Annotated in this window: 60 protein-coding genes (2 of these 60 only partly in view); 35 read left to right on the top strand and 25 right to left on the bottom strand. The window is 55.9% G+C overall.

The window, feature by feature from the left end; all coding sequences use genetic code 11:
- Positions 1–541, top strand: the 3' portion of a protein-coding gene (locus ABWV47_RS19785) for an efflux RND transporter permease subunit (protein ID WP_353315050.1). Its footprint begins 2858 nt before the window's first position; only the last 541 of its 3399 coding nucleotides appear in the window; its start codon lies off the left edge, out of view; the stop codon is at positions 539–541.
- A 15-nt stretch (positions 542–556) separates the two neighbouring features.
- Here the strand turns inward: ABWV47_RS19785 and ABWV47_RS19780 are convergent, their stop codons facing one another.
- Positions 557–1363 carry a protein-disulfide reductase DsbD domain-containing protein gene (locus ABWV47_RS19780; RefSeq protein WP_353315049.1) on the bottom strand — a complete coding sequence of 269 codons (807 nt, stop codon included), beginning with the start codon at positions 1361–1363 and terminating at the stop codon, positions 557–559.
- Positions 1364–1544: 181 nt separating this feature from the next.
- Here ABWV47_RS19780 and ABWV47_RS19775 point away from each other — a divergent pair, with 181 nt between their 5' ends.
- Complete coding sequence (locus ABWV47_RS19775; RefSeq protein ID WP_353315239.1) at positions 1545–2099, top strand: YqgE/AlgH family protein; 555 nt, start codon at positions 1545–1547, stop codon at positions 2097–2099.
- An 8-nt stretch (positions 2100–2107) separates the two neighbouring features.
- On the opposite strand, the gene ABWV47_RS19770 is transcribed toward ABWV47_RS19775, so the two are convergent.
- Positions 2108–3037, bottom strand: a complete 930-nt coding sequence (locus tag ABWV47_RS19770) for an L-threonylcarbamoyladenylate synthase (protein ID WP_353315237.1) — start codon at positions 3035–3037, stop codon at positions 2108–2110.
- Between the two features lie 134 nt (positions 3038–3171).
- Between ABWV47_RS19770 and ABWV47_RS19765 the strand changes: the two genes are divergently transcribed.
- The 5 genes from ABWV47_RS19765 (at position 3172) to ABWV47_RS19745 (ending at position 7310) form a co-directional block, all read left to right on the top strand.
- Positions 3172–4893, top strand: coding sequence for an acyl-CoA dehydrogenase (locus tag ABWV47_RS19765; RefSeq protein WP_353315047.1), 1722 nt, complete (start codon positions 3172–3174; stop codon positions 4891–4893).
- 13 nt (positions 4894–4906) lie between these two features.
- Positions 4907–5950, top strand: coding sequence for an MBL fold metallo-hydrolase (locus ABWV47_RS19760; RefSeq protein WP_353315046.1), 1044 nt, complete (start codon positions 4907–4909; stop codon positions 5948–5950).
- 12 nt (positions 5951–5962) lie between these two features.
- Complete coding sequence (locus tag ABWV47_RS19755; RefSeq protein ID WP_353315045.1) at positions 5963–6412, top strand: DUF6173 family protein; 450 nt, start codon at positions 5963–5965, stop codon at positions 6410–6412.
- An 88-nt stretch (positions 6413–6500) separates the two neighbouring features.
- Positions 6501–6635, top strand: a complete 135-nt coding sequence (locus ABWV47_RS19750; protein WP_353315043.1) for an aa3-type cytochrome c oxidase subunit IV — start codon at positions 6501–6503, stop codon at positions 6633–6635.
- Positions 6636–6674: 39 nt separating this feature from the next.
- Complete coding sequence (locus ABWV47_RS19745; RefSeq protein WP_353315042.1) at positions 6675–7310, top strand: hypothetical protein; 636 nt, start codon at positions 6675–6677, stop codon at positions 7308–7310.
- Positions 7311–7403: 93 nt separating this feature from the next.
- Here ABWV47_RS19745 and ABWV47_RS19740 read toward each other — a convergent pair whose 3' ends face one another.
- Together ABWV47_RS19740 and ABWV47_RS19735 are read right to left on the bottom strand one after the other, a co-directional pair.
- A complete protein-coding gene (locus ABWV47_RS19740; protein ID WP_353315040.1) occupies positions 7404–7730 on the bottom strand; it encodes an AzlD domain-containing protein in 327 nt (108 codons plus the stop codon).
- Positions 7727–8461: an AzlC family ABC transporter permease gene (locus ABWV47_RS19735; protein WP_502959727.1), complete on the bottom strand. Its 735-nt coding sequence runs from the start codon at positions 8459–8461 to the stop codon at positions 7727–7729. Before ABWV47_RS19735 ends, ABWV47_RS19740 begins: the two co-directional genes overlap by 4 nt.
- Positions 8462–8592: 131 nt before the next feature.
- Between ABWV47_RS19735 and fdhD the strand changes: the two genes are divergently transcribed.
- Genes fdhD through ABWV47_RS19715 form a run of 4 tightly spaced genes read left to right on the top strand, consistent with a single transcriptional unit; the run spans position 8593 to position 11887 of the window.
- On the top strand, positions 8593–9480 hold the full coding sequence (gene fdhD, locus ABWV47_RS19730) for a formate dehydrogenase accessory sulfurtransferase FdhD (protein ID WP_353315039.1): 888 nt from the start codon (positions 8593–8595) through the stop codon (positions 9478–9480).
- The gene (mobA, locus tag ABWV47_RS19725; protein ID WP_353315037.1) at positions 9477–10100 is read left to right on the top strand and encodes a molybdenum cofactor guanylyltransferase MobA; all 624 of its coding nucleotides are present in this window, start codon (positions 9477–9479) and stop codon (positions 10098–10100) included. The genes fdhD and mobA overlap by 4 nt, the downstream gene beginning before the upstream one ends.
- Complete coding sequence (gene mobB, locus ABWV47_RS19720) at positions 10100–10591, top strand: molybdopterin-guanine dinucleotide biosynthesis protein B (protein ID WP_353315235.1); 492 nt, start codon at positions 10100–10102, stop codon at positions 10589–10591. The genes mobA and mobB overlap by 1 nt, the downstream gene beginning before the upstream one ends.
- Before the next feature lie 24 nt (positions 10592–10615).
- Positions 10616–11887: a molybdenum cofactor synthesis domain-containing protein gene (locus tag ABWV47_RS19715; RefSeq protein ID WP_353315036.1), complete on the top strand. Its 1272-nt coding sequence runs from the start codon at positions 10616–10618 to the stop codon at positions 11885–11887.
- Positions 11888–11901: 14 nt separating this feature from the next.
- On the opposite strand, the gene ABWV47_RS19710 is transcribed toward ABWV47_RS19715, so the two are convergent.
- Together ABWV47_RS19710 and greA are read right to left on the bottom strand one after the other, a co-directional pair.
- Positions 11902–12924, bottom strand: a complete 1023-nt coding sequence (locus ABWV47_RS19710; RefSeq protein ID WP_353315034.1) for a hypothetical protein — start codon at positions 12922–12924, stop codon at positions 11902–11904.
- A 25-nt stretch (positions 12925–12949) separates the two neighbouring features.
- On the bottom strand, positions 12950–13420 hold the full coding sequence (gene greA / locus ABWV47_RS19705; protein ID WP_353315033.1) for a transcription elongation factor GreA: 471 nt from the start codon (positions 13418–13420) through the stop codon (positions 12950–12952).
- Between the two features lie 251 nt (positions 13421–13671).
- On the opposite strand from greA, the gene ABWV47_RS19700 reads away from it, so the two are divergent.
- The 3 genes from ABWV47_RS19700 to ABWV47_RS19690 all read left to right on the top strand — a co-directional run bounded on the left by ABWV47_RS19700 (position 13672) and on the right by ABWV47_RS19690 (position 18133).
- Positions 13672–15321, top strand: a complete 1650-nt coding sequence (locus tag ABWV47_RS19700) for an electron transfer flavoprotein-ubiquinone oxidoreductase (RefSeq protein ID WP_353315032.1) — start codon at positions 13672–13674, stop codon at positions 15319–15321.
- Between the two features lie 249 nt (positions 15322–15570).
- Positions 15571–17277, top strand: coding sequence for a tetratricopeptide repeat protein (locus tag ABWV47_RS19695; RefSeq protein WP_353315030.1), 1707 nt, complete (start codon positions 15571–15573; stop codon positions 17275–17277).
- On the top strand, positions 17267–18133 hold the full coding sequence (locus ABWV47_RS19690) for a 4-(cytidine 5'-diphospho)-2-C-methyl-D-erythritol kinase (RefSeq protein ID WP_353315029.1): 867 nt from the start codon (positions 17267–17269) through the stop codon (positions 18131–18133). Before ABWV47_RS19695 ends, ABWV47_RS19690 begins: the two co-directional genes overlap by 11 nt.
- A 51-nt stretch (positions 18134–18184) precedes the next feature.
- On the opposite strand, the gene ABWV47_RS19685 is transcribed toward ABWV47_RS19690, so the two are convergent.
- Complete coding sequence (locus ABWV47_RS19685; RefSeq protein ID WP_353315028.1) at positions 18185–19186, bottom strand: polyprenyl synthetase family protein; 1002 nt, start codon at positions 19184–19186, stop codon at positions 18185–18187.
- A 59-nt stretch (positions 19187–19245) separates the two neighbouring features.
- Here ABWV47_RS19685 and ABWV47_RS19680 point away from each other — a divergent pair, with 59 nt between their 5' ends.
- The 3 genes from ABWV47_RS19680 to ABWV47_RS19670 all read left to right on the top strand — a co-directional run bounded on the left by ABWV47_RS19680 (position 19246) and on the right by ABWV47_RS19670 (position 20583).
- Positions 19246–19467, top strand: coding sequence for a putative signal transducing protein (locus ABWV47_RS19680; RefSeq protein ID WP_353315026.1), 222 nt, complete (start codon positions 19246–19248; stop codon positions 19465–19467).
- Entirely contained in the window at positions 19464–20216 is a 753-nt protein-coding gene (locus ABWV47_RS19675; protein WP_353315025.1) for a tRNA1(Val) (adenine(37)-N6)-methyltransferase, read from the top strand. Before ABWV47_RS19680 ends, ABWV47_RS19675 begins: the two co-directional genes overlap by 4 nt.
- A gap of 202 nt (positions 20217–20418) precedes the next feature.
- Positions 20419–20583 carry a YdcH family protein gene (locus tag ABWV47_RS19670; protein WP_353315023.1) on the top strand — a complete coding sequence of 55 codons (165 nt, stop codon included), beginning with the start codon at positions 20419–20421 and terminating at the stop codon, positions 20581–20583.
- A 3-nt stretch (positions 20584–20586) separates the two neighbouring features.
- On the opposite strand, the gene yddG is transcribed toward ABWV47_RS19670, so the two are convergent.
- A complete protein-coding gene (yddG, locus tag ABWV47_RS19665; protein ID WP_353315022.1) occupies positions 20587–21453 on the bottom strand; it encodes an aromatic amino acid exporter YddG in 867 nt (288 codons plus the stop codon).
- A complete protein-coding gene (gene gcvA / locus ABWV47_RS19660) occupies positions 21450–22400 on the bottom strand; it encodes a transcriptional regulator GcvA (protein WP_353315020.1) in 951 nt (316 codons plus the stop codon). Before gcvA ends, yddG begins: the two co-directional genes overlap by 4 nt.
- Positions 22401–22514: 114 nt before the next feature.
- On the opposite strand from gcvA, the gene ABWV47_RS19655 reads away from it, so the two are divergent.
- Positions 22515–22673, top strand: a complete 159-nt coding sequence (locus tag ABWV47_RS19655; protein WP_353315019.1) for a hypothetical protein — start codon at positions 22515–22517, stop codon at positions 22671–22673.
- Between the two features lie 73 nt (positions 22674–22746).
- On the opposite strand, the gene phbB is transcribed toward ABWV47_RS19655, so the two are convergent.
- From phbB to ABWV47_RS19630, 5 genes are all read right to left on the bottom strand, one after another.
- Positions 22747–23469, bottom strand: a complete 723-nt coding sequence (gene phbB, locus ABWV47_RS19650; protein WP_353315018.1) for an acetoacetyl-CoA reductase — start codon at positions 23467–23469, stop codon at positions 22747–22749.
- Positions 23470–23661: 192 nt separating this feature from the next.
- Positions 23662–24837 carry an acetyl-CoA C-acetyltransferase gene (locus ABWV47_RS19645; protein ID WP_353315016.1) on the bottom strand — a complete coding sequence of 392 codons (1176 nt, stop codon included), beginning with the start codon at positions 24835–24837 and terminating at the stop codon, positions 23662–23664.
- Positions 24838–25030: 193 nt separating this feature from the next.
- Positions 25031–25873, bottom strand: coding sequence for an EAL domain-containing protein (locus tag ABWV47_RS19640; RefSeq protein ID WP_353315015.1), 843 nt, complete (start codon positions 25871–25873; stop codon positions 25031–25033).
- A gap of 206 nt (positions 25874–26079) precedes the next feature.
- Positions 26080–26706: a hypothetical protein gene (locus ABWV47_RS19635; RefSeq protein WP_353315013.1), complete on the bottom strand. Its 627-nt coding sequence runs from the start codon at positions 26704–26706 to the stop codon at positions 26080–26082.
- 39 nt (positions 26707–26745) lie between these two features.
- Positions 26746–27351: a TlpA family protein disulfide reductase gene (locus ABWV47_RS19630; protein WP_353315012.1), complete on the bottom strand. Its 606-nt coding sequence runs from the start codon at positions 27349–27351 to the stop codon at positions 26746–26748.
- Positions 27352–27373: 22 nt separating this feature from the next.
- Between ABWV47_RS19630 and argH the strand changes: the two genes are divergently transcribed.
- From argH to ABWV47_RS19605, 5 genes are all read left to right on the top strand, one after another.
- Positions 27374–28765, top strand: coding sequence for an argininosuccinate lyase (argH, locus tag ABWV47_RS19625; protein ID WP_353315011.1), 1392 nt, complete (start codon positions 27374–27376; stop codon positions 28763–28765).
- A gap of 68 nt (positions 28766–28833) precedes the next feature.
- Positions 28834–29037, top strand: a complete 204-nt coding sequence (locus ABWV47_RS19620; RefSeq protein WP_353315009.1) for a hypothetical protein — start codon at positions 28834–28836, stop codon at positions 29035–29037.
- Between the two features lie 103 nt (positions 29038–29140).
- Complete coding sequence (locus ABWV47_RS19615) at positions 29141–29458, top strand: DUF2834 domain-containing protein (RefSeq protein WP_353315008.1); 318 nt, start codon at positions 29141–29143, stop codon at positions 29456–29458.
- An 85-nt stretch (positions 29459–29543) separates the two neighbouring features.
- Complete coding sequence (gene lysA, locus ABWV47_RS19610) at positions 29544–30815, top strand: diaminopimelate decarboxylase (RefSeq protein WP_353315007.1); 1272 nt, start codon at positions 29544–29546, stop codon at positions 30813–30815.
- Positions 30816–30830: 15 nt separating this feature from the next.
- Positions 30831–33416, top strand: coding sequence for a TIGR02302 family protein (locus ABWV47_RS19605; protein WP_353315005.1), 2586 nt, complete (start codon positions 30831–30833; stop codon positions 33414–33416).
- Between the two features lie 42 nt (positions 33417–33458).
- Here ABWV47_RS19605 and ABWV47_RS19600 read toward each other — a convergent pair whose 3' ends face one another.
- Positions 33459–34598: a zinc-ribbon domain-containing protein gene (locus ABWV47_RS19600; RefSeq protein ID WP_353315004.1), complete on the bottom strand. Its 1140-nt coding sequence runs from the start codon at positions 34596–34598 to the stop codon at positions 33459–33461.
- 144 nt (positions 34599–34742) lie between these two features.
- Here ABWV47_RS19600 and ABWV47_RS19595 point away from each other — a divergent pair, with 144 nt between their 5' ends.
- Genes ABWV47_RS19595 through ABWV47_RS19575 form a run of 5 tightly spaced genes read left to right on the top strand, consistent with a single transcriptional unit; the run spans position 34743 to position 38164 of the window.
- Complete coding sequence (locus tag ABWV47_RS19595; RefSeq protein ID WP_353315003.1) at positions 34743–35420, top strand: cell division ATP-binding protein FtsE; 678 nt, start codon at positions 34743–34745, stop codon at positions 35418–35420.
- On the top strand, positions 35417–36319 hold the full coding sequence (locus ABWV47_RS19590) for a cell division protein FtsX (protein ID WP_353315001.1): 903 nt from the start codon (positions 35417–35419) through the stop codon (positions 36317–36319). Before ABWV47_RS19595 ends, ABWV47_RS19590 begins: the two co-directional genes overlap by 4 nt.
- Entirely contained in the window at positions 36319–37062 is a 744-nt protein-coding gene (locus ABWV47_RS19585) for a lysophospholipid acyltransferase family protein (RefSeq protein ID WP_353315000.1), read from the top strand. The genes ABWV47_RS19590 and ABWV47_RS19585 overlap by 1 nt, the downstream gene beginning before the upstream one ends.
- Positions 37046–37651, top strand: coding sequence for a pyridoxamine 5'-phosphate oxidase family protein (locus ABWV47_RS19580; RefSeq protein ID WP_353315233.1), 606 nt, complete (start codon positions 37046–37048; stop codon positions 37649–37651). The genes ABWV47_RS19585 and ABWV47_RS19580 overlap by 17 nt, the downstream gene beginning before the upstream one ends.
- A gap of 27 nt (positions 37652–37678) precedes the next feature.
- Positions 37679–38164: a hypothetical protein gene (locus ABWV47_RS19575; RefSeq protein WP_353314998.1), complete on the top strand. Its 486-nt coding sequence runs from the start codon at positions 37679–37681 to the stop codon at positions 38162–38164.
- Positions 38165–38287: 123 nt separating this feature from the next.
- Here the strand turns inward: ABWV47_RS19575 and lpdA are convergent, their stop codons facing one another.
- The 9 genes from lpdA to mdh all read right to left on the bottom strand — a co-directional run bounded on the left by lpdA (position 38288) and on the right by mdh (position 49962).
- On the bottom strand, positions 38288–39685 hold the full coding sequence (gene lpdA, locus ABWV47_RS19570; protein WP_353314997.1) for a dihydrolipoyl dehydrogenase: 1398 nt from the start codon (positions 39683–39685) through the stop codon (positions 38288–38290).
- 163 nt (positions 39686–39848) lie between these two features.
- Positions 39849–40181, bottom strand: coding sequence for a hypothetical protein (locus ABWV47_RS19565; protein ID WP_353314995.1), 333 nt, complete (start codon positions 40179–40181; stop codon positions 39849–39851).
- A 242-nt stretch (positions 40182–40423) separates the two neighbouring features.
- Positions 40424–41911, bottom strand: a complete 1488-nt coding sequence (gene odhB, locus ABWV47_RS19560) for a 2-oxoglutarate dehydrogenase complex dihydrolipoyllysine-residue succinyltransferase (protein ID WP_353314994.1) — start codon at positions 41909–41911, stop codon at positions 40424–40426.
- Between the two features lie 3 nt (positions 41912–41914).
- Positions 41915–44875: a 2-oxoglutarate dehydrogenase E1 component gene (locus tag ABWV47_RS19555; RefSeq protein WP_353314992.1), complete on the bottom strand. Its 2961-nt coding sequence runs from the start codon at positions 44873–44875 to the stop codon at positions 41915–41917.
- 375 nt (positions 44876–45250) lie between these two features.
- Positions 45251–46132, bottom strand: coding sequence for a succinate--CoA ligase subunit alpha (gene sucD, locus ABWV47_RS19550; protein ID WP_353314991.1), 882 nt, complete (start codon positions 46130–46132; stop codon positions 45251–45253).
- Positions 46133–46163: 31 nt separating this feature from the next.
- Positions 46164–46703, bottom strand: a complete 540-nt coding sequence (locus ABWV47_RS19545) for a hypothetical protein (RefSeq protein WP_353314989.1) — start codon at positions 46701–46703, stop codon at positions 46164–46166.
- Positions 46703–47899, bottom strand: coding sequence for an ADP-forming succinate--CoA ligase subunit beta (gene sucC / locus ABWV47_RS19540; RefSeq protein WP_353314988.1), 1197 nt, complete (start codon positions 47897–47899; stop codon positions 46703–46705). Before sucC ends, ABWV47_RS19545 begins: the two co-directional genes overlap by 1 nt.
- Positions 47900–48172: 273 nt before the next feature.
- Positions 48173–48826, bottom strand: coding sequence for a hypothetical protein (locus ABWV47_RS19535; protein WP_353314987.1), 654 nt, complete (start codon positions 48824–48826; stop codon positions 48173–48175).
- A 173-nt stretch (positions 48827–48999) separates the two neighbouring features.
- Positions 49000–49962 (bottom strand): malate dehydrogenase, encoded by a 963-nt coding sequence (gene mdh / locus ABWV47_RS19530; RefSeq protein WP_353314985.1) that lies wholly within the window; start codon positions 49960–49962, stop codon positions 49000–49002.
- Positions 49963–50183: 221 nt separating this feature from the next.
- On the opposite strand from mdh, the gene ABWV47_RS19525 reads away from it, so the two are divergent.
- Positions 50184–50390, top strand: coding sequence for a hypothetical protein (locus ABWV47_RS19525; protein ID WP_353314983.1), 207 nt, complete (start codon positions 50184–50186; stop codon positions 50388–50390).
- Between the two features lie 60 nt (positions 50391–50450).
- A complete protein-coding gene (locus tag ABWV47_RS19520; RefSeq protein ID WP_353314982.1) occupies positions 50451–51191 on the top strand; it encodes a sulfite exporter TauE/SafE family protein in 741 nt (246 codons plus the stop codon).
- Between the two features lie 12 nt (positions 51192–51203).
- Here ABWV47_RS19520 and ABWV47_RS19515 read toward each other — a convergent pair whose 3' ends face one another.
- Entirely contained in the window at positions 51204–51521 is a 318-nt protein-coding gene (locus tag ABWV47_RS19515) for a hypothetical protein (RefSeq protein WP_353314981.1), read from the bottom strand.
- Between the two features lie 323 nt (positions 51522–51844).
- Between ABWV47_RS19515 and ABWV47_RS19510 the strand changes: the two genes are divergently transcribed.
- The 5 genes in view from ABWV47_RS19510 to ABWV47_RS19490 are tightly spaced (at most 38 nt apart) and all read left to right on the top strand, a layout consistent with a single transcriptional unit that may run on beyond the window.
- Positions 51845–52699: an HpcH/HpaI aldolase/citrate lyase family protein gene (locus ABWV47_RS19510; RefSeq protein ID WP_353314979.1), complete on the top strand. Its 855-nt coding sequence runs from the start codon at positions 51845–51847 to the stop codon at positions 52697–52699.
- A gap of 38 nt (positions 52700–52737) precedes the next feature.
- Complete coding sequence (locus tag ABWV47_RS19505) at positions 52738–53289, top strand: NnrU family protein (RefSeq protein ID WP_353314978.1); 552 nt, start codon at positions 52738–52740, stop codon at positions 53287–53289.
- Positions 53290–53293: 4 nt separating this feature from the next.
- Complete coding sequence (locus ABWV47_RS19500; RefSeq protein WP_209061465.1) at positions 53294–53497, top strand: DUF1737 domain-containing protein; 204 nt, start codon at positions 53294–53296, stop codon at positions 53495–53497.
- The gene (locus ABWV47_RS19495) at positions 53497–54528 is read left to right on the top strand and encodes a MaoC family dehydratase (RefSeq protein ID WP_353314976.1); all 1032 of its coding nucleotides are present in this window, start codon (positions 53497–53499) and stop codon (positions 54526–54528) included. Before ABWV47_RS19500 ends, ABWV47_RS19495 begins: the two co-directional genes overlap by 1 nt.
- Before the next feature lie 7 nt (positions 54529–54535).
- On the top strand, positions 54536–55199 hold the 5' portion of the coding sequence (locus tag ABWV47_RS19490) for a DUF4344 domain-containing metallopeptidase (RefSeq protein WP_353314974.1). The gene runs 89 nt beyond the window's last position; only the first 664 of its 753 coding nucleotides appear in the window; it begins with the start codon at positions 54536–54538; the stop codon falls past the right edge of the window.

Raw genomic sequence — 55199 nt, 5'->3', positions numbered from 1 at the left:
TGATGACTACGCGGCTGATCGTGGAATAGCGCCCTCCATCATCGATGGCGCTGCGGACCGTTTGCGCCCAGTGTTTCTGACCACAGCCACGACGGTTTTGGGTCTGATGCCACTTTTGTTTGAGCGCAGCCAGCAAGCTCAGTTCCTGAAACCTACGGTGATCACACTGGTGTATGGGCTGGGTTTTGGCATGATCTTAGTGTTGTTGGTGGTGCCTGCACTCATCGCCATTCAGGGCGACATTGCGCGTCAGATGCAGGCCTTAGGCCGTGGACGTCGCGCCAAAGGCATCCGTGCACCTGTGGTCTTGGGCGGTCTGGCCATTGCAACGTGGATGGTGCTTACCTTGGGCTGGATGGTGGTCTATGGCGCGCTGCACCCAGCTCTGCTGACACTCTTGCCATACCTTGGGATGGTGACATCGCCCATCATGGCGTTGCTGCTGTTCTGCGCGGGCGCGCTCGTGGCTTCGGTATGTGCCTATGGGATGGGCGCAGTTTGGATGATGTGGCGGAGCCGACGCGCAAATGTTTCCGCCTGATCGTGTGACCGGCTGTCAGCCCGAACAGCCGTGAATGTCGACCGCATCTCCGCCGCTCAGAACGGTAAAGCGTAGATCAGAACGGTTCACCATAAATGCACTGTCTGTGACGTGCATCATTTCGGTTTCCGTGACCAAAGTATTGCCGGACCGGGTTGTTGTGCCTTCCGCCACCCAAATTTCGGGGTCAGCGGTCTCCACAACGGCGACTTCTGCATTACCGACGACGGGCATGTGAATGCGCGCTGTAAGCATCACACCGTATTCACTCGGCGCAAGGCTACAGGTCACTTTGCGAACGCCTGCCTCATCTGCTGTCAATGGTTGATCGACCAGAGCCGCTGCGATCCGCGCGTCCCGGGCGCCAATTTCTGGCAGCTCGGCCTTTACCTTCAACCGCTGTGGCACGCACACATCACGGCACACGCCAATGTCCAAAACGGCCTTCAGGCGCACGGGCTCACCTGCATTCTTGGGGGCGATACTCAGGGGCAGCACCAGCTCATCGGTATAGCCAATCGAGCGCATGTCGTTTTGCCAAAACACCTCAGGCGTGGGCCATGTGACCGACAGATCCTCTAAATTGCGCGAACCTTTCCACGATATCTGTGGAGGAATGCCCGCATCGCCCGGTGCACGCCAATATGTTTTCCAACCCGGATTGAGGGTGATGCGCACCGCCGCCATATGGGTGCCATCGTCGTTGCGCCATCCGGGCAGCACCTCCGCCTGAACAACCTGGTCAAAAGACTGAGCGGTGGTTTGGACGGGCAGCACTGCGGCGCTGAAGGCGGCAGCCAAGAGGGCGTTGGATTTGATCATAGGTTTGACATGGGCCATTCTGAGATAAAATCCAACTCACAATTGGGCGAGAAACTTGTGGGAAATTGAAACAGATTGCTTACCTCTTGCGCATAAGGTGTGCACATCACATGTTGAATAAGCAAACCAAGCACTTGCTTAAGGGGATGTTTTGAAGAGCTCAGACAGCACTGACAACAGCCTGGACCTCACAGGTCAGGTTTTGGTCGCCATGCCGGGGATGTCCGACCCGCGTTTTGCACATTCTGTGGTGTTTCTATGCGCTCACTCTGGTGACGGTGCCATGGGATTGATTGTCAACAAAGCGATTGACGGCGTGAACTTGGCGGACCTGTTTGAGCAGCTCTCTATCACGCCAAAGCACCGAGAATTTCGCGCAAAACTGTTCTTTGGTGGGCCAGTGGAAACGGGGCGTGGCTTTGTGTTGCATTCCCCTGAATACAAATCCGACCTGAGCAATCTGGAGGTTGGGGAGGCATTTGCGCTGACCACAACGCAGGACATACTGGATGACATGGCGCAGCAACAAGGCCCGCTTAAATCGTTGACCTTACTTGGGTATAGCGGTTGGGGGCCGGGACAGTTAGAGCGCGAAATAAGCGAAAATGGCTGGCTGGTGGCGGAGGCGACAAATCGTTTGATTTTTGAAACGCCCAATGATCAAAAATGGGCGGAAGCACTCAAAAGCATTGGGGTGGACCCTCTGACGTTAAGCGCAGCAGCGGGGCATGCTTAAACATTCGCCTAGTGGTCTCTCGGAGCCGCCGCACGGCGTAAGCGATCATTGATCGCGCGGCCAAGTCCGATGTCTGGAACCGGCGATACTGCAATTGGCGCATCGCTCTGTGCATCCAAGGCATGCAGATGGAGAAACAGATTTGCAGCCGCTTCCACCAGATCGGCCGCCGGACTTAAATTGAGTGTGGCGCCTTCGACGTTGCCAAAGCCCAACAGCCGTTCATGGTCCGAAGTCTCCGTTGCATTAAGACGCACGGTGGCCCCGGGTGCATAGTGTGACAGCATCTGACCTGGAGCGGTCAGCGGGTCTGCCTCTGACCGGGTTGCGAGCGGACCGCCCAAGGCGATCTCTAGGGCTTCTTGCGGCAATCCACCCGGACGAAGCAGGGTCGGGGCGTCGCCAAGACCCAAGATGGTGCTCTCTACGCCCACACCACAGGCACCGCCATCCACCACAGCCTCGATCCGACCGGTCAGACCGTCGATCACGTGTTGCGCCTGTGTTGGGCTGATCTTGCCGGAGGGATTGGCAGAGGGGGCCGCAACCGGTCCGTCAAACTCTGCCAGTAGGCGTTGGGCGACTGGATGGGCGGGCACACGGATTGCCAAAGTGGGCAGGTCAGCGGTTACAAGCGGCGACAGCCCCGCGTCTTGGCGCAACGGCAACACCAACGTGAGCGGTCCGGGCCAGAACGCAGTGGCAAGGCGGTCAGCCAGATCGGTCCATATGACGTAGCGTTTTGCCGCGTCTATATCAGCCACATGCACAATCAACGGATTAAACGTGGGTCGCTGCTTGGCCTCAAAAATACGCGCCACGGCGGCGTCCTGACGCGCGTCAGCGCCAAGCCCGTATACAGTTTCCGTGGGAAAAGACACCAATCCGCCTGCACCCAGAACGTGAGCCGCGCGGACAAATCCCTCGGTGTCTGGCATGAGAATTTGTGTATCCACGCGTGGGCTCCTGTGACGCTGCGTTCTTCTTTGATAGGCCGCTTGTGCCCTTTATCGTAAGGTCAAATGCTGCATACAAGCGCAAGCAACCCTTGCCAAGCCTGCCGGAGAATTAGATGCCTTTTCGCGCCCCCGTCACCGACTTTCAGTTCCTCTTTGATCATGTCGTTGATTTCGCCCAAGTGACCAACACCGAGCGTTTCGCGGATGCTGATCGTGACACAACTGAGGCCATCCTTTTGGAAGCGGGCAAAATGGTTGAAGAGGTCATGGCGCCGATCAATCGCAATGGCGACCTACGGCCAGCCGTTTTGGAAAACGGTGTTGTGCGCACCAGCCCCGGCTTTGGCGATGCCTACAAACAGATAGCCGAAGGCGGCTGGATCTCCACCAGTGCCTCGCCGGAATTTGGCGGCATGGGGCTGCCCCACTCGATCACCACGGCCGTGAACGAAATGATGGCGTCCGGCTGTCTGTCTCTACAGCTCAACCCGCTGATGACCCAGGGCCAGATCGAGGCGTTAGAGCATCACGCCTCTGATGAGATCAAAGCCACCTATCTGGAAAAGCTGATCACCGGCGAATGGGCTGGCACGATGAATTTGACCGAACCTGCAGCGGGCTCTGATGTTGGGGCGCTTCGCTCAAAGGCGGAGCCAAATGGCGATGGCACCTACGCGATCACCGGTCAGAAGATTTACATCAGCTGGGGCGACAACGACTTCACAGGCAACGTGTGCCACCTCGTTTTGGCGCGTTTGCCTGACGGCGTGCCCGGCACCAAAGGCATCAGCCTGTTTATCGTGCCCAAACTGATCCCCGATGAGAACGGCAAGCCGGGTGTGGCCAACACACTTGGTGTGGTCAGTCTTGAGCACAAAATGGGTCTGCACGGCTCCCCGACAGCTGTGATGCAGTTTGACGGTGCCAAAGGCTGGCTTGTGGGGCAGGCCAATGATGGCATGAAATGCATGTTCACCATGATGAACAACGCCCGTCTGGGGGTGGGCGGTCAGGGCGTTGGCGTTGCCGAAGGCGCCTATCAGAAGGCGCTTGGCTACGCGCTGGAGCGCAAACAGGGCCGCTCGCCGATTGAAAACGGCACTGGCACCATTTTGGATCACGCCGACGTGCGCCGCATGCTTGCCGGCATGAAGGCGGATATCTTTGCCGCGCGCGCCATCGAAATGGCCTGTGCTGTGGCGATTGATATGGGCACCGCAACCGGTGAAAAAGACTGGAAAGCCCGCGCGGCTTTCCTCACGCCAATTGCCAAAGCCTTTGGCACCGACGTGGGTATGAAAGTGTCTGAAGATGGTGTGCAGGTGCACGGGGGCATGGGGTTCATCGAAGAAACCGGTGCGGCGCAATTTTCCCGCGATGTGCGTGTGACCGCGATCTATGAAGGCACCAATGGCATCCAAGCCATGGACCTTGTGGCGCGCAAACTGATGGATGGTGGCGATGCGGCTTATGCATTGCTTGATGAAATCGAAGACTGCGCGGAGAAGGTCCGCAAAACCATGCCTGCGCTGGCTGAGCCGCTTTGGCAGGCCACTGAAACCCTGCGTGAAGCCACGGAGTGGATGGTGGCCCAAGGCAATTTGAATGAGCGTTTTGCCGGCTCTGTGCCGTTCCTGCGCGGCTTTGCCCGCGTGTTGGGCGGCTACTACCACCTGCGCGCCGCAATTGCGGAAGGTGGTGCAGGTCCACGGTCGCGTCTGGCACAGTTCTACATCCAACGCCTTCTGCCCGAACATGCTGGCGTTCTGGCGCATGCCATGCAAGGTGCTGATGACCTCTACGCGATCACACCTCAAGATCTGGGTGCCGCATAAAGAAAGATACGACATGAAAGACGGCGCGGCAGGCATTCGCTACCCATGGGACACACCTCCAGCAGAGGGGGAGGCCATATCTGTGGCCGACGGGGTTTTGTGGATGCGCCTGCCGCTGCCGATGGCGCTGGATCATGTCAACGTCTATGCGCTGGATGACGGCGACAGCTGGACGGTGATCGACACGGGTTTTGACAGCAAAAAGACCCGCGCGATCTGGCAAAAATTGCTGAATGGCCCGTTGGCGGGAAAACCGGTCGCGCGCGTGATTGTGACCCATCACCATCCCGATCACATTGGCCTTGCCGGTTGGTTCCAAAGCGAATTTGGCGCAAGCCTCTGGACCACCCGCACGGCGTGGTTGTTTGCCCGGATGCTTCAGCTGGATGAGCAAGCGCTGCCGCGTCAGGAGACGCTCGATTTCTACAAAAGCTGCGGCATGGACGAGGATATTTTCAATCAGCGCGCCAGCGAACGGCCGTTCAATTTTGCGGATGTTGTCGCCCCGATGCCTTTGGGTTTCAAGCGTATCAAACAAGATGACGTGATCGAGATCGGCGGCCGTATGTGGGATGTTCATATGGGCAACGGGCACGCACCGGAGCATGCCACATTTTGGAGCAGAGATGACAATTTGGTGCTGTCCGGCGATCAGATTTTGCCCTCCATCAGCTCCAACATTGGCGTCTATGCAACTGAACCAGAGGCCGACCCTGTGGCAGATTGGCTTGAGGCCTGTGAACGGCTCGCCACTTATGCGCGCGATGATCAGCTGATCCTTGGAGGACACAAGCTGCCCTTCACTGGCGTGCCTTTGCGCATGAAACAACTGATTGAAAACCACCACGGCGCATTGAACCGGCTGCGGGACTATCTGGAGCACCCTCAAACCGCTGCGGAGTGTTTTTTGCCGCTGTTCAAACGGCAGATCGACGGTGGTGCGTATGGGCTTGCGCTTGTCGAAGCGCTTGCGCATCTCAACCATCTTTACCACATTGGAGAGGTAAGCCGCACCACCCGCGAAGATGGCGCGTATCTGTGGCAGCGAACAAACTAGACAGGCACGCCCATGACCAACGACATCAAAACCACCGCCGAAGCTGTGGAAGCCGCCGCTTTGCCGCATCTGCATGAAGTTCACTCCGACCCCAATGCGACGCCGGTGAATGTGCCCGAAGATGTCGCCAAACAGCCGGTCGAAAAGAAGAGTGCGGCCCAATGGGCCTACGAGCGTCTGATCCTCTATATCGAGAACTTCGAGAAACAACTTGATGAGGAGCACGAGGTTGCAATGGGCTTCGCTGGTGGTGACGCTGGTGTTTTGCGCATCGAGGGTATGGGCTATTTTGATCCAGACATTGTGACGTTTTACGGCTCCGATTCAAACGGCATCAAAACGCAACTGGTTCAACATGTCAGCCAACTCAGCGTCATTTTACGCGCGCTGCCCAAACAAAACGCTTCGGCAACAGCCCCGTCTCGTATTGGATTTCGATTGGCGGAAGATCTAAAAAAATAGGGTGCGGCGGTGTCGCACATCGACTCAGGGTGACAGACCCGATTGAATCAGCTATCCAGCGACAAAAGCAGATACGAAGGAATACCCCATGGCGGAACATAAGCACGGCTCGATGGACACCGAAGTTCAGGAAAAAACCTTTGAAGGCTTTATCAAAGGCTCAGCGTATGTCGCGGCTGCATCAATCGGTATTTTGCTGTTTTTGGCGATCTTCAACAGCTGATCTCTTAGGGCCGTTTGGCCCGCAAAAGGATGTCTGGTGATGACGGTTTTGGTTCGGCTATGCGCGTTGTTGCTTGTGGTGGCTTCGGTTTCGGCCTGCTCCGTGCGCAATCCAATAGAATCCAATTCCCCTGACAGCGAAGTGGCCGCTGCGCGATACGTGGACAGCGGCCCAAAACAGCTTACGCTGTACACGATGATCTCAAATGACACAGGCGCGGGGGCTCATACCTCGCTCCTGATCAATGCCAGCGAACGTGTCGCGTTTGATCCAGCTGGGTCATTTCGGACCGACGGAATTGCCGCAAAGAATGACGTCGTATACGGGATGACGCCGTATTTGGTCGACCAATACACTCGTTTCCATGCGCGTGAGACCTACCATGTGGTGCTGCAAACCATCGAAGTCAGCCCGGAAGTTGCTGAGATGGCGCTGCGCAAAGCCAAAACACTGGGGCCAGTTCTAGAGGCGCAATGTGCGTTGACCACGTCGCAATTGCTGTCGAGCTTGCCGGGATTTGAAGACGCTCCGCGGTCTTACTACCCGCGCAAGCTGATGGACTATTTCACGGCCAAAGGCGCAACCTATGATCGTCTGTTTGAATACGACGACGATGACAAATCCAAAGTTTTGGCGGCCTTTGTGCCGGAATATGAATCGGTTCCGACCAACTGATTTTTGCACAGAATGGCGAAATTTTTGGATTTGTTGTGCGCTCATCGCCACAGTCGCAAAACAGCCGCGATACAGACGCAATACCGACGTGGATTATCCCAGCAAATACAGGGCTAAAAACAACGTGCCAGCCCCTGCAAAAATCGCGGCCAGAATGTTCTTTGTGATGTATCCCACCACCAAAGTAACTGCCGCGGCGGCGATGCGCGCGGGGTCGGGGTGTCCGCCTGTGGCGCTGGGCCAAATCGCCAAAGGGGCCACAAGTCCGGGCAAAACGGCGACTGCCGTATAGCGCAGATGGCGCAGCACCCACTCGGGCATCTGGCGGTCTCCGATCACGCCAAGGAACACATAGCGCAGTCCAAAGCTTCCAACGCCCATGCAAACAATGATCACCCAGACTGTTGCGCTCTCATTCATTTGATTTCCCTCGCTTTTTCGACCCGAAGTTCAATCTCGGCACCGGTTGACATGCCTGCGATTGCGGCGACCATCAAGCCCAAGTTCCACGGTAAGAAGGCAAACAAGAGCGCGGTTGTGACCGAGACGAAGGCAGCCCAGATATGGGCCTGAGTGCGTAACATCGGTCCGATCATTGCCAAGAAGGTAATTGGCACCGCGAAGTCTAGCGCCAATGCGGGAGGAATCGCCTGACCAACCATCGCGCCCACAACGGTGGCGCCATACCACAGGGGAACAACTGGCGTGATGGCGCCAAAGAAGTAAGAAAATTTCTGCGCCAATGTCATTTCAGGGCGCTTTTCGTATTCCATGATCGATAGCGCATAGCTTTGATCTACAAGGCAATACGCCACAAACGCCCGCCGCCAAAACGGCAATGCGCCAAGGTGCGGTGTAAGGGATGCTGAATACATCGCCATGCGTAGATTCACGGTCAAAGCAGAGATAATCACCACCAGAGCTGGCACGTTTTCGGCCATCAGCTGCAGGGCGGTGAACTGCGCAGCACCTGCAATGACCACAACTGAGAACGACAGCACTTGTATGAGGGGCAGCCCGGCTTCCGTGGCCACAACCCCAAACAAAAGCGCAAAAGGCACCACGACAATCACAAATGGCAAACCATCTCGGAAACCGCGCAAAAATTCTTTTGTGTCGTGGTAAGTCGCCATGCCATCCTCACGTCGCATTGCAAGCGCGTAAGCCGTAGCCAAATGACGTGGGGGATGCAATGCGCTGTGTGATGGCCCATGCCAAACTTTCGTGGTGGTCAAGATTGAAATTCCTAACTAGGTTTCCCCATGGCTTGGGAGAACACGGCATGACACATGCGCCGGATATGGCAGACTACATTATCGCGCCGGACCCGATGTCACCACGGTTGACGCGCGCTGTGGTTGGTACAGACCAATTTGGAAACGCAACGGAAATTTCCGTGGTCGAAGAGCGCCCTCTTACAATCTACCTCAACAGTCGCGAGATCGTGACAGCCATGACCATTGGCGACTATCCCGAGTATCTCGCACTTGGCTTTCTGCTCAATCAAGGCATGATCACCGCCGCCGACGACGTCATGGGGGTGGACTATGACGAAGAGCTTGAGGTGGTAGTCGTCCGCACAGCGATAGAGACCAACCACGAAGAGAAATTAAAGAAAAAGACTCGCACGTCGGGCTGTGCCGTTGGCACGGTCTTTGGTGATATGATGGATGGGCTTCAAGGGGTGATGTTGCCGAAACTGCAGGTGCGCAGCAGCGACCTCTACGCGCTGGCTCATAAAATCAACCGCACTCCTTCGTTGTATCTTGAGGCGGGAGCCATTCATGGCACCGTGCTATGCCAAGCGGATAAGCCTTTGATCTATATGGAAGATGTTGGCCGCCACAATGCCGTGGATAAAATCGCTGGTTGGATGTTTCAAGCCAGAGAAAGTGGAGACAACAAGATTATGTACACCACGGGCCGTTTGACGTCTGAAATGGTCATCAAATGCGCTGCGATGGGCATTCCGGTACTGGCGTCGCGCTCTGGGTTCACCGCATGGGGGGTGGAGATCGCGCAGCAAGTCGGTTTGACGCTCATTGGTCGTATGCGCGGTCAGCGCTTTGTATGTTTGAGCGGAGAAGACCGGTTGGTGCGCGACGTTGATCCCGCCAGCATTCCTGAGGAAGGCCGCAAACACGGCCGAAAAGGCGGAGGTCGCGGGTGAAGCAGCCTGTTGGAGTTATTTTAGCCGGTGGTCAGGCAACCCGTATGGGGGGCGGTGACAAAGGACGCTTGATGCTGGGCGAGCGCTCAATTCTCGGTCATGTGATCGATAGGATGACGCCGCAAGTGGCGGACATCGCCCTAAATGCCAATGGCGAGGCAGGCCGGTTTGCGGACATAAATTTGCCTGTAGTTGCAGATAGTGTGACAGGGTATGCAGGCCCTTTGGCTGGCGTTTTGGCGGGGCTTGATTGGGCGGGTGAACTTGGTGCAGACGCGATTGTGACAGCCGCCGCCGACACGCCGTTCTTTCCATGTGATTTGGTGCCACAGCTGCTAATGGCGGCTGAGGATCGGCGCCATTGTCTGGCTCTTGCTGCTTCACAAGCGGCGGATGGAAAACTCTGGCGGCAGCCTACTTTTGGTCTTTGGCCAGTTTCCCTGCGCAATGACCTAAGAGATGCATTGCAAACGGGGCTCAGGAAAGTTGTGCTGTGGACCGACAAACATGATGCAGGTCAAGCTGTCTTTACCCATGATGGTTTAGATCCGTTTTTTAATGTGAATACGCCGGAGGACCTCGCCGAGGCCCGCCGGTTGGCAGGAGAAACAACAAAGTGATGCAAATCTATGGCGTCGTCGGGTGGAAGAATTCAGGTAAGACCGGTTTGATGGAGCGGCTGGTGACCGAGATGGCGGGTCGTGGCCTGTCGGTATCGACGATCAAACATGCACATCACAGCTTTGACGTAGACCAGCCGGGCAAAGACAGCCATCGGCATCGTGTCGCAGGCGCGCGTGAAGTTTTGTTGGCGAGCCGCACGCGATGGGCGCTGATGCACGAGTTGCGAGATGAAAGCGAACCTTCTTTGGCCGTGCTTTTGGAGCAATTGTCACCCGTCGATCTTGTTTTGATCGAAGGGTACAAACGTGATGGGCATGCAAAAATCGAGGCACATCGCCATGAAACCGGCAATCCGTTGATTGCGCCAGAAGATCCAACAATCCGAGGCATTGCGTCGGATGTCGCTTTAGACAGTGACCGTCCGGTGCTGGACCTCAACGATACCAAGAGCATTGCAGACTTCATTTTGTCTGACTTGGGTATGTAACACCGGCTAGGAGGGCAACCTGTGATGAGCCAAGATAAACCGCTGGTGCCACCACCGCTTAAGAACGACTGTTTCGCATTGCCTGCTGGCACGCTCTGGACGCCGGTGTCTGACGCTCTGGAGACACTGAAGGGCCGTCTGCACACCTGTGTCGAACAAGAGGTGGTGCCCATCAAGATCTCCTTGGGGCGGATTTTGGCGGCCGATGTCTCCGCTGTGCGCGCGCATCCACCACAACCAAATTCTGCGGTGGATGGATACGGGTTGCGCCATGCGGACCTTTTGACCGGTGCGCAGACGTTGCCATTGGTTGAAGGACGCTCGGCTGCAGGCGCACCTTTTGAGGGAATTGTACCGCCGAACCATGCCGTACGTATTTTGACGGGAGCAACCATCCCCGATGGGATCGATACGGTCATCTTGCAAGAGGATGTCACAACAGACGGACATTCCATCGCCTTCCACGGCCCTCTCAAACGCGGCGCCAATACCCGTCAGTCGGGCGAAGACGTGCATGCGGATGAAACGATTTTGCGCAAGGGGCGCAAACTCACACCTGCCGATCTGGGCCTTATGGCCGCGACCGGAATTGGGTCGGTGGAAGTGTATAAACCGCTGCGGGTTGCAGTGGTCTCCACGGGGGATGAATTGGCAGAGGCGGGCGCTGACGTGCGTGCTGATCAGATTTATGATGCAAATCGCCCGATGCTGTTGGCCATGGTGGCGCAGTTTGGGTTTGAACCCATCGATATGGGGCGGGCTCCTGATGATCGGGAAGCCTTGCGTGGCTATCTTGATGAGGCTGCGATCCGTGCGGATGTGATTTTGACGTCGGGCGGCGCTTCGTCTGGTGACGAAGACCACATGTCCGCGTTGCTCAACGAAACGCAGGCAATGTCAACTTGGAGGTTGGCTCTGAAGCCGGGCAGGCCGCTTGCGCTCGGCGTTTGGGAAGGGAAGCCGGTTTTTGGCCTACCTGGAAACCCGGTTGCTGCTTTGGTCTGCACATTGATTTTCGCAAAGCCTGCCATGAGCGTCTTGGCCGGTCAGGGATGGCGTTTGCCAGAGCCGTTGAAGGTTCCCGCGTCATTCTCCAAAAACAAAAAGGCCGGGCGTAGAGAGTATCTGAGAGCGAAGTTGGTTGAGGGCCGCGTTGTGGTTTTCAAATCCGAAGGTTCTGGGCGGATCAGCGGGTTAAGCTGGGCAGAAGGGCTGGTGGAACTGCCAGACGAGGCCTTGGACGTTCAAGAGGGTAGTTTGGTCGACTACTACCCTTTTTCAGCTTTCGGGCTGTGATAGTAAGTTGCTGCTCAGTCAAAAATGCCGGCAACACGGCCCAGAAGCATAAAGGCACGGGCGGTGCGTGTGTCTGACAGAGCAGCAATATTGGCATCCGTCGCAGTCTCCTCAAACTCAACGAAGCTCTTGTCAAAGCGGCGCAGGAAGTGATGTGCGGCGTCTCTGAAGATGGGGTCTTGTTTCATGCGGCCCGCCGCCAGAGCCAGAGAGCTGCGATCTCGTATGCCACCAAGCGCTGCAACAACTTTCCCACGCTCACCTGCCGCAAAGCGACGCCAGATCTCTGGGCGCGCAAGGTCAGGGCGTAGATCGTCCATATAGATTCCGTCTTGGCTGAGCAGTGTCAGCACATCTTGGCTGGCTTGAATCAGTTGCGACGCTTGTCTGTCCCGAAGCGCTTTGCGCAGTGCGGCAAACCCTTCAGAATCATTTGCGTCTTCTGGAAAATTCAACGCTTGGATAAAATCCTCGCGCGGCAACGGCGGGGAAAGTACTTCCGCTGGGGTTCCAAGAGCTAACGTGCCCTGATCTGCAGGATCGTCGGAAACAGTGTCAGTTTCTGATGATTTGCGAATGCTGTCATTGCGATCACGGTTCGAAGTAAATGTGGCCAAAGCCGTTTCTGTCTTACGGGTCGCTGCGGCAATTTCATCGAGTTTTTTCGAAACAGTAGGCTCGACACCCTGGCCGACTTGCGCCCCTTGGGCCTGACTAACATATGTGCGGCGCATGGCGTCGATCGCGGCCTGGAGACGGGCGCTTTCTTCTCGCATGACGCGCGAAGATCGAGCGGCTGTTGCCGCAACCCAGATCATGGCAACAGGCATGAACACAGCGAGCAACGTCATCAAAAACTGTAAGCTGTCGGTGTTTTCAAGCGGATTGCTGGGTAGGATCAGGAAGAAAACAACGGTTCCCATCAGCCAGACAAAACTCAAGGCAACAGCAATCAACTCAATGCCCGTGACCTTTGGACCTTGAGGTTTGTCGTAGATGCCCAGCGGCGTGGGGTGGGAATCTGTTTCGTCTGTCATGCGAGAGCGCATCTATACCACTTGGTTATTTGTAAGTAATGCTAAGCACTTCGTAGCTCTTTTCGCCGCCCGGTGTGCGTACTTCCACACTGTCGCCGTCTTCTTTTCCGATCAACGCACGAGCAATTGGCGATTTGATGTTCAACAGGCCTTTTTCGACGTTGGCTTCGTGTTCGCCAACGATTTGCCACGTCTTTTCTTCATCAGTGTCTTCATCGACCAGCGTGACCGTTGCACCAAACTTGATGGCGCCGGAAAGCGTGGTTGGATCAATGATTTCTGCCAGACCAATTACCGCTTCTAGCTCTTTGACACGGCCTTCAATGAAGCCCTGCTTTTCCCGCGCCGAATGATATTCGGCATTCTCTTTCAGATCTCCAAGTTCACGCGCAGAGGCAATGGCCTCGATGATGGCTGGGCGCTCCACCGATTTCAACTGCTTCAATTCCGCTTCAAGCGCCGAATGGCCGGCGCGGGTCATTGGTATTTTTTCCATGGGTGCGGTCCCGTTGGTGATTGGCCGCGAAACGTATTGGCGGCAGGTCTGTTTAACATGATGCAGTGCAGAGTGCACTGAGGCCTCTTTCAAATGCAAGTGGGGCCTCTATTGCAAGGAGAAATATGCGGCAGTGCCGCAAAATCGCGCAAAATGAGGCGAAATGTCGTGGGGTTCTGATTGACGTATTGATTAAACTCGGGATAGCAGATGCGAAAGAAAATTACGCAGCGATCCGGGAAGGGAAGCCAATGTCGGAAATCGAACGCGAAGCCATGGAATATGATGTCGTCATCGTTGGCGCAGGCCCGGCGGGCTTGTCAGCGGCGATCCGTCTGAAACAATTGGATGCGGATCTCAATGTGGTGGTGTTGGAAAAAGGCTCCGAAGTGGGCGCCCACATCCTATCCGGTGCGGTTTTGGATCCATCCGGTCTTGATGCGCTTATTCCTGATTGGAAATCCAAAGGAGCACCGCTGAACACGCCTGTTAAAGATGATAATTTTTATATGCTGGGCGAAGCGGGCGAAATCCGTATTCCGAACTTTCCGATGCCGCCGTTGATGAACAACCATGGCAACTATATCGTGTCGATGGGCAATGTATGTCGCTGGATGGCAGAGCAAGCAGAAGAGCTGGGTGTGGAAATTTTCCCTGGCATGGCGTGCTCGGAGCTGGTGTACGGCGACGCTGGAGAAGTTAAAGGCGTTGTGGCCGGCGTCTTCGGTCTAGAAGAAGACGGCTCTTACGGCCCCAACACTGAACCCGGCATGGAGTTGCATGGCAAATATGTGTTCCTGTCTGAAGGTGTGCGTGGGTCACTCTCCAAAGAGGTGATTGCCAAATACAATCTGCAAGATGGCAAAGACCCACAGAAGTTTGGTCTCGGCATGAAAGAGATCTGGGAAATTGATCCGGCCAAGCACAAAGAAGGGTCTGTAACTCACACCATGGGTTGGCCATTGGGCAGCAATGCGGGCGGCGGGTCGTTTATTTATCACTTGGAGAACAACCAAGTGTACGTCGGCTTTGTGGTGCACTTGAACTACAAGAACCCACACCTGTTCCCATACATGGAGTTTCAACACTTCAAGCATCATCCAATGGTCGCCGAACTGCTTGAAGGCGGAAAACGGATTGCCTACGGCGCGCGGGCTATTTCCGAAGGCGGGTACCAGTCGATGCCCAAGATGGTTGCGCCTGGTGTGGCGCTGCTGGGGTGCTCCGTTGGTATGGTCAACGTGCCCCGCATCAAGGGCAACCACAACGCGATGTTGTCTGGCAAAGCCGCGGCAGAGGCGGCCTTTGAAGCGATCAAAGCCAATCGTTCCGGTGATGAGCTGAGCGCGTACGAAGAGGATGTGCGCGGCGGTGAGATCGGAAAAGACCTCAAAAAAGTGCGCAATGTGAAGCCGATCTGGTCCAAATGGGGGCTGACAGCGTCTCTGATGTTGGGGGGACTAGATATGTGGACCAATACACTTGGCTTTTCTCTTCTGGGTACCGTCAAGCACGGCAAAAACGACGCTGACGCAACTGAAGAGGCGAGCAAGCATAAGCCGATCGACTATCCGAGACCTGACGGAAAACTGTCCTTTGATCGGCTGACCAACGTTAGCTTCTCGATGACAAATCACGAAGAGAGCCAGCCCTGTCACTTGCGTTTGGCGGATGAAAATGTGCCGGTGGCGGTAAACCTTCCAAAGTTTGCAGAGCCTGCGCAGCGGTATTGCCCGGCCGGTGTGTATGAAATTGTAGAAGAAGAGGGCCAAGATCCTCGATTTGTCGTGAACTTCCAAAACTGTGTCCACTGCAAGACCTGTGATATCAAAGATCCAAGCCAAAACATCACTTGGGTCACGCCGCAGGGTGGGGACGGACCAAACTATCCCAATATGTAAGATTAGTGCGCAATTAGTGCGTGTTGATACAAATCCAGACCGGACAGAGAATTCTGTCCGGTTTTTTGATTTTGAGTGAATATGAGGTCTTCCGGGTCGGTTTTGGTGGCCGATTTTCGGAATTGTTGTGAGCAAATGGGCCGCATACTCGGAAACTTGATCGGCTTGGGTGAGAAAAGCGGCCGCAGAGCCATTGCGTGTTGGCAGGGGCGAGACTAGTTTCAAAGTGACAAAAAACGGGAGCATCACGTGGCTATTAAGCTAATCAAATCGGTCGCCCTTTCCGCTATTCTGGCAACGGTCTCGCTTCCAGTGTATTCCGACGGGCTGGCGGGTTCCTATTTGGCGGCGCGGCAGGCGAGCTACGGGTCAGACTATGCTGCGGCCGCTCGGTATTTTAGCCAGGCTCTTACCAATGACCCGACCAACCCGGCATTACAAGAGAATGCGGTGCTGGCCTATCTGTCTTTGGGACAAATCGACCGCGCCATGCCAATTGCACGCAAGATGGTTTCCGATGAGCATCAGAGCCAATTGGCCGAGATGGCTCTCACAGCCGGATTGGTTGAGGACGGAAACTATGGGGACTTAATCGCGCGTCTGGATTCCGGTGGCGTTGGTCCTCTGGTTGACGGATTGATGCGCGCTTGGTCGGAGATCGGCCGGGGTGCCATGTCTGACGGATTAGCTGCGTTTGACGCGGTCTCTGAAGAGCCTGGCTTGGGCGGTTTTGCTGCGTTTCACAAGGCATTGGCTCTGGCTTCGGTTGGAGATTTTGAAGGCGCAAATGCAATATATCTCGATGGCAGTATGAATGGCGTTCAGCTGACTCGTCGGGGTGTTATGAGCGAAGTTGAGGTCTTGTCTCAGCTGGACATGAACGCTGAGGCTATTGCTCGGATTGACGACGCTTTTGGCGCCGATCTTGATCCCGCTTTGCGTGCCATGCGCGACCGATTGGTTGCCGGGGAGGTGCTTCCGTTCACATATGTTCGCAGCGCCGCAGACGGTATTGCTGAAGTGTATTTCTCCATCGCCAATGCGCTTCGCAACGAGGCCAATGCCGATTACACATTGCTCTATGCCCGACTGGCGGAATACCTGCGGCCAGACCACACCGAGGCGCTGTTGTTGACGGCTGAGCTTTTGGAATCATTAGGGCGCTATGAGTTGGCGTCTGAAACTTATCAGCGTGTGCCCGCAGATGACCCATCGTTTCATGCCGCCGAGATGGGCCGCGCCGAAGCCTTGCGGGAGGCGGGTCGAACGGAAGCGGCGCTTGAGGTTTTGGAATCTCTGACGCGAAGCCATGGAAATGTGCCATACGTGCACACTGCGCTGGGAGATCTGCGGCGTCAGGAGCGCAACTTCGAGGGGGCTGTGCAGGCATATGACACGGCCATTTCACTTTATGAAACGCTGGAGCAGCGCCAGTGGTTCCTGCTGTATGCGCGCGGGATCAGCCACGAGCGTTTGGGGGAGTGGGAAAAATCTGAAGCCGATTTTCGGCAAGCTTTGGAGTTGAACCCCGAACAGCCGCAGGTGCTGAACTATCTTGGTTACTCTCTCGTCGAAAAACAGATCAAGCTAGATGAGGCGCTAGATATGATCGAACGTGCGGTCGCAGCGCGTCCAGACAGCGGGTACATTGTCGACAGTCTTGGATGGGTTTTGTTTCGCCTCGGACGGTTTGAGGAATCTGTGGCACATATGGAACGCGCTAGCGAGCTGATGCCGGTCGATCCAGTGGTGACTGATCATCTGGGCGATGTGTATTGGGCGGTTGGTCGCAAACTTGAAGCGCAGTTCCAGTGGCGTCGTGCATTGAGTTTTGTTGATGAAGAAACCGAAGAAGAAGCCAAGCCCGATCGCATCCGCCGCAAGCTAGAAGTTGGTCTGGATGTGGTCTTGGAAGAAGAGGGGGCAGAGCCCCTCGCAGCTCTTGATGGCGATTGAGGCGTTCGCCCCAGCCAAGATCAATCTAACGCTTCATGTCACCGGCCAACGCGCTGATGGGTACCATCTGTTAGATTCGCTGGTGATGCTGGCAGACGTTGGTGACACGGTTAAGGTCAAAAAGGCGGCGCAGACAAAACTGTCTGTTGTCGGACCAATGGCGAAAGGGGTTCCTGTTGATCAGAGCAACCTCGTTGTGAAAGCTGCAAACCTTCTGGGCCTCACGGCAGAGATTACGTTGCACAAAACTTTGCCGGCTATGGCTGGAATCGGAGGTGGGTCCTCTGATGCCGCTGCTACGGTTCGCGCACTATGCAAACTTTATAATCGGCCGGAACCATCTGTTTCTGAGCTGCTACGGTTGGGATCTGATGTGCCTGTATGCATGCAGCCCTGTTTTGTACGTATGCGTGGTATTGGTGATCAGATCGACAGGTTGGGATCTAGCGAAAGCTGGCCGATGATCTTGGTCAATCCAGGCGTGTCGGTTTCCACACCCGAGGTGTTCAGCGCGCTTTCAAGCAGAGAAAATCCCGCAATGGACGAGCCATCTCTTGATTGGATGGATTGGGCCAGTAGCGTTTCTTGGCTGTCATCTCAGCGAAATGATATGCAGGATGCGGCCGTGAAATTGCAGCCGGTGATTGGGACGGTGCTCGCTGCGTTGAGCGAAAGTGTCGGTTGTAAGCTGGCGCGCATGTCTGGGTCTGGGGCGACTTGTTTTGCAATTTTCTTTGATGATGCGCTAAGGAATAGAGCGCTTGAAGATTTGCGCCGAAAGTTTCCGAGTTGGTGGATCGCCAGTACTGAAGATGTTGGGATAAAGTGGCACATGAAGAAGTGCCAATCTCCGTGATCGGCTTTTACTACACAATATTGCGCTGCGGTATCGTAGACCGATGAAATTCTATTTTAGGCGTGCCACAACGTAATCTGCAATGCCCGACAGAAGGTCACGGATTTCGTGATCTGGCAGTGTATTGATGGCGGATTTGGCTCTATCAGTCCAGACAAGAGCATCGTCGCGGGTGGCGACCAAGGTATTGTGCTTGGCCATCAGTCCGAGAGCATGTTCCAGGTCGCCGTCTTCTTGACGTCCTTTCTCAATTGTTCGTTGCCAAAAGGCGCGCTCTTTTGGTGTGGCCTGTGCCACAGCTTTGATCACCGGGAGGGTTAGCTTACGTTCGCGAAAGTCATCGCCTACGTTTTTGCCGGTCTGTGTACTATCGCCTTGATAGTCGAGTAGATCGTCTGCGATTTGAAAGGCGATTCCAAGTGCGTCACCATAATCAAACAGTGCCTGAACCGTTTCAGAATCTGCATTCGCTATCACACCACCAACTTCTGTCGCGGCTGAAAAAAGCGCGGCAGTTTTCCCGCGCACCACTTGCAAATAGATGTCTTCGTCAGTGCGCAGGTCAGTTGCTGCGGTCAATTGCAGAACCTCGCCTTCGGCGATGGTGGCGGATGCGTTTGACAGAATCCGCAGAACGTCGATGGAGCCGGTTTCTGTCATCAATTGGAAGCTTCGCGAAAACAGGTAGTCGCCGACCAGAACCGAGCTCTTGTTGTCCCACAGCAGATTCGCGGTAGGACGACCACGTCGCTGCTCGCTTTCGTCTACCACATCATCGTGCAACAACGTCGCCGTATGAATGAACTCTACGGTTGCTGCCAAGTGGACATGGAAGGGGCCGTCGTAGCCGCAAAGCCGCGCTGCAGCGAGGGTCAACATCGGGCGCAATCGTTTGCCACCAGCACCTACCAAATGGGCTGTGACTTCTGGTATACGCGGAGCGTGTTCGGATGCCATACGTTCTTGGATCAACCGGTTGACGGATTCCATGTCAGAGCTCAGCATTTCTGCCAGAGCTTCATGTGGTTTTGTAGCGGCTTGATCGAGACTCATATTTATCTTCCTGATGTCAGGGCTCGACATCGACCGTGCCCTGATCTTAAATCCCCATTATGAAAGAGCTTTTGCGCAGCACGGATCTGACCATCATTGCCTTCGCCACGGCCCTGCTTCAGGGGGAGGGTATAGACTGCTTTGAAATGGACGTAAATATGAGTGTCCTTGAGGGGGGCATAGGTATTTTCCCGCGACGTTTAATGGTGCGAACGCGAGATTTGCAACGGGCAGAGCGGGTTATGCTGGACAATGACATCGCACTTGGGCGGGCACTGTGACCGAAAATTTAACCAAAAACGATTTTTTGAACGGTCGTGTGCGGTTGTGGCAACCCAAAGGTGGCTATCGCGCAGGGGTTGATCCCGTGCTTTTGGCCGCGTCGATTCCGGCAAAGCCGGGAAACTTGGTCTTGGAGTTGGGCTGTGGGGCCGGGGCTGCGTTCATGTGTTTGGCGGCACGTGTGCAGGGTTTGGTGTGTCACGGGGTGGAAATGCAGGACACATATGCCGCGTTGGCCCGCCAGAACGCCGCCGAGAATCACACTGACGCTACGATCTGGGGGAGCGACATTGCAGATCTGCCAGCGGATCTGCGGCATATGCAATTTGATCATGTCTTTGCAAACCCACCCTATTTTGATCGCGCTGCCAGCACAGCAGCACATGACCCTGGTCGGGACTTTGCAATGGGCGAAGGCACTGCACTTGCTGTTTGGGTTGCGGTTGCCGCCAAACGTTTGGCAGCGAAAGGAACAGCGACGTTTATCCACCGCGCAGAGCGATTGCCGGAGCTGCTGAGCCTGATGCAGACAAAGCTGGGTTCATTAGAAGTTTTGCCGCTACAGCCTCGTGTTGGCAAAGACGCCGGGCTGGTACTGGTGCGAGGAAGGAAGGGCGGGCGCGCAGCATTTAGGCTGCATGCGCCGGTCATGCTGCATGAAGGTGAGAAACACATCTCTGATGGGGAGAGTTACACTCCCCAAATTCGAGCCGTGTTGAGAGACGGAGCACCGTTGCCTTTTGCCTGAAGCGTAAATGCAACGCTCGATCCGGTAAGGTCGACTGATTCGGCGAAAGACCGCGTCGGTATCGCGTCTGTATTACGACTGTATTGCGACAGTGTCGGCGGATTTTCTCTAGTGTTTCGAATGCGTCACAAGTGACACGTGACAGGTGGGTCATTCTGTGCTGGACTGAGAGTGTTAGACATTCACTGCATAGGAGAACCTGATGAGCGTAACCGGACACATTGAAGAGCTGAAACGCAAACACGAAGCCCTCTCTGAGCAAGTAGAGCAAGAACAACGCGCGCCGGGCAGCAGCGACCTCGAAGTCGCTGAACTCAAGAAGCAAAAACTCCGCATCAAAGAAGAAATTACGCGATTGTCCGCGTAGAACCTACTTAGGTTTCAAGCTGGCGCGCGCAGCGAGGACTGCGCCGCCTGTGATGAGCAAGGCCGCCGCAACCAATTGGAATGTTGGCTCGGCAAACCCAGCCACCACCAACGCCACAGTCGACAACAACGGGGCCGCATAAGACGCCGTACCCAACAGCTGAATATCACCGCGTTTGACCCCGATATCCCAGACATAAAATGCCAAGCCTACGGGGCCGAGGCCTAGCGCCAGAACCGAAGCCCATGTCATTGTGTCGGCAGGCCAGATGGTGTCTTCCAACAACAGGTGAAGCACCGCAGAAAGCACTGCGGTGGCCAAACAGAACACAACAACAGACACGGTTGGAACGTCACCAAAGCGGCGCGACATCACCGAATAGCTTGACCATGTGAAAGCGCAAGCAAGGGCCAAGCCATAGCCGGGCAGGTGCGCCGCACTAAATCCGACACCACCGCCCCCGATGATCAAAGCGGCACCCAAAAAGCCAAGAAAGGCTCCGAACAAGTGGCCTGCTTTCAGCGTTTCGCCTGGCAACGCACCAGACAGCAATACAATCAGAAGGGGCCACAAATAGGCTATGAGCCCGGCTTCGGCGGCCGGAGCAAGGCGAAGTGCTGAAAAGTAGAGTGCGTGATAGCCAAAGAGGCCAATCGTACCAAACAGAAACACCTTCATCGGCACGCGGCGCAGTGCCCGCCACTCTCCAGTGACAAGCGCCCAGATCACGCCGAGGCTGCCACCTATGGAGAAACAGAGCGCGTTCAAAAGGAGGGGAGGCGTCGGGGCGCTGCCCACCGTGAATAGCGCAAGCAGTGCCCAAAGAAGGACAGCGACGAAGCCTATGGCTGTGGCTTGGGTTCGAGTCATCGCTCTGGGATCTCCTCTACAGGCGTGATGGTGAGCTTTTCGGTGACTATTGCGGTTTTTTCAATCTCGTCCATCATCCAAGTGCGAAAGGCGGCGATGTGTGGACGGTCTTGTGTGCCATCTAAGCATAGAAAACGAAAGCGCGCTTGCGACCAAATTGCGTGTCCATAGGGCGCGACAAGGCGACCTTCGTGGAGGTCTTTGACAACCAACGCCCGGCGTCCAAGTGCGATACCTGCGCCGGCGAGTGCCGCGTCTATGCTGTGATCTGCGCCTGAAAAACGGGGGCCATGGCTGGTGTCTAGGTCTAGGTTCATTAGGCGGCACCATGCAGCCCAGTCCGCGCGTGGATTTAGAAAGTTGATCGATTCGTCATGGATCAACGTTGCTCCAGCGAGTGTTTCGGGAGTGGGGAAGCGTTCGGCAAGATCCGGTGTCATGACGGGGGTCACCCATTCTCGCGCCATTGGATAGGACCAAAGGCCTTGCTCTTGTTTGTCGATGCCAAAACGTATGGCCACATCGACTTCATCGCGCTTGAAATCCAAATTGCGCAGGGTCGCGGAAAACCGCAGATCGATTTCTGGATGGGCGCGAGCAAACTCATAAAAGCGCGGTGCCAGCCACTTGGCGGTGAATGCGGGTCCAGCGGTAACCATGAGCGTGGCGTCATCGGTTTGGCGTTGAGCGGCGCGCCATGCAGACGAGAGGGTTTGAAAACCCTCGCTGATACCAGGCGCAAGGGTTTGACCAATTTCCGTTAGCGCGACAGCGCGGTTGAGACGATGAAACAGCGGGACGCCCAGATGTTCTTCGAGAGATTTGATTTGATAGCTGAGTGCGGCGGGTGTCACGTGTAGCTCCTCTGCAGCTTGTGCAAAGGACATATGGCGTGCAGCGGCATCAAAGGCTCGCAGAGCGGTGAGAGGGGGAAGGCGGTCAGTCATCTTCAGTTAAATACAGCTTAACTGAAGGCGGGGAAAGTCTCGTTTGTCGATTTGCTTTGCGGGCGTCATATTGGTCTCAGTTAAGTTTTACATCATCAAACAGGAGAGGCTCTCATGATCGAGACTGCAACAACCGCCCGCACTCAACAAGCCTTTGACGACGCGCATGCTGCTCGTGGCGCTGCCTTCGTCGGCTTTTTCAGAGCTTTGTTTGGTGTGAAGTTTGTTCCGCTGGCTCAACCGACCCTTACGGAACCGTCCCGCTGCGCCTGAAGCTGCACTTACGGGGCAAAAAGAGAAGGGCCGGTCTACTTGACCGGCCCTTTTGACATTTTGCGGCGTGGGATCAGACGAAGAACTGACCGCCGTTTGCCGAAATTGTTGAGCCGTTGATAAAGCCTGCATCATCTGACGCAAGGAATGTCACGCAGCGTGCGATTTCTTCCGGTTCGCCCAGACGGCCCGTTGGGATTTGGCCGATGATAGAGTCGCGGACTTTCTCGGGCACGGCCATCACCATTTCCGTGGCAATGTAGCCGGGGCAAATAGCGTTGGCGGTGATTCCCGCGCGTGCGCCTTCTTGAGCCAGAGATTTTACGATACCAAGGTCGCCGGCTTTGGTTGCGGCATAGTTGGCTTGCGCAAACTGACCTTTTTGACCGTTGATCGATGAAATCACAATGATGCGACCAAATTTGCGTTCACGCATGCCTGGCCAGATCGGATGCACCGTGTTGAATACACCAGTCAAGTTGGTGTCGATAACCTCGTGCCACTGCTCCGGCGTCATTTTGTGAAACGGAGCATCGCGGGTGATGCCTGCGTTTGCGACCACAACGTCGATCGGGCCAAGGTCAGCCTCGACCTGTGCCAGTCCAGCCTTTGAGGCTTCGTAGTCGGCAACGTTCCATTTGTAGGTTTTGATGCCGGTGGCTTCGGTGAAGGCGGCGGCCTTCTCATCGTTGCCGGCATAGGTTGCTGCAACGTCATAGCCTTCGGCTTTGAGTGCTTTAGAAATGGCTTCACCGATTCCGCGGCTGCCGCCGGTGACGAGTGCTACTCTTGCCATGATGGTCCTCCAGTTAAAGTCGTCTTGGTAACTCTATTACGTATTTAAAATGAAATTCGCAAGATAGTTGCGCGTTGAATTGCCGCACTGCAGGTATTTTTTGCTGCTTATGCGAAAGAAGATCCCCCCAAAATCAAAAAAGGGCGCCGCTGAGGCGCCCTTTTTCGCTACGAAGCGGATTGGGGCGCGGCCTTACGGGCGCTCAAGACACATGGCCACGCCCATGCCACCACCAATACAAAGCGTTGCCAAGCCTTTTTTGGCGTCGCGGCGCTTCATTTCGAACAGCAGTGTGTTCAGGACGCGTGCGCCGGACGCGCCAATCGGGTGTCCAATCGCAATAGCGCCACCGTTGACGTTCACGATCGCCGGATCCCAGCCCATGTCTTTGTTCACCGCACAAGCCTGTGCCGCGAAGGCTTCGTTGGCTTCCACCAAATCCAGCTCTTCGACGGACCAACCGGCTTTGTCCAGCGCTTTGCGGGAGGCGTAGATCGGACCAACGCCCATGATGGAGGGGTCCAAACCCGCTGTGGCGTAAGAGGCGATACGTGCCAATGGCTCGATGCCGCGCTTTTCAGCTTCATCTGCGGACATCAGCAATGCACCAGCGGCGCCATCGTTGAGGCCAGAGGCGTTTGCCGCGGTTACAGACCCGTCTTTGGCAAACGCAGGGCGCAGTTTTTGCATGGCTTCCATGGTGGCGCCGTGGCGGATGTATTCGTCTTTGTCGACAATCATGTCACCTTTGCGGGTCTTCACCGTGAAGGGGATCACTTCGTCGTCAAACTTACCGGCCTTCTGGGCTGCTTCGGCTTTGTTCTGAGACGCCACCGCGAATTCATCTTGCTGCTCGCGGCTAATCTGCCATTTCTCAGCGACGTTTTCGGCGGTTTGCCCCATGTGGTAGCCGTTGAAAGCGTCCCACAGGCCGTCGCGGATCATGGAGTCGATGTACTTCACGTCACCCATTTTGGTGCCCGCGCGCAAATGTGCAACGTGGGGGCTGAGCGTCATGTTTTCTTGACCACCCGCCGCAACAATTGACGCGTCGCCAAGTTGGATATGTTGTGCCGCAAGTGCGACGGCACGCAGGCCAGAGCCACAGACCTGGTTGATGCCCCAGGCGGCGCTTTCAATGGGCAGTCCGGCGTTCACATGTGCCTGACGTGCTGGGTTCTGTCCTTGGCCGCCAGTCAGAACTTGACCCAAAATGGTCTCTGACACATCCGCTTTGTCGACGCCTGCGCGTGCCACCAGTGCATTGAGCACTGCGGCGCCAAGGTCATGAGCAGGCGTGTTGGCGAACGAGCCGCTGAAGCTGCCGACGGCGGTCCGTGCCGCGGAAGCAATCACTACGTTAGTCATATGCATATCCTCTACCAAATGCTGGTCGGAGCATGACCGTGAACGCCCCCCTCTGGCAACCCACAGAACTCCGTATCCGCCGCGTGAATAACGCATTTGCCGCACTGCGGCAACGGTCAGGGTGTCACGGGGGTGCGCTGGGCAATTGTGTGCTTACTTAGGGGAAATGAGCGTTGGCGAGAGGCAGCAGACTTTAAGCCGCAGACTTTCCATCGCGCTGCGCCTTCCAAGGCGGGGAAACTGTGGGCGCGCCAAAGGCGAAACCCTGCAAACAATCAAAACCAAGTTCGGTCATCATTTTGGCGTCTGCTGGGCTTTCGATCCGGCTGGCAACGGAGTGCATATCAAACCGCTCGGCGATAGCGGCGACGGCACTGGCTATTACCTGATTGGCAGCATCTGTTGCGATGTTGCGGCTGTAACTGCCGTCCAATTTGATGATGTCGAAGTCAAAGTCTCGGAAGACGGAAAGCGTTGTTAAACCGCTGCCGTAGTCATCGAGCGCAAAAGACATGCCTTTCACCTGAAGCTCTTCCATGAAGCCTTTGACAATTTCGGGGACCTGAATCACCGACTTTTCAGAAACCTCGAAAATCAGACGTTCTGGTATGGTTGCCGCACGCGCAAGGCCGCGCTGAAGGCAGTCCATCCAAGGCGCGTATCCAATGGAACGCGCAGACATGTTGATCGAGAGCCTCAAGCCGGGCTGCTCTGAGAGAGCTTGCAGACCGAGTTCCAAGGCGAGCACATCCAGTTGGCGACCTAGCTCGTTGTCCTCGACAGCGCCCATGAAATCTTTCGCAGGGATGATGCGACCTGTTTCGTCCAGAACACGCACAAGCCCTTCGTAGAACGCGGGACGTTTGGTGTTGGAGGCTTGAACAATCGGTTGGTACGCCAGAAGGACCTGTTTGTGCGCAATCGCCTCGCGCACCATTTCAAGGGTGCCGGAATCGCGCGTATTCACAGCATAAGCCAGCGGGCTGCGATGCTCACGCTGTGCTTTCTCACCATTTTTTTTCTTTGGGCGATCCATGGCAGACTCCCGACTTCCCCTAGCAGCAGGTGCTTCATAATATTGGCATACACATGAAGCTTCCCTTAAATTGCCGATGCAAATAGGGCTTGGCCAGAGGGGTTTTAGCCCCGTTTTTAGCTAAGTTTGGCGGAAATGCGGCGATGTATGTCAGGCTAGGACATAGGGATTAACAGCCGCTTTCTAAGATCGCGACTAAGTCTAAGCTAGTTTGACCAATGGATCAAACGACAGCCCTGACGACCAGGGCTGGAAACCAGAGCAAGAAGATGGTCAGGCGTATTTCGCAAAATTTTACGAGCTGATTTGGCGCAGCGTTTGAGCGCTTGGTCTTCGGAAACCTTGCGTGTGGCCTCTGCCCAGGAGTAGCCAACCGCACCATTGTCAGAGACAGCAAAAGCCCCAAACCGGTCGTTGTTCTGAAGTCGTTGATATTCTAGGAACTCTTTGTTGGCGGTCCGAGAAAGTGTTTCCCCAAAACTCTGAGGTTCGAAGTCTTTTGGCAAAACACGCGCGTAGAGCACGCAATACTTCGGGTTTTTGGACTGGGCGTGACAGGCCGCGCGTGCATAGAAGTCCGCAAGCACAATCGAATTGGCGTTTGAGTAATACCCGGCCAGACGCTCCGAACGGTTCACGTAGATGCTGCCGAAGTACTCTGTTTTGCGTTTGAATTGCTTGAAGTCGGACCGTGCGTTACCTTTCAAAGCGAAGTTTTTGATCTCCACCAAAACGCTCCGATTGCTTTGTGGCACAACCTCTTGAGCCAGCCCAGAGGCAGCAGGTACCAAGCACACACACACACAAGTTAGGGCCAAAAGCAGGCGAGTCATATTAGTCTCTTTTTGCCGTTCGTCAGTTCGGCAATAGTCCTATTGCGTTGCTGTGGCGTTAATTACTGCGGCGACGATAGCACGGGCATTTTCGCTGGACCAGTCGGCATCTCCATGTAAACGTGCGATTTCTCGGCCTTCTCGGTCGAGCAAAACAGTTGCCGGAAGTCCCAAAACGGTCATGTCCCGCGCGATCATTTGTTTTGGATCGCGGTGCAGGGGCAGATTTGAAACGTCGATTTCGTCGAAGAATTTTTCCATGGCAGGAACAAGATTGCGGCCAGTTGCCAGTGTGACGACGTCAAAGTCTGTGCCCCCCAGTTGGGTTTGTAGTTCGGACAACATCGGCATTTCGTGACGGCATGGCGCGCACCATGTTGCCCAAAAATTTAGCAGCACAACCTTGCCTTTGTAGTCTTGAAGTGTTGCTTCGCCTCCGTCGCCGGTCACAAAGGCTTTTTGTGAGATATCTCTTGGCTCCGAATGAAAGATGAGTTTCCGCATGTCGCCGTCACGCATCTCTTTGATGGCGCTATAATCGGTTGAGTCTGCCATTGCCACAGGGGTAAGTGCGACAAAGGTGGTGGCAGCAATTGCGATTGCTGCCAAGCCTGTATAAACCAGCGCGAACCTATTCAGTTTCATCTTCCCTCCAAAAGGGCTTCTTATGACCAAAGATACCTCAAACCAGATGTGGGGTGGCCGTTTTGCCGCCGGACCGGACGCCATTATGGAAGCGATTAACGCATCCATCGGGTTCGATCAGCGAATGGCGGCACAGGACATTGCTGGCTCTCGGGCCCACGCAGCAATGCTTGCCGAAACGGGCATCCTGACAGATAGCGATGCAAACGCTATTCGGGAAGGCCTGCTCACGGTCTTGTCAGAGATTGAAAGCGGATCCTTTCAGTTTTCGACGGCACTGGAAGACATTCATATGAATGTGGAAGCGCGTTTGAAGGATTTGATCGGCGAACCCGCAGGGCGTTTGCACACCGGGCGGAGTCGGAACGATCAGGTTGCGACGGACTTCAAGCTCTGGGTGCGCGATCAGATGGACGCAGCAATTTCAGGTATTGAGGCATTGATCCGTGCGTTTGTAGCGCAGGCGGAGGCTGGTGCGGACTGGGTGATGCCGGGATTCACACATTTGCAGACAGCACAGCCGGTGACATGGGGACACCACATGATGGCTTATGTGGAAATGTTTGGCCGCGATTTGTCCCGCTTTAAAGATGCACGGGTTCGGATGAACGAGTCCCCACTGGGGGCAGCGGCACTTGCAGGCACGTCTTTTCCGATTGATCGGGAGATGACGGCAGCAGCGCTGGGGTTTGATCGTCCGGCGGCCAACTCGCTGGATGCCGTGGCAGATCGCGATTTTGCGCTGGAGTTTTTGGCCGCAAGTAGTATCTGCGCGATGCACCTGAGCCGGTTCGCTGAAGAGCTGGTGATTTGGTCGTCTGCACAGTTCCGGTTTGTGACGCTGTCAGATCGATTCTCGACAGGCAGCTCAATCATGCCACAGAAGAAAAACCCAGATGCCGCTGAACTGATCCGCGCCAAGATTGGCCGCATTTTTGGCGCCAACACGGCGCTGCTGATGGTGATGAAGGGTTTGCCTCTCACGTATTCCAAGGACATGCAGGAAGACAAAGAACAGGTCTTTGATGCGGCCGATAACCTGATGTTGGCCTTGGCTGCGATGGAGGGCATGGTGAAGGATATGACCGCCAACCGCGACAGCCTTGAGGCGGCGGCGGGCAGCGGGTTCTCCACCGCAACCGATCTGGCGGATTGGCTGGTGCGGACGTTGAATATGCCGTTCCGAGAGGCGCATCATGTGACCGGCTCGTTGGTGGCGATGGCGGAGGCCAAAGAGTGTGATCTTCCAGATCTGACGCTGGACGACATGCGGAGCGTACACGCTGACATCACCGAGGACGTCTTTGGTGTGCTAGGTGTGCACAATTCTGTGTCCTCGCGGATGTCATACGGCGGGACTGCGCCGACGCGGGTGCGCGAGCAAGTTGCTGCGTGGCAGGCGAAATTGGACTAATCTCTTTTCTGATTGCTTTGCGCCCAGTTTGACAATGGGTTAGACTGGGGGCGCTGCTATTGGGAGACATGAGTTTGTTTCGAGTCATATTTGCTGTTCTTAGCCTTGGGTTTGTGGCCGCTTGCGGTGTGGATGGGTCGCCTTGGACACCCCACGCCAACGCCAATATTGGGGTCGGTTCCGGAGGCGTCTACACCTCTGGAAGTGTTGGCGTGTCCAACGGGCCTGTGAGTATCTCTATTGGTGGTGGTTGTCGTTGGTATGGCTGCTGAGCCTGCCAGCACTTGATCACGTAGGCATAGTTGCGACATTCTGATCTGAAGCGAAGGCGGCACCGTAGAGTCTGTGCCGCTTTATTATTGGATTGGGGAAGTTATGTCGCCACTACGTTGGGTGTTTTTGGGTCTGGCCATTTGGGGTGCGATACAACCCATGTTGTATTTTGGCCCGTGGATCGCGCAAAACGGCTTTGACCTGCAAGCCATGGTGGCATTGTGGAAAGCCAACGACGCCGTCACAGGTATCTATTGGGACCTTGTGATCTCTGCCATTGTGTTGACTGTTTGGGTGCTGACCGAAGTCTGGGTACGACGCAATTGGATTGCACTTTTGGCCATTCCAGCAACCTGGTTGATTGGTGTCAGCTTTGGGTTGCCTCTTTATCTGTTTTTACGGGCCAAACCTGTGCGTTAAGCGACGCGGCGAGGATTGAATGGCGCGTGCGGGCCGCGTAAGAGAGTATCAAAGATACGCAAGCGGCGCGCAGGAGACAGCAGGCATGGACCATTTTCTTTATCGTGACGGAGTTTTGCACGCCGAAGACGTACCCGTGGCGGAAATCGCCGCCGCTGTAGGAACGCCTTTTTATTGCTATTCGACAGCGACTTTTGAGCGTCATTTCCGCCTGTTTGATGAGGCCCTTGCGGGCATGGATCACCTGGTGTGCTACGCTATGAAAGCGGCCTCCAATCAAGCCATTCTCAAAACGCTTGCCGCGCTGGGCGCAGGGATGGATGTGGTGTCGGGCGGGGAATATGCTCGCGCGAAAGCCGCGGGTGTGCCCGGAGAGCGCATCGTATTCTCTGGTGTCGGCAAAACTGCAGATGAAATTGAAATGGCTCTGACGGGTGGCATTCGCCAGTTTAACGTGGAGAGCGAGCCTGAAATGGCCGTGATCAGTGCTGTGGCCTCGCGATTGGGTGTTGAGGCGCCCATCACCATTCGAGTGAACCCAGATGTGGATGCCAAAACCCACGCGAAAATTGCAACGGGTAAATCTGAAAACAAATTTGGCATCCCGATCAGCCGCGCGCGAGATGTTTACGCGTTGGCGGCTTCCCTTCCGGGGCTCAAGGTGATTGGCATTGATGTGCACATCGGAAGCCAGTTAACACAATTGGAGCCGTTTGAGGCCGCTTACCGCAAAGTGGCGGAGCTTACAGAAACCTTGCGCGCAGATGGGCATGAAATCACGCGGCTTGATTTAGGCGGCGGTCTTGGCATTCCATATGAGCGGTCCAATACCGCGCCGCCGTTGCCGGTGGAATATGGTGCCATGGTCAAGCGCGAGCTGGGGCATTTGGGGTGTGAGATTGAGATCGAGCCGGGACGACTGATTGCGGGCAACGCCGGAATCATGGTCAGCAAAGTGATCTATGTGAAATCTGGCGAGGACCGAGAATTTCTGATCGTGGATGGCGCGATGAACGACTTGATTCGTCCTGCGATGTATGAAGCGCATCATGACATTGTACCGGTTGTTGAACCTGTGCCGGGTCATGAGCCCGCCAAATATGACATCGTTGGCCCGGTTTGCGAATCTGGCGACACCTTTGCCAAAGGACGCGATCTGGCGAAATTGGCAGCAGACGACCTCATCGCCTTCCGCAGTGCGGGCGCTTATGGTGCGGTTATGTCCAGCGAATACAACACAAGGCCCATGATTCCTGAGGTTTTGGTGAATGGCGATCAATTTGCGGTTATCCGCCGACGCCCGAGCTATGAAGAGATGATAAATCGCGATAGCATTCCAGAGTGGTTGGAGAGCTGATCTCTCTGACGGATCGTGGAATGGAGCATCGTGGCTGCACATAAAACGTCCGAAGCCGCCCTTAGGCGTCTTAGTCGGGTTATATCCCTGACACGTGCAGGCTTGTTTGCTGAAACCATCACGCGTGCCTTCTGGCCAGTGTGGAGCCTGTTGTTTGTGCTGCTGGCCTTGGTGATGGCGGGGGCGCAGGACCAAATGCCGCTTGAGGCGATCTGGATCGGCGGCGTGTTGGCCTTTGCTGCTCTGGTCGTGTTGATGATACGCGGCGTGCGCCAGTTTGAATGGCCTTCACGCGACATGGCGATTGCGCGGTTGGACGCCACACTGCCGGGGCGGCCGATTCAGGCCCTGCGCGATGCGCCTGCAATTGGCAAAGCGGACACGGCTTCTCAAGTACTTTGGCGTGCGCACCAAACGCGAATGGCAACCCGCACAGAGGCTGCCAGACCTGTCCACCCCGATCTGCGCATTTCTCGGCTCGATCCATTTGGGTTGCGCCATATTGCATTGTTGTTTTTGCTTGTGGCGTTCACGTTTGGCTCGGTGTCCAATCTGGCAACTGTGAAAGATTTGGGTGTCGGCAACGGCGCGGCACTGGCAAGTGGGCCTACATGGGAAGGCTGGATTGAACCGCCGACCTATACGGGGAAACCCGCGCTTTACCTGAACGACCAAGCCAACGGTGCGCTGCAGCTGCCGCAGGGGAGCCGCGTATTGCTCCGCCTGTATGGTGAAGTTGGCGCGTTGACGGTGGCGGAAACCGTTTCGGGCCGGGTTGGCAGCGTTGATAGCGCGGCAGACCCCGAACAAAGTTTTGATATCACGCAGTCAGGTTCTCTGGAGATTTCTGGTCCGGCAGGAGCCGTTTGGTCCATTGAGATGCAAACAGACACTGCGCCAGTGATAGCGGCAAAAGGCACACCTGAAGCGTCTGGGCGGGGCGAAATGACCTTGCCGTTTGAAGCGACGGATGACTATGGCATCGTGCAAGGCAGTGCTGTTGTGCGTCTTGATTTGGCAGCCGTCGAACGACGCTATGGGCTTCGAGATGCGCCTGAGGCGCGGCCAGCGGTGGAGGTGCCTCTACCTTTGCCTATTGCCGGAGATCGTGCTGCTTTCGACGAGGTTCTGATTGAGGACTTCTCTCAACACGCCTGGGCACATTTGCCTGTGGTGGTCGATCTGTCTGTAGAAGACGATGCGGGTCAGATCGGAGAAGCGACTTTGCGGTTTGATCTGCCTGCGCGGCGGTTTTTTGACCCATTGGCAGCGGCGGTGATTGAGCTGCGACGTGATTTGTTGTGGTCCAAGACCAACGGGCGGCGTGTTGCGCAGCTGATGCGGGCAATTTCGCACCGCCCTGAGGATGATGTGTTTCGCAAGGAGACAGATTATTTGCGGTTCCGCACAATTCTGCGGCGGCTCGAGTTGAATTTGGATCATGGTCTGAGCGGCGAAAAGCGCGATGAGTTTGCTGCCGCGCTTTGGGCTTTGGCCTTAGATCTGGAAGACGGCGATTTGGGCAGCGCGGCCGAACGGTTGCGGCAGGCACAAGAGCGCTTATCGGAGGCGATGAAAAACGGCGCCAGCGACGAGGATATTGCGCGCTTGATGCAGGAATTGCGTGAGGCAACCGAAGACTACATGCGCGAGTTGGCGCGACGCAATCAGCAAGACGGTGAGGACGGCGAAAACCAGCAAAGCGCCGAGAACTCCATGCAGATGGATCAAAACGATCTCCAGCGCATGATGGACCGCATCCAAGAGCTGATGGAGCAGGGACGAATGGCTGAGGCCCAGCAAGCGCTGGAAGAGTTGCAGCGCCTGATGGAGAATATGCGCGTCACCCAAGGTGAGGGCCAGCAGAGCCCCGGCGAGCAAGCCATGGAAGGGCTGGCGGATACGCTAAGGGAGCAGCAGGGCTTGTCTGATGAAGCGTTCCGGGAATTGCAAGAGCAGTTTAATCCGGGGGCGCAATCCGGCCAATCTCAGGAAAATGAAGGTTATAGTGGTGGTGAGGGACGTGGGCAGGCGCATGATGGCACTGGTGGTGAAGGCCAAGGCGACGGCGAAAGTGAGGGCCAGACCGGGCAATCGGATGGTGACCAACCGGGGCAGTCGCAGGCGCTGGAGGACCGTCAGCAGGATTTGCGCCAGGAGCTTAACCGTCAGTTGGGCAACTTACCGGGGCAGGGCACACCTGAGGGAGATACCGCGCGCCGGGCGCTAGGCGATGCTGAGGAGGCCATGGAAGGTGCAGAACAAGCCCTGCGCGAGGATGATTTGGCCACGGCAATTGATCGGCAAGCCGAAGCAATGGATGCGCTTCGCGAGGGTATGCGCAATCTGAGCGAGGCTATGGCGCAGCAGCAACAGCAAGGGCAAGAAGGCTCTGCTGAGGCACAAGGTAACGCGCAGGATCCATTGGGCCGCAGTCAAGGCAACCGAGGCCCAGCAGGAACCGAAGAGGGGTTGCTTCAGGGCGAAGATGTGTATCGCCAAGCCCGCCGGTTGTTGGATGAAATCCGCCGGCGGTCTGGAGAGGCGGAGCGCCCCGAGGCGGAGCGCAACTACCTAGAACGCTTGTTGGAGCGTTTTTGATTGATCACATACAACATGTGCTATGAAAGCGTGGTGTAAGTGTCAGCCTGTCATTTGATCCAGTTTGAGGAACAGTTGGGTCATCTGATCATCCAGCCACACGCGGGCACCATTTGCCGAGGTCATGAACATCTCAATATAAGGCGCGGCGGCAGGATAGTTCTGGCTCAGCATATCGTTTGAACTGTAGACAAAAACTGCTGCCACGGCCAACAGAAGAACCAGCGCGAACCCTAGCCGGAAGCCCCGTCCACGCTTGGCGCGACTGTCTTTGCCCTGACCCAAATCTGGATTGCGTTGCGGCGCAGTTGAACTGCGCAGCGTAGAATTGATTTCTTCGATATCGGGCAACAAATCCCGACGGGTCTCTTTGGGTGTCGGGATCGATTTTGCTGCTTTGTCATCGTCCGCGCTGCGCAGGCGTCGCAAACGGCTCGCAGCAGCATCCGCGACGTCGGCACGCGGTGCGTCAACGCCGTCATCCAAACCAAGATCCCCCTGCGTCTCTAAGCTTTGGGGAGCGTCGGCGGCGCGGGCTTGTGTTTCGAGTTCGGCCTCTTCTCGCAGGATGTCGGCCACTGCGGCGTCCAAGCCCCTTCTTTGACGCGGACCGCCTGTGCTTTCGTCGTCTTCAGCCTCATCGGCTATGTCGGGGGCTGTTTCTTCTGCAAACGCGTCTGATGCCTCTGCAGGAGCGTCCGTTTCGAGATCGGCAAGGTCTTCCTTGGGCGCAGCGGTCTCTATTGGCGCCTCGTCATCTTCACCGAAGGTTGCGAGAGCAGCCGCGGTTTCCGAACCTACGGCAGAGTCTGATGCCCAATCTTGTTCTGGTTCCAGATCCCAGTCATCTCCGCCAAGATCTAAGTCGTCGGAGTCATCATCAGTATCGTCAAAGAAATCGTCGGAGACCGCCTCATCCGAAATTGAAAGCTCCGGCGGCTCTACTTCGGTAAAGACGTCCTCCTCGCTTTCAGGGACTTCAGCACTGGCCGCCGCATCTGTGGCCTGCGCGGCGTCATCAAAGGCCTCTTCCTGTGCCTCAATGGCGGGCTCAATGTCATCCGGGTGGGCCTGAAACCAGGTGTTTCCGCAATTGGAACATTGAACGTCGCGACCGGAAGTCGGGATTATGTCGTCCGGCACTTCGTATTGAGCACCGCAATTCGGGCAAGTCAGCCTCATCCTCGTCCCCTGATGATCAAGTTCTTATCCTTGTTTCTGCACCATATTCTGTAACAAGGCTTTGCGAAAGTGCAAAGCCTGCGCAGAACAGATTGCAACCCAGTCGATGCTCGTGCACAACAATCGGGATATAAGGGGTCTGCAGTGATCGAACTTGACAACATTGCTTACAGCTATGGCGGTGGCGAGCTTCTGAGTGAAGTGTCGCTGAAACTTGCGCCCGGCTCATTTCATTTCCTAACCGGCCCATCAGGGTCCGGCAAAACCACATTTCTTAAGTTGTGTTACGGCGCACTGACGCCAACAGCGGGACAGGTCAAGTTGTTCGGCAAAGATGTGCGGGAGATGGATCGTGACGATCACGCATTTACGCGTCGGCAAATCGGCGTGGTACATCAGGATTGCCAGTTCCTCGACCACCTGCCTCTGCGTGAAAATGTCTCTTTGCCTTTGACCGTTTCGGCCAGGGACTCCCTTGAACAACATTCCAATCTCAAAGAATTGTTGACGTGGGTGGGTCTTGGTCATCGCGCAAATGCGCTGCCGCCGGAGTTGTCTGGTGGTGAGCGGCAGCGGGCAGCATTGGCGCGTGCAGTGATTATGTCCCCTGATGTGGTCTTGGCAGATGAGCCAACTGGAAATGTGGATTGGGAGATGTCACAACGGCTTTTGCAGTTGTTGGTTGAGCTCAACAAAATGGGCAAAACCATCCTGATCGCAACGCATGATCTGAATCTGATCCGGTCAGCAAAACACCATGTACAGGCACGGGTGCTGCGTATTTCTGGAAGAAAGTTACAGCTCGCGGGAGCTGATCTATGAGCCAGCGCCGCAAATTGTCTTCTTTGTTTGTGGGTGATGCACAAGCGGATCGCGTGGTGCCGCCTACCGGGTATACTGCACGTCTTACGCTGTTTGCCTCGGGGGCGATGGCATTTTTGACGGTGTTTGCACTGGCTTTGTCGTTGGCAAGTGGCCGATTGGCGGCCCGTTGGGGGGACGAATTGGCGCAAAGCTCGACGCTGCGCATTTCCGCGCCTGCGGAACAGATGGATGCGCAAACTGAAGCTGCGCTCTCCGTCCTAGAAAGTACACCGGGCATTGCCTCTGCTCGGGCGTTGAGCGATGCGGAGCAAAGAGGGCTATTGGCCCCGTGGTTTGGACCGGATTTGCCCATCGACAGTCTGCCGATACCACAGCTGATTGAGATTGTTGAAACCGAAACAGGGTATGATGCAGATGGGCTGCGCTTGCGACTGCAGGCAGAAGTTCCCGCCGCGGTGCTGGATGATCACACGCGCTGGCGTCGTCCTCTTGAACGAGCTGCGGCACGGCTGAGACTGTTGGGGTGGGTATCGATCGGATTGATTGGTGCCGCCACAGCGGCGATGATCACGCTGGCGGCCAATGCGGCTTTGGCGGCAAACGCGCAGGTGGTTTCGGTGTTGCGGCTGATCGGGGCGCAGGATCAATACATCGCAATGGCATTTGTTCGCCGGTTTACGCTGCGCGCCTTTACGGGGGCTCTCGCTGGAACGGTGTTGGGTGCTGCGGCCATTTTTTTGCTGCCATCCGCTCAGCAGGATGGTGGATTTTTGACTGGACTAGGGTTTGAGGGCCTAGGCTGGGCTGCGTTGGTACTGATCCCGATTCTGGCGGCGGTTGTGGCCTATTTTGCAACAGGGGCCGCGGCCCGCAAAACACTGTCGGAGTTGACGTAATGCGCCTTGGAATTCAGTGGATTTTGTCGATTGTCTACGTCGTACAAAACGCGGTGATGATGTTGCTGATGGGGATTGTGTTTTTGCCGTGGGCTTTGGTGTCCCCCAAAGGGGCAATGACAGCGTGTAAATCTTACGCCACTTGGGCGATCTGGACCGCGCGCTGGCTTGTGGGTATCCGCTCTGAGGTGCGTGGCGTGGTGCCAGAGGGGGCCGTTTTGATCCCTGCCAAGCATCAATCATTCCTAGATATCATGATGATTTTTAAGGCGCTCCCACAGCCACGGTTCATTATGAAGTACGAACTGTTGTTTACGCCAATCATCGGGGTCTACGCGTGGCGGTTGGGGTGTGTCCCTGTGCGGCGCGGTAAGCGCGGCGCGGCTATCAAAGCAATGCTTGCTGAAGTGGAAAGCGGTCGGGTGCCACCAGGACAATTGGCGATTTATCCGCAGGGTACGCGGGTGCCCGTCGGTGAGTATGTGCCCTACAAAATCGGCCCCTTTGTACTGTATAAGGAAACCGGTCAGGCTGCGGTGCCTGTGGCGACCAACTGCGGCATGTTTTGGCCGAAGGGCACGATGTTGCGCTCCCCGGGTTTGGCCGTGGTCGAGTTTTTGGACCCGATTGAAACCGGGGTGTCACAAACCGAGTTTATGCAACGTCTGGAACAGGTTATCGAAGACCGTTCGAATGCGTTGATGAAAGAGGCGGGGTTTGATCCAGATGGAGTACGTCACTGATATTGCCGAGTTAGAAGCGCTTTATGGCCCTCCGGGGTCGGCTTCTACCAACAAAGTGGCACGGCAGATGACGCCGCTGTATCGCCAATGGATTATGGCGTCGCGGTTTTGTGTGGTGTCCACAGTTGGGGCAGAAGGCACAGATGGCAGTCCGCGCGGGGATGATGGCCCCGTGGTACGAGAGCTGGATGACCACACGCTGGCAATGCCTGATTGGCGTGGCAACAACCGCATCGACACGTTGCGCAACATCGTGACGGATGGGCGGATTTCGCTGATGTTCATGGTGCCCGGCTCCAACAATGTGGTGCGTGTAAATGGCGTGGCTAAGGTGACCACAGACACCGCTCTTTGTGAGAGTTTTGAGGTGCAAGGCAAACACCCACGCGCTGTGATAGTGATCAAGATTGGCGAGATTTACACCCAATGTGCACGGGCTTTGATGCGCGCGCGCCTGTGGAAATCAGACGATGAGAGCGCAGGTTTGCCGACGGCCGGGCAGGTCTTGGCGGAGCAGACCGATGGGGCTGAGGGCGGACAGGCCTATGATGATGCCTGGGCGCCGCGTGCTGCCAAGACGATGTGGTGAACACCCAAATCGCTCTAAGGAGACGATATGGCAAAGCGACGGACGAAAGAGGAGATGCGCGCAGAGTTTCACAGGCTGTATGACTGCTTTGAGTGTCTTGATCAAACCATCAAAGGACTGTTCCCGAGACCGCCTGAGCTTGACTTTGGCGGACCGATTTCGCGCGAGAAAATGTTGTCTTTTGTGGAAAGCGGCAAAGCCAATTTTAGTCAGATATGTGCGGGAACCCGCGAGGCCATCAACGACGACCTAGAGTTATTGGAGGAAGAGCCCGAGAAAGCCGCTGTGTTTCTTCAAACCTATAAAGCGCTGTCAGGCCGCGATCTTTGGGACGATGTTGAGCCTCCGACCACTGTGGTGAAAGCCTTGTTGAAGCGCGGGAGACTTCACTCCGCGGAGGAGTTTCGCTTGCTTAAAGGCCAACTTGACGCTCAACGCCTTTCAAATGCAGATAGCGACAAAGCCGAGTCGATGCTCGGGGCGTTTGAAGACAGCCACGACGGGCAAGACTGACCGTCGGTGCGCCCCTTCATTCTGCCCCAAATACTCCAGGGTGGACACATCGTAGATGTTTCAGGGGCAACGCCCCTACAAAAAAGGCGCTCGAAGGCGCCTTTTTCTAAAACACACAAAGCTTTAGCTGTGGATCGCGCCGTCGCCACAGGCCAGAGCGGCTTCGCGCACGGCTTCAGAATAGGTCGGGTGGGCGTGACAGGTCAGGGCGATATCCTGAGCGGAGGCGCCAAATTCCATCGCCACACAAAGCTCGTGTATCATGTCGCCGGCTGCCGGGCCGATGATTGCGGCGCCAAGCACGCGGTCGGTCTCTTTGTCCACGATGATTTTCACAAAGCCTTCGCCCTGATGTACAGCTTTGGCGCGGGCGTTGCCCATGAACATGAACTTGCCGACCTTGATCTTGCGACCTTCGGCCTTCAGCGAAGCCTCTGTAGCACCCACGGTGGCGACCTCAGGTGTTGTGTAGACCACACCCGGGATCACGCCGTAGTTCACATGGCCATGTTTGCCTGCGAGCACGTCTGCAACGGCCATGCCTTCGTCTTCGGCTTTATGCGCCAGCATCGGCCCTTCGATCACGTCGCCAATGGCATAGATGCCTGCCACGTTGGTGGCCCAGTGATCATTCACCGCGATCTGGCCGCGCTCGGTCATTTTTACGCCCAGAGCGTCGAGCCCAAGGCCCTCGGCAAAAGGCTTGCGGCCGGTCGCCACCAGCACCACATCGGCGTCCAGCACCTCTTCGGTATCCGGCGTTTTCTTGGATGCGTATTTGACTTTGGCCTTGGTTTTGGTTGCGTCCACACCAGACACTGCCGCGCCCATCACAAACTTAAGCCCTTGTTTTTCAAGGATACGCTTAAAGGTCCGCTGCACATCCGCATCCATGCCGGGGCAAACGGCGTCCATGTATTCCACCACGGTCACCTCGGCACCCAGACGGGCATAGACGGAGCCGAGCTCAAGGCCAATCACGCCAGCGCCTATGACGGCCATTTTCTTGGGCACTTTGGGCAGATCGAGTGCGCCGGTGCTGTCCACCACGATGCCTTTGTCGTTGTCGACCTCAACACCCGGCAGGGAGGAGGGCACAGAGCCGGAGGCGATCACGATGTTCTTGGTGCTGTGGGTCTCATCGCCAACTTTGACCTGACCGGCGGCTGGGATCGAGGCCCAACCTTTGAGCCAGTCGATCTTGTTCTTTTTCATCAGGAACTCAACACCGCCAGTGTTTTGACCCACCACATCGGTCTTATAGGCCTTCATCTGCGTCCAATCGACAGACGGGCTTTTGCCTTTGAGGCCCATGTCAGCAAAGTTGTGCTCTGCCTCATGCAGCATGTGGGTCGCATGCAGGAGCGCCTTGGAGGGGATACAGCCGATGTTGAGGCAGGTGCCGCCGAGGGTTTCACGGCCCTCTACGATGGCAGTTTTCAGGCCCAGCTGGGCACAGCGGATGGCGGACACATAGCCGCCGGGGCCTGCGCCGATGATGATGACGTCATAGTTTGCCATGGGTCAGGTTCCTTATTGTGGGACGTCGATTTGGGACGTCAGTATTGCGTCTGTTTTACGTTTGTATTGCGGCGGTGTCATTCTGAGGGAGGGGCGCTGCCCCTGGCAGATCTTTGATGTGCTCACTTCGGGATATTTGGGGCAAGAGGAAAAGAGCGTGCATTCAAATACCACCATATGCTGGGTCAAAAATTTCGACTTTTTCAAAGCGGCCCAATGCCAGTTGACCGGGGACAACAAAAAGGGCGCAGATGATGAGAAAACCTAAGAAGTTTGGTTCCACGTGTCCTCGGGCCTCGTGGAAGTGATGCAGGCCTTTTGCGTTAACTGCCAACTCACCACCGATAGTTGCGCACAGCAACAACATCGGCAAACCAAGTAGAAAAAACCGTCTGTTGCGGCGTTCGCCAGTCAAATAGAAGAGTAGGGCTCCACAGCCGTCGCACTCGTGGGCTTCCGTTTTGTTCCAGCCACGCCATGGATTGGTCCTGCTCATGCGGCTGGAGACTTGAAGTCGTTTACATTTTGAGCAGCGTATCCCACAGAGCTTGGAGAGAAGCATAGCGTGCTCTCCTGTTCTGAGACGGCTGATCCGTGCTGGTATTTGAACCGACCGCATTTCACCTCTCCGCACGGGTCACGTGTGGCACTGGCAGCGCGCGACCCTCCCCACGGGAGGGCGCGTCACGCCCACCAAGGTGCTTGCGCAGCCCTCTGTGAGAAAGGTCGTCCATCAGATCAGAGATCCATCAGCAAACGACGTGGGTCTTCCAGCGCTTCTTTCACGCGCACGAGGAAGGTCACAGCACCTTTGCCGTCCACGATGCGGTGATCGTAGGACAGGGCCAGATACATCATCGGACGGATCACAACTTCGCCGTTGATCGCCATGGGGCGGTCTTGGATTTTGTGCATGCCGAGGATGCCGGACTGTGGTGGGTTCAGGATCGGCGAGGACATCAGCGAGCCGTAGACACCGCCGTTTGACAGCGTAAATGTGCCGCCCTGCATCTCCGCCATAGACAGTTTGCCGTCACGAGCCCGTTTGCCTTTCTCTGAAATCGCCTTTTCGATCTCAGCAAAAGACATGCTGTCCGCGTCGCGGATCACAGGCACAACCAGACCGGTTGGGGTACCCGCGGCCACCCCCATGTGCACGAAATTTTTGTACACGATGTCGGTGCCGTCGATTTCGGCGTTCACCTCCGGCACCTCTTTGAGCGCATGCACACAGGCTTTGGTGAAGAAAGACATAAAGCCCAAACGCACGCCGTGCTTCTTCTCAAACTCGCCTTTGTATTGGTTGCGCAGGGCCATCACCTCACCCATGTCGACCTCGTTATAGGTCGTCAGCATGGCGGCTGTGTTCTGGCTTTCTTTCAGGCGCTTTGCGATGGTCTGGCGCAAGCGGGTCATTTTCACACGCTCTTCGCGGGATGCATCGTCTGCGGATACCGGTGCACGTGGGGCTGCGGCCACAGGTGCAGGCGCAGCGGCGGGTGCCAATGCGGCTTTCAGTACGTCTTCTTTCATGATGCGACCATCGCGGCCTGTGCCGGTGACAGCGGCTGCATCGATGCCCTTTTCCGCCATCAGCTTGTTGGCAGAGGGGGCGTTCTCCACATCTGCGGACGCCGCAGGCGCGGCAGCGGCGGCAGGTGCTGCAGCCGGGGCGGCGCTTGCGGAGGCAGATGCCCCACCGATCACCGCCAGTTTGGCAGCCGCGTCCACGGTGGTGCCTTCAGGGGCCAAGATTTCTGACAACACACCGGCGGCAGGGGCGGGCACTTCGACGGACACTTTGTCGGTTTCCAGCTCACAGAGCATTTCGTCCTGTGCCACAGTGTCACCTACGGCTTTGAACCATGTGGACACGGTCGCCTCAGTGACAGACTCGCCCAGTGTTGGGACCATCACGTCAACCGCATCGCCGCCCGAGGCCGCAGGGGCCTCAACAGCACGGGCTGCGGCAGGCGCCGGGGCGGCACCTTCGCCAGCGTTGATTACGGCCAGCAGGGCATCCACGCCCACGGTGTCACCTTCAGCGGCAACGATTTCCCCCAAAACGCCAGCGGCGGATGCGGGGACCTCGACGGTCACCTTGTCGGTTTCCAACTCGCAGAGCATTTCGTCTACGGCAACTGCATCACCCGGTTTTTTAAACCAAGTGGCAACGGTGGCTTCTGTGACGCTTTCGCCAAGGGTGGGGACACGTACTTCGGTCATGGATCAGTTTCCTTCCATGGAGAGCGCGGCATTTACCAGCGCAGCTTGTTGGGCTTTGTGTTGACTTGCCAAACCGGTGGCGGGCGACGCGGATGCGGCGCGACCGACATAGGTTGGGCGGGTGTGTTTGGCCTTGATCCGGGTCAGAGCCCATTCGATGTTGGGTTCGATGAAGGACCACGCACCTTGGTTCTTTGGTTCTTCCTGACACCAGACCATTTCGGCATCCTTGAAGCGCTCAAGCTCCTTGATCAGCGAGTGCGCCGGGAATGGATAGTACTGTTCGATCCGCATCAGATAGACATCGTCGATGCCACGGGCGTCACGTTCTTCGAGCAGGTCGTAGTAGACTTTGCCGGAGCACATGACGACGCGTTTGACGTCGTTGTCTGCCTTCAATGTGGTGTCAGAATTGCCCTTTTCGGCGTCATCCCACAGCACACGGTGGAAAGAAGACCCATCCACAAAATCTTCGGCCTCAGAGACCGCCAGTTTGTGGCGCAGCAGTGACTTCGGCGTCATCAGGATCAGCGGTTTGCGGAAAGTGCGGTGCAGCTGGCGGCGTAGGATGTGGAAATAGTTTGCCGGCGTGGTGCAGTTGGCCACAATCCAGTTGTCGCCGCCACACATCTGCAAGAACCGCTCCAGACGGGCAGAGGAGTGCTCTGGGCCTTGGCCTTCAAAGCCGTGCGGCAGCAGAACGGTCAGACCGGACATGCGCAGCCATTTGCTTTCACCGGAGCTGATGAACTGGTCAAACATGATCTGGGCGCCGTTGGCGAAATCGCCGAACTGTGCTTCCCACAGGGTCAGCGCGTTTGGCTCGGCCAGCGAGTAGCCATATTCAAAGCCCAGCACCGCATATTCTGACAGCGCGGAGTCGATGACTTCATATTGGCTTTGACCGGAACGGATGTTGTTGAGCGGGTAGTACCGTTCTTCGGTGTCTTGGTTGATGATGCCGGAGTGGCGTTGGCTGAAGGTGCCGCGTGTTGCGTCCTGACCGGACAGGCGCACAGGGTAGCCTTCTGTCATGAGGGAGCCAAAAGCCATGGCCTCCGCTGTGGCCCAGTCAAAGCCTTTGCCGCTTTCAAACATCTTGCCGCGGGTGTCCAGAAGGCGCCCGACGGTTTTGTGGATCGGGAAGCCGGCGGGCACAGAGGACAGCGCTTTGCCGATGTCCGCCAGTGTGTCGGGCTTGATCGAAGTCTGGCCGCGCTCATAGTCTTCGCCGCGTTTGTCCAGATGTGACCAGCGCCCATCCAGCCAATCGGCTTTGTTGGGTTTGTAGTCTTTGCCAACTTCGAATTCTTCATTCAGGTGTGCCTGGAACGCCGCCTTCATGTCTTCGATCTCGCCCTCAGGGATCAGGCCATCTTTGACCAGACGTTCCGTATAGAGCGTCAGCGTGGTCTTCTGTTTTTTGATGCGTTTGTACATCACCGGGTTGGTAAACATGGGCTCGTCGCCCTCGTTGTGACCAAAGCGGCGGTAACAGAAGATGTCGATCACAACATCCTTGTGGAATTTCTGGCGGAATTCGGTGGCCACTTTGGCCGCATGTACCACTGCCTCTGGATCGTCACCGTTGACGTGGAAAATCGGCGCCTCAACAACCAACGCGTTGTCGGTTGGGTAAGGCGAAGAACGCGAGAAATGCGGCGCGGTGGTGAAGCCGATTTGGTTGTTCACCACGATATGCATGGTCCCGCCGGTTTTGTGGCCGCGCAGACCAGAGAGGGCGAAACATTCCGCCACAACACCTTGGCCTGCAAACGCCGCATCGCCGTGCAGAAGGATCGGCATCACAGAGGTGCGGTCGCTGTCGTTCAGCTGATCCTGTTTGGCGCGCACTTTGCCAAGCACAACCGGGTTCACCGCCTCAAGGTGGGAGGGGTTTGCGGTCAGCGACAGGTGTACCGTGTTGCCGTCAAACTCACGGTCCGAGCTGGCGCCAAGGTGGTATTTCACATCGCCTGAGCCATCGACGTCTTCGGGCTTAAAGCTGCCGCCTTGGAATTCGTTGAAGATCGCGCGGTAGGGTTTGGCCATCACATTGGCCAGCACGGAAAGACGACCCCGGTGTGGCATGCCGACCACGATGTCTTTCACACCAAGGCTGCCGCCGCGTTTGATCACCTGCTCCATGGCTGGGATCAGGCTTTCACCACCGTCCAGACCAAAGCGCTTGGTGCCCATGTATTTGACGTGCAGGAATTTCTCAAAACCTTCGGCCTCAACCAGCTTGTTCAGGATCGCTTTGCGGCCCTCGCGGGTGAAGGTGATTTCTTTGTCATAGCCCTCGATGCGCTCTTTCAGCCAACCCGCTTCTTCGGGGTTGGAGATGTGCATGTACTGCATCGCGAAGGTGCCACAGTAGGTCCGCTTCACGATGTCCATGATCTGGCGCATGGTGGCGATGTCGAGCCCCAGCACTTTGTCGATGAAGATCGGGCGGTCCATGTCGGCATCTGCAAAGCCGTAGGACTTTGGGTCCAGTTCTGGATGCGGGGTTTGATCGCGCATTCCCAGCGGATCGAGATCCGCCACCAGATGGCCGCGAATGCGGTAGGCACGGATGATCATCAGGGCGCGGATGCTGTCGAGCACCGCGCGTTTGATCGCCTCATCGGAGACCTCAACGCCTTTCTCGGCTGCTTTGTCTTTGATTTTTTTCCCAGCGGCCTTGGCCTCAACCGGTTCAACCCATTCGCCGGTCAGCGATTGGGTGAGATCGTCGGTTGGCATTGGGGGCCAATCATTGCGCGCCCAGCTGGGCCCGGTGGCCTCCGCTTTGACGTCCAGTTCCGCATCGCCAAGTTGGCGGAAGAATTCCTGCCAGACTTCGTCAACCGCGGCGGGGTCGGCGGCGTAGCGGGCATACATCTGTTCGAGGTATTCCGCGTTGTGCCCCTGCATAAAGGAGGAGGCGTGGAAGATGTCGTTTGGTGACTGGTCGGTCATGATTTTACCTCAGCATTTCGCTCGAGCAGGGACTTTTCCCCGTAGCCATTGACCCCAGGAGGGATCGTGGATTTCAATTTCAGCCGCGTCGTTCCGGCAAAGGGCCTTTGCAAAGGCGATAAGCTCGCCTTCAGAGATCAAACCGCTGTCAAAAACAAGACCGCGATCCGTTTGGTTTTCGACTTTAGGTTCCAATTCGACGCCCGCGGGAAAGGGTACAATGATGAATTGGTCCATCGGTTTTGATATTTGGGCTACCGCAGCACTCCCTACCAAACCAATAACAAACGAAAAATTGGCCCGCCGACGCCAAGCAGTGCCTGACCCAATGTGGGTCAGGCGCTGCCCTGTGTTGATATGCCGAGCGGTAGGCATTTAGCCGATCGCTTTGAGCACAGCTTCGCCAAGACCGGCGGGGCTGTCAGCAACAACGATGCCAGCTTCTTTCATCGCGGCGATCTTGTCGTCCGCGCCACCTTTGCCACCGGCAACAATCGCACCGGCGTGGCCCATGCGGCGGCCGGGAGGGGCCGTGCGACCAGCGATAAAGCCAGCAGTTGGCTTCCAGCGGCCTTTCTTACGCTCGTTTGCCAAGAACTCAGCAGCTTCTTCTTCTGCGGATCCACCGATTTCACCAATCATGATGATCGACTGTGTCTCATCGTCAGACAGGAACATGTCGAGGATATCGATGTGTTCTGTGCCTTTGATGGGGTCACCGCCGATGCCCACCGCTGTGGACTGGCCCAGACCAATGTCGGCTGTCTGTTTGACGGCCTCATATGTCAGGGTGCCGGAGCGGGACACAACGCCCACGGAGCCACGCTTGTGGATGTGGCCGGGCATGATGCCGATTTTGCAGGCATCTGGCGTGATCACACCTGGGCAGTTAGGACCGATCAGGCGGGACGCGGACCCTTGCAGGGCGCGCTCAACCTTCATCATGTCCAGCACAGGGATGCCTTCGGTGATGCAGATGATCAGTTCCATTTCCGCATCAATCGCTTCGAGGATCGAGTCCGCAGCAAAAGGCGGCGGCACATAGATCACGGAGGCGTTGGCTTCGGTCACTGCCTTGGCTTCGTGAACGGAGTTGAAGACCGGAAGGCCGAGGTGGTCGATGCCACCTTTGCCCGGGGTCACGCCGCCGACCATTTTGGTGCCATAAGCAATGGCTTGTTCAGAGTGGAAGGTGCCCTGAGAGCCGGTGAAGCCCTGACAGATGACCTTGGTGTTTTCGTCTACGAGGATTGCCATTTGGCGTTCTCCCAAAATTTGAGGTCTCGGACTAACGAGAAACCTTGTGTTCCAGTGTCAGGTAAAGCGCGCCTACTGGTCCCTTGTCGGAAATGAAATAAAAGAGTTCTAGTTGCAACTTGCGACCTTCACTCTCAAATTCCGCCCGCTTCCCTTCGATAAAGCGCTCAGGCGCATCATCAAATTTTGCGGGACCAACATATGTAGGCGATTGCCCGTTTCCTGCTACTTTCTTTAAGCGATTAAACTTCTTAACAACGTCGCGCGCGGTGAGGTCTTTGGAGACGACATAGCAAGTAAAGCTGCCCTCAGTTCGGGAGCTTTTTAATGTGTATGTCGGCGTGCCTTTCAACCCCATAGTAGCGCCGTTGGCATCGTAGTGCGCAAACACATTACTTGCGTAAGACGCCGCCACCGCACCATCGTCCGCATTCGATCCGCTGCCGATAGACAGCACAGGCTCAGACAAGCAAGCTCGTTCAAAGATCTCTGCAGCCCGGTTGGCCAATCCATTCGCTTGTGCGACTGAAGGAGCCAATAGCAAGGATAGAATTGCGACGGTTGTTTTCATTAGCCTTTTACCGCTTTCACGATCTTCTCGGCGCCGTCAGAGAGGTTATCCGCCGCGATCACATCAAGACCGGAGGTGTTGATGATCTCTTTGCCGGCTTCCACGTTGGTGCCTTCGAGGCGCACAACCAGCGGAACCTGCAGGCCAACCTCTTTCACAGCGGCCACAACGCCCTCTGCGATCACGTCACAGCGCATGATGCCGCCGAAGATGTTCACGAGGATGCCTTTGACGTTTGGATCAGAGGTGATGATCTTGAACGCTTCGGTCACTTTCTCTTTGGTTGCGCCGCCGCCCACGTCGAGGAAGTTGGCAGGCTCAGCCCCGTAGAGTTTGATGATGTCCATAGTGGCCATTGCGAGACCCGCACCGTTCACCATGCAGCCGATTTCACCGTCCAGCGCGATGTAGTTGAGGTCATATTTGGAGGCCTCAAGCTCTTTGGAGTCTTCTTCGGTTTCGTCACGCAGCTCTGCAACAGCAGGCTGGCGGTACATGGCGTTGCCGTCAAAGGCGACTTTCGCGTCGAGCACTTTGAGATCGCCAGAACCTTCGAGCACGATCAGCGGGTTGATTTCCAGCATCTCCATGTCACGCTCGATAAAGGCTTGGTAGAGCTGACCCATTAGCTTCACACATTGCTTGACCTGTGTGCCTTCGAGGCCGAGGGAAAATGCGATGCGGCGGCCGTGGTAGGCTTGGTAGCCTGTGGCCGGATCAACGGAGAAAGACAGGATTTTCTCAGGTGTGGCTTCGGCCACTTCTTCGATGTCCATGCCGCCTTCGGTAGAGCAGACAAACGAAACGCGCGAGGTGGCGCGATCAACCAGCAGAGCGAGGTAGAGTTCGTTTTCGATGTCAGAGCCATCTTCGATGTAGATGCGGTTGACCTGTTTGCCCGCAGGGCCGGTCTGATGGGTCACCAGCGTGCGGCCCAGCATCTTTTTGGCTTCCTCTGCGGCTTCTTCCACCGAGAAGGCCAGGCGGACACCGCCTTTTTCGCCTGCGTCAGCTTCTTTGAAGGAGCCTTTGCCGCGTCCACCAGCGTGGATCTGAGCTTTCACAACCCAAAGCGGGCCGTCCAGTTCACCAGCTGCGGATTTGGCGTCTTCTGCTTTGAGAACGGCGCGGCCTTCGGACACCGGGGCGCCGTAGGAGCGAAGCAGGGCTTTCGCCTGATATTCGTGGATGTTCATGGAACTGTCCCATCTTGCTACGATTGAGGCAGTTCTGACACAGGAAATTGCGTTGGATAAGTAAATTCGACGAGATTGGTGGATTTTTTGTTATTTGTGATCACAGTCGGAAAAAGTGTGATCACAAATTGCCAAATGATTAAGGCAGAACAGCTTACGTTAGCGGAAACGCCAGTATAGCAAGGGAATGTGCGCTGAGTCGGGCCGTGACTATGCGCAAGCTCTGCCGGCCGGGTTTTCTGTTCCTCCCGCCCGGCACTGCTGCATGAGAGTTTAGTCAGCTTGTATCACAAAGGCATGTTCGATCAGACCAAATGCGTTGGGAAACTGAATATGGCGTAGTCCGTATGCTTTTCCGTCAATCCGGGTCTCGGTTGTCCCATTGACGTGAGATATGCCCAGAGTGCCAAACAGGGCCTGACGGGCCTGATCTGCGGTTACACTGTCTTGGGTGATTGCGGTCACCGCGCATTCATAAGTGTAAGTTGAGGCGATATTCACCTGTACCGAGTTGCCACCAGCTGGGCTGATATCGGTGCTTGATGCAAATATTTGATCCGGCGCAAGGCGTTCGACGTCCAGCCCCTGTTGTTTTGCCGCTGCTGCAATGGCGTCAATGTCGGGGGTATGTCGCCAGCATGTGTTCTGGAACAGGGCAACTGCGCCGCTCAGATCGGTATTGGTTGTTGCGCCCGGCGCGACGGATTCGATCAGGTCAGATGTATCAACGCCAATCGCTTCGAGATCTTGGGCAATCCCCTGAGAGTTTGCCATCATGAGGCCGGGTGTTGCATATCCAGAATTGGGGCCAGGCGTGTAGGGCAATTGAGCTTGCGGGCCAGTGCGAATGATCGGGTCGGTCGCACCGCATGATATAAGGGCAACAAAGGGAAGGGCGCAGAAAAGGAAGCGGTGGGATATGGTCATCGATATGTCCGGGCAAAAATTTAGCGTCGCACATTTTCTGTCGGATCAGATATCAAATTGCAACCGATGAGTGTTTTGCCTCTAAGAAACAAATGCGCTTGTTGTCGGTGTGCAAAGAAAAAGACCCGTGACGTTGCACGGGCCTTTTCAAAATGTGTTATCAGCTGGACGACTTAGGCCAGTGAGCTGTCGATGCCTTTGCAGGCGTCCACGAGGCCTTTCACGGCGTTTACAGACACATCGAACATTTCCTGCTCTTCTTTGTTGAGCTTGATGTTCACAACCTTCTCAACACCGCCGGCGCCGATCACAGTGGGCACACCCACGTACATGTCTTTCACGCCAAGGTCGCCGTCACAGTGTGCGGCACATGGCAGAACGCGTTTTTGATCTTTCAAAAAGGCCTCGGCCATTTCGATAGCAGAAGCCGCCGGTGCATAGAATGCGGAGCCGGTTTTCAGCAAGCCAACGATTTCAGCGCCGCCGTCACGGGTACGCTGAACCATAGCGTCCAGTTTCTCCTGCGTGGTCCAGCCCATGTCGATCAAATCAGGCAGGGGAATGCCGCCAACGGTGGAGTAGCGCACGGATGGCACCATAGTGTCGCCATGGCCGCCCAAAACAAACGCGGTCACGTCACGCATGGACACGTTGAATTCTTCGGCGAGGAAGTGACGGAAGCGTGCGCTGTCCAGAACACCCGCCATGCCGCAAACCATGTGGGTTGGCAGGCCGGAAAACTTCTGCAGAGCCCAAACCATCGCGTCCAGCGGGTTGGTGATGCAGATCACAAAGGCGTCTGGCGCGTTGTCGCGGATGCCTTCGCCAACAGATTTCATCACTTTGAGGTTGATGCCGAGCAGATCGTCACGGCTCATGCCAGGCTTACGTGCCACACCTGCAGTCACGATGCACACGTCCGCGCCGGCAATCGCAGCGTAGTCACTTGCTCCGGACATGGCTGCGTCGATTTTCTCGACTGGGCCGGATTCTGCGATGTCGAGCGCTTTGCCCTGTGGCAGGCCATCTGCGATGTCGAAAAGAACAACGTCACCAAGTTCTTTGATTGCAGCGAGGTGGGCGAGCGTGCCGCCGATGTTACCTGCGCCGATGAGGGCGATCTTAGGTCGTGCCATTGGATCAATCTCCGGTCCGGTTGAATATCGCCGGTGGCTTAAGTCTAAATTTGCTCTGACGCAAGTGTTTGGCTTTGAGGGTGGGCCAACTGACGCAGGCGCATGGAAGCGTGAACAATTAAGCAGCACAAAGGTTGTTCGGTAGTCGGTGCGCTTGATTTGCTTCAGTTCCTGTGGGTAGATGGGGCAACGGAACAGACATTTTCTAAGGATACTACGCAATGATTTCTGCAACGAAAACCCTGATGGCGCTGGCTTTGGTGGCGATGACCGTTTCCGCATGTGGCGGCGGCGGAAACAGCACAACCAATGTTCAAACCATAACTGTTGGCGAACAGCTTGCCTCTTTGGAGAAAGCGTATGCTGAAGGGCTTGTGACCGATAAAGAGTACAAACAGCAGCGTAAGAAAATTCTCGACGAAAGCTGATTGTGTCGGTCCGATGTGTCCGACCTTTGGGCGCATCGGACCCAAAACTGTCGATTCTGAATGACTGATTCTATCACCTTTTGGGTGTTGGCACCGCTTGCCGTGGTCTTTGCTGGGGTGTCTAAAGCCGGATTCGGCTCTGGCGCCGCCTTTGCAAGCGCAGCATTACTTGCGATCATTTTGCCACCTACGCAGGCCTTGGGTCTGATGCTTCCGCTGTTGATGTTGATCGACTTGGTCACCTTGCGTCCCTATTGGGGGCTTTGGAGTTGGCCGGAAGCGCGGATTTTGATTGTGGGCGGCGTGGGCGGCGTCATTGCTGGCGTGGTTCTTTTCAACGTGGCAAGTGACGATGCGCTTCGCTTTTTGATTGGCTCTGTATCGCTTGGGTTTGTGGCGTGGCAGCTATGGCCACGCAAAGGCTCTCAAAAGCCAATGCCGCTTAGAGCGGGTGTCATTGCGGGTGCGGTTGCAGGCTTCACAAGTTTTGTGAGCCACGCAGGTGGTCCACCTGCTGCGGTGTATCTGTTGTCTCGAGGGTTGTCCAAAACCGCCTTTCAGGCGACAACAGTTTTGGTGTTTTGGGCGCTTAATCTGGCAAAGTCAGTGCCTTACGCTATGATCGGCGTGTTCCAAGCGGACACACTGCGCATGGGCGCACTTTTGGCACCATTTGCGTTATTGGGAGCCTACTTAGGGATCAAGCTACATCACGCCGTTTCAGAAAGGGCTTTCTTTACAGTCACCTATGTTTTTCTGACAGTGACCGGCATGAAGTTGATTTTTGACGCGCTGTCCTGAAGGCTCTCCAATTTAGGCATCGTCACCTTTGGCGGGAAGTACTTCGGCCAGGGTTTCAAAAGCTTGGCCCGTAGCCATCAAGCACGTCGACCCATTGGGCATGGTAACTGTGATGGTCCAGCTGCCTGAATCCTCGGAGGCAAAGATCTCGACCACCGCGCCTTGGGTTCCAAGACCGAGAGCCTGACGGGACTCGCCGTATTTGTCGGCCAAGCGTTCGATCACAAGATCACGCGCCGCACAATTACGGAAGTTTTGCGCTTCGGCCAGCGTGGCGCCAAAAGCAAGGAAGGTCAGACCGGTGGTTAGGGTCAGAAGCGATTTCTTCATGTGGTTTCCTTTCAGGAAAATCTTGTCACGCCTGGGAGCTTTGCTCCGTTTGCGCGCCATATGTGTCCAGTTGCTTCGCCTCTTCTTGTTATATGTTGCCCGTTTTGGGCGTTCGTCGTTCCTCCCATAGGAAGCGATAGGGGAAACTGTGCGCCTCAGAGAGCAAAAAAATGGTTAACACGCCGCTCGAATTGTCCATTTTTAGGAAACAATCGTTGTTCTTTGACAATTTTTCTGCGCTGCGGCAAAATTGCTCTTGAATTTTTCTGAGAAAAATGCCCCATTCCACGCAATAAAATTACCGTCAGAGTGTGGAGAGACTCATGGATCAGCGCGCGCGACCTTATCGGTCGGTTCTATATATTCCCGGTTCCAAAGACCGGGCTTTGGAGAAAGCCCGCAGCTTGCCGGTGGATGCAGTGATATTTGATCTCGAAGATGCGGTCGCACCTGACGAGAAAGCGAACGCACGCACAACGCTTTGTGAGGCGTTGGCGCAAGGGGGCTATGGCAACCGCATGCGGATCGTGCGGATCAATGGGCTGGATACACAGTGGGGCGTGGCAGATGCAAAAGCGGCCGCAGAGATGGATTGTGATGCGGTGTTGCTTCCCAAAGTGGAATGCACAGATCAGCTGGACTCACTGGCGGCACTGATCGGGGAAAAGCCGATTTGGGCAATGATGGAGACGCCACGCGGCATGATGAACGCAGCCGCGATTGCGGCCTATCCGCAGCTCAGCGGATTTGTGATGGGTACGAATGATCTGGCCAAAGAGCTGCAGACGCGTTTCCGACCAGATCGCTTGCCGATGATGGCTGGGCTGGGACTGTGTTTGCTCGCAGCCAAGGCTGAGGGCATTGTTGTGGTCGATGGTGTATATAATGCGTTCAAGGATGCAGACGGGCTGAAAGTCGAATGTGACCAAGGCCGCGATATGGGGTTTGATGGCAAAACGCTGATTCATCCTGCGCAAGTGGATGTGGCAAACGCCGCCTTTGCGCCGTCAGAGGATGAAATCGACTTGGCGAACCGTCAGATTGCGGCGTTTGAGGCATGTGAAGCCAGCGGTCAGGGTGTGGCCGTGGTGGATGGGAAAATCGTGGAAAACCTGCATGTCTTGACCGCAAGAGAAATTTTGGCAAAGGCGGATGCAATTTCTGCCCTTGAAGGGTAACTCTGGTCCCACAACCAACTAATCCAGCGAGGAGCGAGATGACTTTATTGGTTTTGGGACTAGTCCTGTGGGCCGGGGCCCATTTTTTCAAGCGTGCAGCACCAAGCGTACGCGAGCCGATGGGAGACAAAGGCAAAGGCATCGTTGCGCTGGCTCTTGCAGTGTCCGTTGTACTGATGGTGATTGGGTATCGTTCGGCAGAAGTTAATGACGTGCTGTGGATCGCGCCAAGTTTTGCCTATCACGCCAACAATTTGATTGTGTTGATTGCGATCTTTTTGATGAGCCCGGCGCCGCGCAAAGGCAAATTGTTCAACAACCTACGCCATCCAATGTTGCTTGGGTTTGCGCTTTGGGCTGTGGCACACATTTGGGTCAATGGGGATGTGCCGTCGGTGATCCTGTTTGGAGGTCTTTTGGCTTGGGCTTTGGCGGAGATTGTTGTGATCAACAAAGCCGAAGGCCCTTGGGAACCAACCGAACGCGGGACCATCGCCAAAGACGGGATGTTTTTTGTTGCCTCCATCGTACTGATGGGCGTGATCGGTTTCATTCATGGGCTTGTTGGCCCAAGCCCATTTGGGGGGTAAGGTTATGAAACTATACCGATTTCTCTCCGAAGAAGACACATCTGCGTTCTGTCACAAAGTGACGGATGCGCTTAACAAGGGGTGGGAGCTTCATGGCTCTCCGACTCAGACGTTCTGTCAGGCAACTGGTGTTATGCGCTGTGGCCAGGCTGTCGTGAAAGAGGTGGAAGGCACCTATACCCCGGAGACAAAACTGGGAGAACACTAATGGCGAAAACCAATCCGGGCCGCTTTTTTGAAGACTACACGCTGGGTCAAATGATCGAGCATGCGGTACCACGCACTGTGGGGGCCGGTGAACGGGCGTTGTATCACGCGCTCTACCCGGCGCGTCATGCACTCTACTCCAGTGATGAATTTGCGCGTGCCTCTGGTTTGCCGCAAGCGCCTCTGGATGATCTGGCGGCGTTTCATGTGGTGTTTGGCAAAACGGTTCCGGATGTGTCGTTGAACGCGGTCGCAAACCTTGGCTATGCCGAGGGGCGTTGGCTAAAGCCTGTTTATGCCGGCGACACGTTGCGCGCCTGCTCTGAAGTTATTGGCCTAAAGCAGAATTCCAACGGGAAAACTGGTGTGGTTTATGTTCGTACAAGTGGCATGAACCAGCGCGATGAATTGGTGATGGAGTATGTGCGTTGGGTCATGGTGCGCAAACGCGATGCCGATGCACCCGCGCCGGTAGCCGTGGTGCCTGAATTGTCCAAAGTGATTGATCCCAGAGATTTGGCAATTCCAGAGGGTTTGGACTTCTCGACATATAGTTTTGCGCAGTCCGGCGAGGCGCATCGTTGGAGTGACTACCAGATCGGTGAGACCATAGACCACGTGGATGGTGTGACGTTGGAAGAAGCAGAACATATGATGGCGACACGGCTGTGGCAGAACACGGCGAAGGTGCATTTTGATGCCACCTTCCGGCCAGACGGACAAAGGTTGATATACGGTGGTCACATCATTTCATTGGCGCGCGCGTTGTCGTTTAACGGCCTTGCCAATGCGCAGATGATTGTTGGATTGAATGGTGGCGTTCATGCCAATCCGGCCTTTTCTGGTTTGACGGTTAAGGCTTGGTCTGAGGTGCTGGATAAAGCCGAAACCTCGGCGCCGGGTGTTGGCGCCATTCGTTTGCGCTTGGTGGCAACCAAAGGTGGGTCACCGTTTGAGTTGAAGGGGGATGACGGAAAGTATTTGTCCGATGTTCTACTTGATCTTGACTATTGGGCTCTAATGCCGGTGTGATGATCTCATGTTGAGATCATTTTTTACCGCCGCCACACTGACTTTGGCCTGCCCCGCGCAGGCAGAGTTGTCTTTTGAGCAAACTGACGATGAGACCATCGCTTTTGTGGAAAGTAACTTGCTTGGGATTTTTTATCATGAGCTAGGACATGCGCTGATCGACATTCTGGGCTTGCCGATCTTTGGGCAAGAAGAAGATGCTGCGGATGTGCTATCAATCTTTTTGATTGATGCGCTCTATGAAGAAGAGACGGCGGTTCGGTTGGCCTATGACGCGGCCTTTGGTTTTCTTGGGGAGGCAGAGGCCAATTCGGAGGTTGCTTATTGGGACGTACATGGGCCGGACTTGCAGAGGTATTACAACACTGTCTGTTTGTTTTACGGCGCAAACCCCGATGAGCGAGAAGATGTCGCCGAAGATTTGGGATTGCCTCAGGAGCGGGCAGATTATTGCCCGGAAGAGTATGACCAAGCTGCAGGCAGCTGGGGGTTGGCGCTTGATGAGATCGCCCACGACGCGGGAGGGCGGTCAATCGTGTCTGGGGATGTCGAAGTTGACACGGATGGGGCTGCCCTGACTGAAGAGGTGATACGGGCGGAGATTGAAGCGCTCAATTCTGAAATGCGGTTGCCGGAGGAACTGCTGGTCTCTGTTGTGGCCTGCGGCGAGG

The sequence above is a fragment of the Shimia sp. NS0008-38b genome, assembly GCF_040370365.1.
GTDB lineage: Bacteria > Pseudomonadota > Alphaproteobacteria > Rhodobacterales > Rhodobacteraceae > Shimia.
Note: the sequence above shows the minus strand (reverse complement) of the source record. Positions and strands in the feature narration are given on the sequence as shown.

Bases quoted from the DNA above. Each gene is read 5' to 3' on its own strand.
- ABWV47_RS19780 (WP_353315049.1), bottom strand. From the start codon at position 1,363: ATGATCAAATCCAACGCCCTCTTGGCTGCCGCCTTCAGCGCCGCAGTG.
- ABWV47_RS19770 (WP_353315237.1), bottom strand. From the start codon at position 3,037: ATGCCAGACACCGAGGGATTTGTCCGCGCGGCTCACGTTCTGGGTGCA.
- ABWV47_RS19765 (WP_353315047.1), top strand. From the start codon at position 3,172: ATGCCTTTTCGCGCCCCCGTCACCGACTTTCAGTTCCTCTTTGATCAT.
- ABWV47_RS19760 (WP_353315046.1), top strand. From the start codon at position 4,907: ATGAAAGACGGCGCGGCAGGCATTCGCTACCCATGGGACACACCTCCA.
- ABWV47_RS19755 (WP_353315045.1), top strand. From the start codon at position 5,963: ATGACCAACGACATCAAAACCACCGCCGAAGCTGTGGAAGCCGCCGCT.
- ABWV47_RS19750 (WP_353315043.1), top strand. From the start codon at position 6,501: ATGGCGGAACATAAGCACGGCTCGATGGACACCGAAGTTCAGGAAAAA.
- ABWV47_RS19745 (WP_353315042.1), top strand. From the start codon at position 6,675: ATGACGGTTTTGGTTCGGCTATGCGCGTTGTTGCTTGTGGTGGCTTCG.
- ABWV47_RS19740 (WP_353315040.1), bottom strand. From the start codon at position 7,730: ATGAATGAGAGCGCAACAGTCTGGGTGATCATTGTTTGCATGGGCGTT.
- ABWV47_RS19735 (WP_502959727.1), bottom strand. From the start codon at position 8,461: ATGCGACGTGAGGATGGCATGGCGACTTACCACGACACAAAAGAATTT.
- fdhD (WP_353315039.1), top strand. From the start codon at position 8,593: ATGACACATGCGCCGGATATGGCAGACTACATTATCGCGCCGGACCCG.
- mobB (WP_353315235.1), top strand. From the start codon at position 10,100: ATGCAAATCTATGGCGTCGTCGGGTGGAAGAATTCAGGTAAGACCGGT.
- ABWV47_RS19715 (WP_353315036.1), top strand. From the start codon at position 10,616: ATGAGCCAAGATAAACCGCTGGTGCCACCACCGCTTAAGAACGACTGT.
- ABWV47_RS19710 (WP_353315034.1), bottom strand. From the start codon at position 12,924: ATGACAGACGAAACAGATTCCCACCCCACGCCGCTGGGCATCTACGAC.
- greA (WP_353315033.1), bottom strand. From the start codon at position 13,420: ATGGAAAAAATACCAATGACCCGCGCCGGCCATTCGGCGCTTGAAGCG.
- ABWV47_RS19700 (WP_353315032.1), top strand. From the start codon at position 13,672: ATGTCGGAAATCGAACGCGAAGCCATGGAATATGATGTCGTCATCGTT.
- ABWV47_RS19690 (WP_353315029.1), top strand. From the start codon at position 17,267: ATGGCGATTGAGGCGTTCGCCCCAGCCAAGATCAATCTAACGCTTCAT.
- ABWV47_RS19685 (WP_353315028.1), bottom strand. From the start codon at position 19,186: ATGAGTCTCGATCAAGCCGCTACAAAACCACATGAAGCTCTGGCAGAA.
- ABWV47_RS19680 (WP_353315026.1), top strand. From the start codon at position 19,246: ATGAAAGAGCTTTTGCGCAGCACGGATCTGACCATCATTGCCTTCGCC.
- ABWV47_RS19670 (WP_353315023.1), top strand. From the start codon at position 20,419: ATGAGCGTAACCGGACACATTGAAGAGCTGAAACGCAAACACGAAGCC.
- yddG (WP_353315022.1), bottom strand. From the start codon at position 21,453: ATGACTCGAACCCAAGCCACAGCCATAGGCTTCGTCGCTGTCCTTCTT.
- gcvA (WP_353315020.1), bottom strand. From the start codon at position 22,400: ATGACTGACCGCCTTCCCCCTCTCACCGCTCTGCGAGCCTTTGATGCC.
- ABWV47_RS19655 (WP_353315019.1), top strand. From the start codon at position 22,515: ATGATCGAGACTGCAACAACCGCCCGCACTCAACAAGCCTTTGACGAC.
- phbB (WP_353315018.1), bottom strand. From the start codon at position 23,469: ATGGCAAGAGTAGCACTCGTCACCGGCGGCAGCCGCGGAATCGGTGAA.
- ABWV47_RS19645 (WP_353315016.1), bottom strand. From the start codon at position 24,837: ATGACTAACGTAGTGATTGCTTCCGCGGCACGGACCGCCGTCGGCAGC.
- ABWV47_RS19640 (WP_353315015.1), bottom strand. From the start codon at position 25,873: ATGGATCGCCCAAAGAAAAAAAATGGTGAGAAAGCACAGCGTGAGCAT.
- ABWV47_RS19635 (WP_353315013.1), bottom strand. From the start codon at position 26,706: ATGACTCGCCTGCTTTTGGCCCTAACTTGTGTGTGTGTGTGCTTGGTA.
- ABWV47_RS19630 (WP_353315012.1), bottom strand. From the start codon at position 27,351: ATGAAACTGAATAGGTTCGCGCTGGTTTATACAGGCTTGGCAGCAATC.
- argH (WP_353315011.1), top strand. From the start codon at position 27,374: ATGACCAAAGATACCTCAAACCAGATGTGGGGTGGCCGTTTTGCCGCC.
- ABWV47_RS19620 (WP_353315009.1), top strand. From the start codon at position 28,834: ATGAGTTTGTTTCGAGTCATATTTGCTGTTCTTAGCCTTGGGTTTGTG.
- ABWV47_RS19615 (WP_353315008.1), top strand. From the start codon at position 29,141: ATGTCGCCACTACGTTGGGTGTTTTTGGGTCTGGCCATTTGGGGTGCG.
- lysA (WP_353315007.1), top strand. From the start codon at position 29,544: ATGGACCATTTTCTTTATCGTGACGGAGTTTTGCACGCCGAAGACGTA.
- ABWV47_RS19600 (WP_353315004.1), bottom strand. From the start codon at position 34,598: ATGAGGCTGACTTGCCCGAATTGCGGTGCTCAATACGAAGTGCCGGAC.
- ABWV47_RS19590 (WP_353315001.1), top strand. From the start codon at position 35,417: ATGAGCCAGCGCCGCAAATTGTCTTCTTTGTTTGTGGGTGATGCACAA.
- ABWV47_RS19585 (WP_353315000.1), top strand. From the start codon at position 36,319: ATGCGCCTTGGAATTCAGTGGATTTTGTCGATTGTCTACGTCGTACAA.
- ABWV47_RS19580 (WP_353315233.1), top strand. From the start codon at position 37,046: ATGGAGTACGTCACTGATATTGCCGAGTTAGAAGCGCTTTATGGCCCT.
- ABWV47_RS19575 (WP_353314998.1), top strand. From the start codon at position 37,679: ATGGCAAAGCGACGGACGAAAGAGGAGATGCGCGCAGAGTTTCACAGG.
- lpdA (WP_353314997.1), bottom strand. From the start codon at position 39,685: ATGGCAAACTATGACGTCATCATCATCGGCGCAGGCCCCGGCGGCTAT.
- ABWV47_RS19565 (WP_353314995.1), bottom strand. From the start codon at position 40,181: ATGAGCAGGACCAATCCATGGCGTGGCTGGAACAAAACGGAAGCCCAC.
- odhB (WP_353314994.1), bottom strand. From the start codon at position 41,911: ATGACCGAAGTACGTGTCCCCACCCTTGGCGAAAGCGTCACAGAAGCC.
- ABWV47_RS19555 (WP_353314992.1), bottom strand. From the start codon at position 44,875: ATGACCGACCAGTCACCAAACGACATCTTCCACGCCTCCTCCTTTATG.
- sucD (WP_353314991.1), bottom strand. From the start codon at position 46,132: ATGGCAATCCTCGTAGACGAAAACACCAAGGTCATCTGTCAGGGCTTC.
- ABWV47_RS19545 (WP_353314989.1), bottom strand. From the start codon at position 46,703: ATGAAAACAACCGTCGCAATTCTATCCTTGCTATTGGCTCCTTCAGTC.
- sucC (WP_353314988.1), bottom strand. From the start codon at position 47,899: ATGAACATCCACGAATATCAGGCGAAAGCCCTGCTTCGCTCCTACGGC.
- ABWV47_RS19535 (WP_353314987.1), bottom strand. From the start codon at position 48,826: ATGACCATATCCCACCGCTTCCTTTTCTGCGCCCTTCCCTTTGTTGCC.
- mdh (WP_353314985.1), bottom strand. From the start codon at position 49,962: ATGGCACGACCTAAGATCGCCCTCATCGGCGCAGGTAACATCGGCGGC.
- ABWV47_RS19525 (WP_353314983.1), top strand. From the start codon at position 50,184: ATGATTTCTGCAACGAAAACCCTGATGGCGCTGGCTTTGGTGGCGATG.
- ABWV47_RS19520 (WP_353314982.1), top strand. From the start codon at position 50,451: ATGACTGATTCTATCACCTTTTGGGTGTTGGCACCGCTTGCCGTGGTC.
- ABWV47_RS19515 (WP_353314981.1), bottom strand. From the start codon at position 51,521: ATGAAGAAATCGCTTCTGACCCTAACCACCGGTCTGACCTTCCTTGCT.
- ABWV47_RS19510 (WP_353314979.1), top strand. From the start codon at position 51,845: ATGGATCAGCGCGCGCGACCTTATCGGTCGGTTCTATATATTCCCGGT.
- ABWV47_RS19505 (WP_353314978.1), top strand. From the start codon at position 52,738: ATGACTTTATTGGTTTTGGGACTAGTCCTGTGGGCCGGGGCCCATTTT.
- ABWV47_RS19500 (WP_209061465.1), top strand. From the start codon at position 53,294: ATGAAACTATACCGATTTCTCTCCGAAGAAGACACATCTGCGTTCTGT.
- ABWV47_RS19495 (WP_353314976.1), top strand. From the start codon at position 53,497: ATGGCGAAAACCAATCCGGGCCGCTTTTTTGAAGACTACACGCTGGGT.